Annotated in this window: 48 protein-coding genes and 1 tRNA gene (2 of these 49 only partly in view); 24 read left to right on the top strand and 25 right to left on the bottom strand. The window is 60.7% G+C overall.

Features of this window, described 5'->3' with window-relative positions:
- Together FEU76_RS01855 and FEU76_RS01850 are read right to left on the bottom strand one after the other, a co-directional pair.
- Positions 1 to 1107, bottom strand: the 5' portion of a protein-coding gene (locus tag FEU76_RS01855) for a GMC family oxidoreductase N-terminal domain-containing protein (RefSeq protein ID WP_144980293.1). The gene continues 561 nt to the left of window position 1, outside the view; the window shows 1107 of its 1668 coding nt (coding positions 1-1107); its start codon is at positions 1105 to 1107; its stop codon lies off the left edge, out of view.
- A 51-nt stretch (positions 1108 to 1158) separates the two neighbouring features.
- Positions 1159 to 2670 (bottom strand): CoA-acylating methylmalonate-semialdehyde dehydrogenase, encoded by a 1512-nt coding sequence (locus tag FEU76_RS01850; protein WP_039175712.1) that lies wholly within the window; start codon positions 2668 to 2670, stop codon positions 1159 to 1161.
- A 139-nt stretch (positions 2671 to 2809) separates the two neighbouring features.
- Between FEU76_RS01850 and FEU76_RS01845 the strand changes: the two genes are divergently transcribed.
- The gene (locus FEU76_RS01845; protein WP_144979881.1) at positions 2810 to 3721 is read left to right on the top strand and encodes a LysR family transcriptional regulator; all 912 of its coding nucleotides are present in this window, start codon (positions 2810 to 2812) and stop codon (positions 3719 to 3721) included.
- 167 nt (positions 3722 to 3888) lie between these two features.
- Positions 3889 to 5271 carry an NAD-dependent succinate-semialdehyde dehydrogenase gene (locus FEU76_RS01840; protein ID WP_144979878.1) on the top strand — a complete coding sequence of 461 codons (1383 nt, stop codon included), beginning with the start codon at positions 3889 to 3891 and terminating at the stop codon, positions 5269 to 5271.
- Between the two features lie 105 nt (positions 5272 to 5376).
- On the opposite strand, the gene FEU76_RS01835 is transcribed toward FEU76_RS01840, so the two are convergent.
- The 5 genes from FEU76_RS01835 to FEU76_RS01815 all read right to left on the bottom strand — a co-directional run bounded on the left by FEU76_RS01835 (position 5377) and on the right by FEU76_RS01815 (position 12162).
- The gene (locus FEU76_RS01835; protein ID WP_446497370.1) at positions 5377 to 5856 is read right to left on the bottom strand and encodes a phosphatidylglycerophosphatase A family protein; all 480 of its coding nucleotides are present in this window, start codon (positions 5854 to 5856) and stop codon (positions 5377 to 5379) included.
- 8 nt (positions 5857 to 5864) lie between these two features.
- Positions 5865 to 6590 carry a tellurite resistance TerB family protein gene (locus FEU76_RS01830; RefSeq protein WP_039175704.1) on the bottom strand — a complete coding sequence of 242 codons (726 nt, stop codon included), beginning with the start codon at positions 6588 to 6590 and terminating at the stop codon, positions 5865 to 5867.
- An 89-nt stretch (positions 6591 to 6679) separates the two neighbouring features.
- Positions 6680 to 9280, bottom strand: a complete 2601-nt coding sequence (locus FEU76_RS01825) for an AAA family ATPase (RefSeq protein WP_144979875.1) — start codon at positions 9278 to 9280, stop codon at positions 6680 to 6682.
- Positions 9277 to 10425 carry an exonuclease SbcCD subunit D gene (locus FEU76_RS01820; protein ID WP_144979872.1) on the bottom strand — a complete coding sequence of 383 codons (1149 nt, stop codon included), beginning with the start codon at positions 10423 to 10425 and terminating at the stop codon, positions 9277 to 9279. The genes FEU76_RS01825 and FEU76_RS01820 overlap by 4 nt, the downstream gene beginning before the upstream one ends.
- Before the next feature lie 153 nt (positions 10426 to 10578).
- Positions 10579 to 12162, bottom strand: coding sequence for an SLC13 family permease (locus FEU76_RS01815; RefSeq protein ID WP_227407703.1), 1584 nt, complete (start codon positions 12160 to 12162; stop codon positions 10579 to 10581).
- A 343-nt stretch (positions 12163 to 12505) separates the two neighbouring features.
- On the opposite strand from FEU76_RS01815, the gene FEU76_RS01810 reads away from it, so the two are divergent.
- The 3 genes from FEU76_RS01810 to FEU76_RS01805 all read left to right on the top strand — a co-directional run bounded on the left by FEU76_RS01810 (position 12506) and on the right by FEU76_RS01805 (position 14034).
- Positions 12506 to 13135: a CDP-alcohol phosphatidyltransferase family protein gene (locus FEU76_RS01810; RefSeq protein WP_039175697.1), complete on the top strand. Its 630-nt coding sequence runs from the start codon at positions 12506 to 12508 to the stop codon at positions 13133 to 13135.
- 154 nt (positions 13136 to 13289) lie between these two features.
- Positions 13290 to 13466 (top strand): hypothetical protein, encoded by a 177-nt coding sequence (locus FEU76_RS18530; RefSeq protein ID WP_156808540.1) that lies wholly within the window; start codon positions 13290 to 13292, stop codon positions 13464 to 13466.
- 247 nt (positions 13467 to 13713) lie between these two features.
- Positions 13714 to 14034 (top strand): hypothetical protein, encoded by a 321-nt coding sequence (locus tag FEU76_RS01805; protein WP_144979869.1) that lies wholly within the window; start codon positions 13714 to 13716, stop codon positions 14032 to 14034.
- A 68-nt stretch (positions 14035 to 14102) separates the two neighbouring features.
- Here the strand turns inward: FEU76_RS01805 and FEU76_RS01800 are convergent, their stop codons facing one another.
- Entirely contained in the window at positions 14103 to 14432 is a 330-nt protein-coding gene (locus FEU76_RS01800) for a hypothetical protein (RefSeq protein WP_039175695.1), read from the bottom strand.
- Between the two features lie 284 nt (positions 14433 to 14716).
- Here FEU76_RS01800 and sstT point away from each other — a divergent pair, with 284 nt between their 5' ends.
- Entirely contained in the window at positions 14717 to 15940 is a 1224-nt protein-coding gene (gene sstT / locus FEU76_RS01795) for a serine/threonine transporter SstT (protein WP_144979866.1), read from the top strand.
- Between the two features lie 120 nt (positions 15941 to 16060).
- Here the strand turns inward: sstT and FEU76_RS01790 are convergent, their stop codons facing one another.
- Positions 16061 to 17365: an MFS transporter gene (locus FEU76_RS01790; protein WP_052196324.1), complete on the bottom strand. Its 1305-nt coding sequence runs from the start codon at positions 17363 to 17365 to the stop codon at positions 16061 to 16063.
- A 145-nt stretch (positions 17366 to 17510) separates the two neighbouring features.
- Here FEU76_RS01790 and FEU76_RS01785 point away from each other — a divergent pair, with 145 nt between their 5' ends.
- The 7 genes from FEU76_RS01785 (at position 17511) to FEU76_RS01755 (ending at position 23887) form a co-directional block, all read left to right on the top strand.
- Positions 17511 to 18251: an AzlC family ABC transporter permease gene (locus FEU76_RS01785; RefSeq protein WP_039175691.1), complete on the top strand. Its 741-nt coding sequence runs from the start codon at positions 17511 to 17513 to the stop codon at positions 18249 to 18251.
- On the top strand, positions 18248 to 18583 hold the full coding sequence (locus FEU76_RS01780; RefSeq protein WP_144979863.1) for an AzlD domain-containing protein: 336 nt from the start codon (positions 18248 to 18250) through the stop codon (positions 18581 to 18583). The genes FEU76_RS01785 and FEU76_RS01780 overlap by 4 nt, the downstream gene beginning before the upstream one ends.
- A 118-nt stretch (positions 18584 to 18701) precedes the next feature.
- Positions 18702 to 20177 carry an MDR family MFS transporter gene (locus FEU76_RS01775; protein ID WP_144979860.1) on the top strand — a complete coding sequence of 492 codons (1476 nt, stop codon included), beginning with the start codon at positions 18702 to 18704 and terminating at the stop codon, positions 20175 to 20177.
- The gene (locus FEU76_RS01770) at positions 20174 to 21187 is read left to right on the top strand and encodes an ABC transporter substrate-binding protein (RefSeq protein WP_144979857.1); all 1014 of its coding nucleotides are present in this window, start codon (positions 20174 to 20176) and stop codon (positions 21185 to 21187) included. The genes FEU76_RS01775 and FEU76_RS01770 overlap by 4 nt, the downstream gene beginning before the upstream one ends.
- Positions 21181 to 22185: a FecCD family ABC transporter permease gene (locus tag FEU76_RS01765; RefSeq protein ID WP_039175685.1), complete on the top strand. Its 1005-nt coding sequence runs from the start codon at positions 21181 to 21183 to the stop codon at positions 22183 to 22185. The genes FEU76_RS01770 and FEU76_RS01765 overlap by 7 nt, the downstream gene beginning before the upstream one ends.
- Positions 22182 to 23219 (top strand): FecCD family ABC transporter permease, encoded by a 1038-nt coding sequence (locus FEU76_RS01760; RefSeq protein WP_144979854.1) that lies wholly within the window; start codon positions 22182 to 22184, stop codon positions 23217 to 23219. The genes FEU76_RS01765 and FEU76_RS01760 overlap by 4 nt, the downstream gene beginning before the upstream one ends.
- A gap of 44 nt (positions 23220 to 23263) precedes the next feature.
- Positions 23264 to 23887 carry an S-adenosylmethionine--2-demethylmenaquinone methyltransferase gene (locus FEU76_RS01755; protein ID WP_039176058.1) on the top strand — a complete coding sequence of 208 codons (624 nt, stop codon included), beginning with the start codon at positions 23264 to 23266 and terminating at the stop codon, positions 23885 to 23887.
- A 49-nt stretch (positions 23888 to 23936) separates the two neighbouring features.
- On the opposite strand, the gene FEU76_RS01750 is transcribed toward FEU76_RS01755, so the two are convergent.
- The 6 genes from FEU76_RS01750 to FEU76_RS01725 all read right to left on the bottom strand — a co-directional run bounded on the left by FEU76_RS01750 (position 23937) and on the right by FEU76_RS01725 (position 33998).
- On the bottom strand, positions 23937 to 25853 hold the full coding sequence (locus FEU76_RS01750) for an IucA/IucC family protein (RefSeq protein WP_235263851.1): 1917 nt from the start codon (positions 25851 to 25853) through the stop codon (positions 23937 to 23939).
- 43 nt (positions 25854 to 25896) lie between these two features.
- A complete protein-coding gene (locus FEU76_RS01745; RefSeq protein ID WP_144979851.1) occupies positions 25897 to 26670 on the bottom strand; it encodes an HpcH/HpaI aldolase family protein in 774 nt (257 codons plus the stop codon).
- Positions 26664 to 28544 carry an IucA/IucC family protein gene (locus FEU76_RS01740; RefSeq protein ID WP_144979848.1) on the bottom strand — a complete coding sequence of 627 codons (1881 nt, stop codon included), beginning with the start codon at positions 28542 to 28544 and terminating at the stop codon, positions 26664 to 26666. Before FEU76_RS01740 ends, FEU76_RS01745 begins: the two co-directional genes overlap by 7 nt.
- A gap of 48 nt (positions 28545 to 28592) precedes the next feature.
- On the bottom strand, positions 28593 to 29852 hold the full coding sequence (locus FEU76_RS01735; protein WP_144979845.1) for a type III PLP-dependent enzyme: 1260 nt from the start codon (positions 29850 to 29852) through the stop codon (positions 28593 to 28595).
- The gene (locus tag FEU76_RS01730) at positions 29845 to 31638 is read right to left on the bottom strand and encodes an IucA/IucC family protein (protein WP_144979842.1); all 1794 of its coding nucleotides are present in this window, start codon (positions 31636 to 31638) and stop codon (positions 29845 to 29847) included. Before FEU76_RS01730 ends, FEU76_RS01735 begins: the two co-directional genes overlap by 8 nt.
- A 218-nt stretch (positions 31639 to 31856) precedes the next feature.
- Positions 31857 to 33998 carry a TonB-dependent receptor gene (locus FEU76_RS01725; protein WP_260851324.1) on the bottom strand — a complete coding sequence of 714 codons (2142 nt, stop codon included), beginning with the start codon at positions 33996 to 33998 and terminating at the stop codon, positions 31857 to 31859.
- Between the two features lie 257 nt (positions 33999 to 34255).
- Here FEU76_RS01725 and FEU76_RS01720 point away from each other — a divergent pair, with 257 nt between their 5' ends.
- The 3 genes from FEU76_RS01720 (at position 34256) to FEU76_RS01710 (ending at position 38053) form a co-directional block, all read left to right on the top strand.
- Positions 34256 to 35068, top strand: coding sequence for an ABC transporter ATP-binding protein (locus FEU76_RS01720; RefSeq protein ID WP_144979839.1), 813 nt, complete (start codon positions 34256 to 34258; stop codon positions 35066 to 35068).
- Positions 35065 to 35967 (top strand): sucrase ferredoxin, encoded by a 903-nt coding sequence (locus FEU76_RS01715; RefSeq protein ID WP_144979836.1) that lies wholly within the window; start codon positions 35065 to 35067, stop codon positions 35965 to 35967. Before FEU76_RS01720 ends, FEU76_RS01715 begins: the two co-directional genes overlap by 4 nt.
- Positions 35968 to 36202: 235 nt before the next feature.
- The gene (locus tag FEU76_RS01710; protein ID WP_144979833.1) at positions 36203 to 38053 is read left to right on the top strand and encodes a nuclease-related domain-containing DEAD/DEAH box helicase; all 1851 of its coding nucleotides are present in this window, start codon (positions 36203 to 36205) and stop codon (positions 38051 to 38053) included.
- 125 nt (positions 38054 to 38178) lie between these two features.
- Here the strand turns inward: FEU76_RS01710 and FEU76_RS01705 are convergent.
- Positions 38179 to 38255 (bottom strand) — tRNA-Ile (locus tag FEU76_RS01705).
- A 184-nt stretch (positions 38256 to 38439) separates the two neighbouring features.
- Between FEU76_RS01705 and FEU76_RS01700 the strand changes: the two genes are divergently transcribed.
- Positions 38440 to 39015: a hypothetical protein gene (locus FEU76_RS01700; protein ID WP_081136088.1), complete on the top strand. Its 576-nt coding sequence runs from the start codon at positions 38440 to 38442 to the stop codon at positions 39013 to 39015.
- 51 nt (positions 39016 to 39066) lie between these two features.
- Here the strand turns inward: FEU76_RS01700 and FEU76_RS01695 are convergent, their stop codons facing one another.
- From FEU76_RS01695 to FEU76_RS01675, 5 genes are all read right to left on the bottom strand, one after another.
- Positions 39067 to 40902 (bottom strand): ABC transporter ATP-binding protein, encoded by a 1836-nt coding sequence (locus tag FEU76_RS01695; protein ID WP_081192412.1) that lies wholly within the window; start codon positions 40900 to 40902, stop codon positions 39067 to 39069.
- Between the two features lie 63 nt (positions 40903 to 40965).
- Positions 40966 to 41775, bottom strand: coding sequence for an ABC transporter ATP-binding protein (locus tag FEU76_RS01690; protein WP_144979830.1), 810 nt, complete (start codon positions 41773 to 41775; stop codon positions 40966 to 40968).
- Positions 41772 to 42854, bottom strand: coding sequence for a FecCD family ABC transporter permease (locus tag FEU76_RS01685; protein WP_144980287.1), 1083 nt, complete (start codon positions 42852 to 42854; stop codon positions 41772 to 41774). Before FEU76_RS01685 ends, FEU76_RS01690 begins: the two co-directional genes overlap by 4 nt.
- Positions 42855 to 42942: 88 nt before the next feature.
- Positions 42943 to 43911: a FecCD family ABC transporter permease gene (locus FEU76_RS01680; RefSeq protein ID WP_144979827.1), complete on the bottom strand. Its 969-nt coding sequence runs from the start codon at positions 43909 to 43911 to the stop codon at positions 42943 to 42945.
- Positions 43912 to 43967: 56 nt separating this feature from the next.
- Positions 43968 to 44945: an ABC transporter substrate-binding protein gene (locus tag FEU76_RS01675; RefSeq protein ID WP_144979824.1), complete on the bottom strand. Its 978-nt coding sequence runs from the start codon at positions 44943 to 44945 to the stop codon at positions 43968 to 43970.
- 244 nt (positions 44946 to 45189) lie between these two features.
- Here FEU76_RS01675 and FEU76_RS01670 point away from each other — a divergent pair, with 244 nt between their 5' ends.
- The 6 genes from FEU76_RS01670 to FEU76_RS01645 all read left to right on the top strand — a co-directional run bounded on the left by FEU76_RS01670 (position 45190) and on the right by FEU76_RS01645 (position 53612).
- Positions 45190 to 47376 (top strand): TonB-dependent receptor domain-containing protein, encoded by a 2187-nt coding sequence (locus tag FEU76_RS01670; protein ID WP_144979821.1) that lies wholly within the window; start codon positions 45190 to 45192, stop codon positions 47374 to 47376.
- Positions 47377 to 47566: 190 nt separating this feature from the next.
- Positions 47567 to 48487, top strand: a complete 921-nt coding sequence (locus FEU76_RS01665) for a LysR family transcriptional regulator (RefSeq protein ID WP_039176031.1) — start codon at positions 47567 to 47569, stop codon at positions 48485 to 48487.
- A gap of 76 nt (positions 48488 to 48563) precedes the next feature.
- Positions 48564 to 49439: an AEC family transporter gene (locus FEU76_RS01660; protein ID WP_039175659.1), complete on the top strand. Its 876-nt coding sequence runs from the start codon at positions 48564 to 48566 to the stop codon at positions 49437 to 49439.
- An 80-nt stretch (positions 49440 to 49519) separates the two neighbouring features.
- Positions 49520 to 50722 carry a PQQ-dependent sugar dehydrogenase gene (locus tag FEU76_RS01655; protein WP_084123727.1) on the top strand — a complete coding sequence of 401 codons (1203 nt, stop codon included), beginning with the start codon at positions 49520 to 49522 and terminating at the stop codon, positions 50720 to 50722.
- Between the two features lie 32 nt (positions 50723 to 50754).
- Complete coding sequence (locus tag FEU76_RS01650; protein WP_096921350.1) at positions 50755 to 52200, top strand: sensor histidine kinase; 1446 nt, start codon at positions 50755 to 50757, stop codon at positions 52198 to 52200.
- Positions 52201 to 52211: 11 nt separating this feature from the next.
- On the top strand, positions 52212 to 53612 hold the full coding sequence (locus FEU76_RS01645) for a sigma-54-dependent transcriptional regulator (RefSeq protein WP_100731054.1): 1401 nt from the start codon (positions 52212 to 52214) through the stop codon (positions 53610 to 53612).
- A 49-nt stretch (positions 53613 to 53661) separates the two neighbouring features.
- Here the strand turns inward: FEU76_RS01645 and FEU76_RS01640 are convergent, their stop codons facing one another.
- Both FEU76_RS01640 and FEU76_RS01635 read right to left on the bottom strand, forming a co-directional pair.
- Entirely contained in the window at positions 53662 to 53856 is a 195-nt protein-coding gene (locus FEU76_RS01640; protein WP_144979818.1) for a hypothetical protein, read from the bottom strand.
- A gap of 244 nt (positions 53857 to 54100) precedes the next feature.
- Positions 54101 to 54529: a hypothetical protein gene (locus tag FEU76_RS01635; protein WP_144979815.1), complete on the bottom strand. Its 429-nt coding sequence runs from the start codon at positions 54527 to 54529 to the stop codon at positions 54101 to 54103.
- Positions 54530 to 55003: 474 nt separating this feature from the next.
- Between FEU76_RS01635 and FEU76_RS01630 the strand changes: the two genes are divergently transcribed.
- Complete coding sequence (locus FEU76_RS01630; protein WP_039175652.1) at positions 55004 to 56644, top strand: BCCT family transporter; 1641 nt, start codon at positions 55004 to 55006, stop codon at positions 56642 to 56644.
- A gap of 96 nt (positions 56645 to 56740) precedes the next feature.
- On the opposite strand, the gene FEU76_RS01625 is transcribed toward FEU76_RS01630, so the two are convergent.
- Both FEU76_RS01625 and FEU76_RS01620 read right to left on the bottom strand, forming a co-directional pair.
- Positions 56741 to 57466 (bottom strand): 3'-5' exonuclease, encoded by a 726-nt coding sequence (locus tag FEU76_RS01625; RefSeq protein WP_144979812.1) that lies wholly within the window; start codon positions 57464 to 57466, stop codon positions 56741 to 56743.
- 1 nt (position 57467) lies between these two features.
- Positions 57468 to 57671 carry the 3' end of a DUF294 nucleotidyltransferase-like domain-containing protein gene (locus FEU76_RS01620; RefSeq protein WP_144979809.1) on the bottom strand. 1707 nt of this gene lie beyond the right edge of the window, so only the last 204 of its 1911 coding nucleotides appear in the window; its start codon lies beyond the right edge, outside the window — the gene reads right to left on this strand; its stop codon occupies positions 57468 to 57470.

The raw sequence follows: 57671 nt of genomic DNA, 5'->3' as shown, positions 1-57671 counted from the left end.
GTCGTCGGAACTACGCGTGAACGCGCCCAACTGCGACGGCGCCATGCTCATGGGTCCCGTGCGCCGCGTGAGGTACTCCCATCCGATACCGGCTTTGCCCCATAACGTGCTGGCCATGGCGTTCAACGTTTTGGCATTGCTGACACGATACACCGAACGTATCTGGAGGTGATCTTGCAGGTTCTCGCCCACCCCCGGCAGGTCGTGCACGACCTCGATGTCATGCTCGGCAAGGTGCTCGGCGGGACCGATGCCCGATAACTGCAGCAGGTGGGGCGAGCCAATCGCGCCGGCACACAGCACGACTTCCTTGCTGGCCTGCACACGCAGAGTCTTGCCTGCTCGCACCACTTCGACTCCTTCGCAGCGGGGGACGGCCTGATCACGCTCGAAGCAGAGCCGGTTCACCTGGGTGGAGTGCCACAGCGTCAGGTTGTCCCGCTTCAAGGACGTGCGCAAGAACGCCTTGGCTGTGTTCCAGCGCCAGCCGTCGCGCTGGTTGACTTCGAAATAGGCAACGCCTTCGTTACTACCTCGATTGAAGTCCTCGGTTCGAGGAATACCGGCCTGAACGGCAGCTTCGGCAAAGTCATCCAGCACCTGCCACTTTAGGCGCTGCTTCTCCACCCGCCACTCGCCGCCGTGGCCATGAAACGCGCGGTGAGTGTCATCACCGTCGCTGCCTTTATCCAATCGGTAGTGGTTTTCGTGTTTGATAAAGTCCGGCAGGCAGTTCTCCCAGCGCCAGGCATCGCTGCCGGTCACTTCCGCCCAGTGGTCGTAATCCCGCGCCTGGCCGCGCATGTAGATCATGCCGTTGATACTGGAGCAGCCGCCCAGAGTCTTGCCGCGCGGATAGATCAGCGAGCGACCGTTCAACCCCTGGTCGGGCTCCGTGCGAAACAGCCAGTCGGTGCGCGGGTTATTGATGCAATACAGGTACCCGACGGGTATATGAATCCAGTGGTAGTTGTCTCGGCCACCGGCTTCGATCAGCAGCACCCGATTGTTCGGGTCGGCGCTCAGTCGGTTGGCCATCAGGCACCCTGCGGTGCCTGCGCCTACCACGATATAGTCAAAGCATTGCATGGCGGCACGAGCCGCCATGGGGGTAGTTGTATTGTTGGACATGCAGATGACTCCGGTGAAGAGCGGGCGTTACTTCGCCGTGGGCATCACGAATTCGGCACCGGCGTCGATGGAGTCAGACCAGCGCTGCATGATCGACTTCTGCTTGGTATAGAAGCGCACGCCCTCTTCGCCATAGGCATGGGTATCGCCAAACAGCGAGCGCTTCCAGCCGCCGAAACCGTGCCACGCCATGGGCACGGGAATCGGCACGTTGATGCCGACCATGCCCACCTGGATACGGCGGCCAAACTCACGGGCAACGCTACCGCTTTCGGTGAAGCAGCTCACGCCGTTACCAAACTCATGGTCGTTGATCAGTTGAATGGCAGTGGCCACGTCCGGCACGCGCACGCACACCAGCACCGGGCCGAAGATCTCTTCTTTGTAGATCGTCATGTCGGGGGTCACGTGATCGAACAGCGTGCCGCCCATCCAGAACCCCTCGGCACAGCCCTCTCCCGCGTTGGCGCCGTCGAATTCACGGCCATCGACGATCAGCTGTGCACCCTCGGCCACGCCCTTTTCGATGTAACCGGTAATGCGCTGATGGGCCTGGCGGGTCACGATGGGGCCCATTTCGGCATCCAGCTGCATGCCATCCTTGACCTTCAGCGCCTGGGCTCGCTCGGTGAGCATCGGCACGACTTTATCGGCAACGTCGCCCACCAGCACGGCCACGCTGATGGCCATACAGCGCTCACCGGCGCTGCCGTAGGCGGCACCGATCAGCGCATCGACGGCCTTGTCCAGATGGGCATCGGGCATCACCACCATATGGTTCTTGGCGCCGCCCAGCGCCTGCACGCGCTTGCCGTGCTTCGCGCCGCGCTCGTAAATCAGGTTGGCAATGGGGGTGGAACCGACGAACGACAGCGCCTTCACCTCCGGATGATCGATCAGCGCTTCCACGGAGTCCTTGTCGCCCTGCACCACGTTGAACACGCCATCCGGCAGGCCCGCCTGCTGCAACAGGTCGGCAATCATCAGCGAAGCGCTGGGGTCCAGCGGGCTGGGCTTGAGAATGAACGTATTCCCGGCGGCAATCGCGATGGGGAACATCCACATGGGCACCATGGCCGGGAAGTTGAACGGGGTGATCCCGGCCACCACGCCCAGCGGCTGTCGCACGGTCCAGTTGTCGATGCCGGTACTCACCTGCTCGGTATAGTCACCCTTCAACAGCTGAGGGATGCCACAGGCAAACTCGACGATATCGATGCCACGCGCCACTTCCCCCTGGGCGTCGGTGAACACCTTGCCATGCTCTTTGGTGATCGCCTCGGCCAGCGCATCCTTGTGTGTATTGAGCAGCTCCAGAAACTTGAACATCACCCGAGCGCGGCGAATGGGGGGCGTGTCGGCCCAGGCAGGGAAGGCCGCCTGGGCCGCCTGCACGGCCGTGTCCACATCCGCCGCCGACGCCAGTGCCACGCGGCCGGTGACCTGACCCGTGGCCGGGTTGAAAACGTCCTGGGAAGTACCAGAGGTGCCTTCGCTGCGCTGGCCGTTGATGAAGTGGTGAATGGCGTGAGTTGTCATTGTCGCTACCTTTATAAACATCGTTTAAGTGATGAGGAGAATCTGCCCTAGACTACCCGGCGCCACAGGCCAAGCAATTGAGTAATTTTTAACCCGGATATAAGCTCTGCTAATAACATGACAACGAAGGGCATCGACCATGCAGGAGTACGCCACGCTACGGGCCTTTGTGGCCGTTGCCCATACCGGCAGCGTGTCTCGCGCCGCTGAACAGCTGCACCTCACCCAGCCTGCCGTCAGCCTAAAGTTGAAGCAGCTTCAACAACACCTTGGCCTGACACTGTTCACCCGCCGCCCTCAGGGCTTGCGCCTCACTGCCGATGGCTATGCCCTGCTGCCCGCCGCCGAAAACGCCCTGGCCAGTGCGCTGGCATTCGAACAAAGCGCCAGTGCCCTGCACAGCACCCTGCGCGGCAAGCTGCGCATCGGCACCATCGTGGACCCTGAATTCATCCGCCTGGGCGATTTTTTGAGCCGCCTGATGGCCCGCGCGCCCCAGCTGGAAACGGAGCTGCACCACGGCATGAGCGGCAGCGTGCTGGAAGACGTGGTGCACAGCGAGCTGGATGTGGGCTTCTTTCTGGCACCGCCCGGCGAAGGCCCGGCCCATGACGCCTTGGCCTGGCGTGAGCTGACCCACTTTCATTACCACGTGGTGGCCCCCCCGGGCTGGGAGGCCAAGTTGGCCGACACCCGCTGGGAAGCGCTGGCCAGCCTCCCCTGGATCGTCACCCCCAGCGTGTCGGCCCACTCGCGCCTGCTCCAGCGTGCGCTGGCTGCCAGCGGCGCCACGCCGCACCGAGTGGCACAGGTCGACCAGGAAGCCTGCATGCTGGACCTGGTGCGCGCCGGGGTCGGTCTGAGCCTGGCCCGCGACGCGCTGGCCATGGCCGAGCGCCAGGAGAGCGGGCTGGCAGTGGCCGAGCACGTTCGCCTGCCCTGCGCCTTGAGCCTGATCTGGCGACAGGATCGCGCCATGGAGCCCACCATCAAGGCAGCGCTGGACACCCTGGATACCGTGTGGGCCCACCGCCCTTCCCTGGCGCCATAAAAAGCGCCAAAGGGTGGGCGGGTGAACAGACCGCGAAATTTGGGCAAATGGGGATTTTTCTACTAAAGTGGAAAATCAGCGTGAATAGACCAGTCGGCCTAAAGGAACGACTAGCCGCTGTGTGGTCTACCCCCTCACGTCCCGTTGATCTAAAGATAGGAGATCTTATGAGCAACACGATCAAGACCGTCAATCCCACCACGGGTGATACCCTCGAATCCTACACACTGATGGATGACCAGCAGGCTCAGCAGGTCGTCGAGGCCTGTCATGAGGCCTTTCTCGATTGGCGGCTGACCTCTCTGGGCGAACGCGCCCGTGTGGTCAAGGCCATTGGCCAGGCGCTGAAAGCGCATCGGGAAGACCTGGCCCAGCTCATGGTGAAAGAGATGGGCAAGCTGCCGGAGCAGGCCCGTCAGGAAGTGGATCTGTGCGTGGGCATTTGTGACTACACCGCCGAACACGGCCCCACCAAGCTGGCCGATGAAGAGCGCCAGCCCGGTAATGGCGAGCACGGTTTCGTCACCTACTCGCCCATGGGCGTGATCTACGGCATTCAGCCCTGGAACTTCCCTGCCTACCAGGTCGTGCGCTACTCCATCGCCAACATCATGGCGGGCAATGGCGTGCTGCTGAAACACGCCGAAAACGTCACCGGCAGTGGCCTGCTGCTGGAAAAGATCTATCGTGAGGCGGGCCTGCCGGAAAACGTCTTCCGCACTCTGGTGATTTCCCATGAAGTGTCCGACAACATCATCGCCCACAAGGCCGTGCGGGGCGTGACCCTGACCGGCAGCGACGGCGCTGGTCGCAAAGTGGCCGCCAAGGCCGCCGAGCACCTGAAAAAGACCGTGCTGGAGCTGGGCTCCAACGACGCTTATCTGGTGCTGGACGACGCCGACCTGGACGTGGCCATCGACACCTGCGTGACCGGTCGCGTATTCAACGGCGGTCAGACCTGCGTGGCCGCCAAACGCTTCGTGGTCACCGAGAAGAACTACGAAGCGTTCAAGGAGCGCTACGTGGCGCGCATGAAGGACCTGAAAGCGGGCGACCCTAGCCAGCAAGACAGCGACCTGGGCCCCATGGCCCGCGTGGATCTGCGCGATACCCTTCACGAGCAGGTGGAAGAGAGCGTGCGCAAGGGCGCGAAAATCCTCTGCGGCGGTGAAAAGCCGGAAGGCAAAGGCGCGTTCTACCCGGTCACGGTGCTGGATGACGTCACCCCCGGTCAGCCCGCCTACGACGACGAGCTGTTTGGCCCGGTGGCGGCGCTGATTCGCGCCAAGGATGACGACGACGCCATGCGCATCGCCAACGACAGCCGTTACGGCCTGGGCGGCGGCATCATCTCCAAGGACGTGAAACGTGCCACCGAGCTGGCCAGCAAGTATTTCGATACCGGCATGGTGTTCATCAACGGCTTTGGTGTGGCCACGCCCGAGATGCCGTTTGGCGGCGTGAAGGATTCAGGCTACGGTCGTGAGCACGGCGGCTTTGGCATGCACGAGTTCGTCAACGCTAAATCGGTGATTGTGGTGCAAAGCTAACATCACCAAGCCCATCGGCTCAAGATGGGCTAACCCATAAAAACGCCGCAGTGTCGTTTTCTCGACCTGCGGCGTCTTTATGAGTGGCGCATTTAAAAAGTGGCGTTAGGCGAGTTTTTGCTGCCGACGCTGCCATAGTGTCACCAGCAACGCGACCACCAGCCAACTTACCAGCGCAGCAATCACGTCATCCAGCACGATCCCCACTCCCCCGGTAACATGTTCCGCCAGATGAATAGGCGGTGGTTTCAGGCCATCAAAGAAGCGGTAGACGCCGAACGCCAAGGCCAACACCAGCGGATGGCGGGCAGCTTTTAGCCCCAGCACTGCCAAGGGGAAAGCCACATATTCATCGGCGACGATACTGCCATGATCCTGTCCATCAAAATGCAGGGACGCCATGTGGCACACCGGCACGGCGGCCAACAGCATCAGCGTGATGATGACCACCTGCTGACGGGTCGAGCGACCTGACAGCCACCAGGCCAACGGTAGGCCAAGCAAGGAACCAAACGTGCCTGGGGCCACGGGCATCAGCCCCAGCCCAAAACCGGTGGCTAACCACAAGTTGGCAGTGCCAACGATATCGAGCATCAGCTGGCCTGCTGGGCCTGATGTTCCAGTTCTGCCACCATGTCGGGCGACAGGTTCAGGGCGCTGGCCAACTGGTCCAGCCAGGCGCGTTCCATGGGGTTCTGGTCGTCGGTCACCGCCACGCTGATCAGGTACATTTCACGGGCGGCCTGGGGGGAGTCTGCTTCACGAGCCAGTGCCCTGGCGTCCAGCGGGGCGCGCAGCTGCTGCTCTACCCAGCGGTGCATCTCGTCGTCGGCACCCAGCGCATCGATCTGCTGAGTGATCAGCGCCTGCTCCTGTTCATCGATATGGCCATCGGCGCGGGCTGCCATGATCATGGCTTGCAACAGCTCCAGGCTGCGGCGCTCCTGATACTCACCGCTGAGTACCTCGACACGCTCCCCTTCTGCCGACGCCGCCGTGGCACCGCCGTTGGCCTGGGAGCGTTGCCAGGCTTTCCAGGCCAACACGCCCACCCCGGCAATGGCCCCATACTTCAGCGCTTTGCCCCCCATGCTGCGGCCTCGCTTGGAGCCAATCAGCATGCCCATGGCCCCGCCACCCAGCAGGCTCTTCATGTCGAACCCGCCCGAGCTGCCGCCGGAGCGCGCCGCTTGGCTGCCACTGCCGCCCAACTGCCGCGACAACCCATCCATGATGCCCTGCACGTCCATGCCACCACGGCCGCCTTTGCCACCACTGGCCTGATTCATCAACTGCTGGAGAATCTTGCTCGCATTCATCCTTGCTCCCCCTTCGGGTCATCATCGTGAATTGATCGGTTCTGGTTATAAAGCATCGAACATGAACGCAACGTGAACCGCCGGGCTCGTCACCCTTCACCCTTCACCACGACCGTGCTGCCCTGACGGCTGGGCAGCACGTCGATACGAATCGGCATCTGCTCCTTGAGTTCGCTGACATGCGAAATGATGCCGATCATGCGCCCGCTCATCTGCAGCTCGCTGAGCATGGCGATGGCTTGGTCCAGCGCGTCCTGGTCGAGGCTGCCAAAGCCTTCATCTATGAATAGCGTATCCAGCTGAATACCGCCTGCATAGGCTTGCACCACATCGGAAAGCCCTAGCGCCAGCGCCAGCGCAGCCATGAACGACTCGCCGCCGGAAAGCGTCGCCACCGGGCGATTCTTGCCGGTATAGGTATCGGCCACGTCCAGCTCCAGGCCGGAGGCTTTATTACCTTTGGAAGGGTCTTCTCGTCGCACCAACTGATAGCGCCCGCGGCTCATGCGCACCAGGCGCGCGGAGGCTTGAATCAGCACATCGTCCAGCAGCACACCCAGCACGAAGCGCTGCAAGCTGATGCGATTCCCGGTGCGCCCGTTGGCCACTTCGCTGAGCGTACCCCACAGTTTGTACTGCTCGTCCAGGGCCGCCTCCACATTGCGCGCCTCTGCCAATCGCTGTCGCGTGGCAGTGAGCTGGTCTACCCGTGCGCTCAGCCGCTGGTAATGCTGTCGGCACGCCTCCTCCCGGGCCTTGCTGTTGTCAGCCTGGGCATCGAGGGCAGCAACGTCGGGCGGCGTCTTGCCTTCCAGCAGCGGCGCACTGGCTTCGAGCTGCCCTTCCAGCCTGGCCAGTTCCCGTTGAAAGCGCGCCACGTCGTCACTTAGCCGCTGCTGCTCGGTGGTGTCCAGACGGGCATTAATAAATGCCTGCTCATCCTCAAAGGGGCTACCCTGCAGGGCCGTTTGCCACTCGGCCTGGGCCGCTTCCAGCGTCCGCTGCGCCTCGGCCTGGCGCTGGGTTGTCTGAGTGAGCGTGGTTTGCGCCTGGGTGAACGCCGTGTGGGCGGTCTGGGCCTGGCTCTGGGCGGCTTTCCAGCTCCGCTCGCAGGTGTCCATCTCACGCTTCACGGCCGCTAACGAGGCATTCACGCTCTCCAGCGATGCGCTATCGCCCAGCTGTTCGCGCAGCTTCTGGCACTGCTCACCGACGTGCTCGGCCTGCTGCTCCAGGCGCTGGGCATCTTGTTGGGCGCTCACCCATGCCTGTCGAGCGCGCTCATGGGCGCTGCGCGCCTGCTTCACTTCCTCTTGCGTGACCAGTAGCTGGGCCGTCGAGGCAGGCGCGGGATGCTCACGGCTGCCACACACCGGACAAGGCTGGCCACCCTCCAGCTGCTCAGCGAGCAGAGCCGCCTGGCCCTGGTGCCAGCGCATCTCCTGCTCGATGGCGTGCTGCTCCTGTTGTGTGGCCGCACGCTGCTTCTGCTGTGCATTTTCGCGCGCCCGGGCCACTTGCTGGGCAAGCGCTTGCTGCTGTTTCTCCAGCGTGGCCAATGCCTGACACTGATCGAGAGATTGCTCTAGCGCATAGGCCTGGCGTTGCAGGGCGGGCAGCTGTTCATATTGGGCATTGGCCGCCTCGAGCGTTTCCTGAGCCTGCTGGTGAGCCGCTTGGCGCGGGGCAATGGCCTGTTCGGCGGCGGCCCACTCGCGCTGGGCCGCCGTGGCGTTTTGCTGGGCGCTTTGCCGGGCATAAAACGGTGTTGCCAGGGCCTGGGTCTGCTCATGCTGACGCAGCTGCTGCTGGGCACGCTGCACGGCCGGCTGCTGCACCAGCAGCGCGGCCTTGGCATTGACCAGCGCGGCGTGCTGCGCGAACTGGCGGGCCAGCGCTGCCGCCGACTGGGCGGCCGCCACGGCCTGCTCCCGCTGCTCGGCGGCCAGGGCCAGGTCGTGCCTGGCGGTCTGGTGGTCAGGGGCCAGCGCAGCGAGGGCAGCTTCCAGGGCGGCTTCGCTCTCGACATCGCTGGCCGCCAGCATGCCCTGTACACGCTGGCGGTGGTCGTTCACCTCACGCACGATGTGCTTGGCCTGGTCCGCCAGGCGCTGTTCGATGCGCTGGAAGATCTGGGTCTGAAACAGCTGGGCAAAAATCTCCTCGCGTTCCTTGGAGCCTGCCAGCAACAGCTCGCGGAACTTGCCCTGGGGCAGCACCATCACCTGGCGAAACTGACGAGCATCCAGCCCCAGCAACTGCTGCAGCTGGCCATTGGCATCGGTGACCTTGCGCGCCACCAGGCATTCGTCTTCCTGACCTTCTGGGGTCAGCCGCCACAGCTGGGCTTCGGCAGCCTGGGTGGTGGTACCCTCGCCATTGGCTTTGGGACGCTCCTGCTGGGGCACGCGGCGCACCCGATAGGTGCTTTCCCGCAGGCGAAACGTGAGGGTGACTTCGGTGAGCAGGTCTGGCGCAGCCTGGTCGCAGCGCATCTGGCCAGCGTCCCGTTCATTGCCGGTGGTTTGGCCGTAAAGTGCGAAGCAGATGGCATCGAGTATCGAGCTTTTGCCAGCACCGGTGGGGCCATTGATCAGGAACAGCGGGCTTTTGCCCAGCGCGGTGAAGTCGATGGTGTCACGCCGGGCAAACGGGCCAAAGGCCTGCAGGGTCAGTGTCAAAGGCGTCATGCTGGCCCCTCCTGCTCGCGGTCAAGGGCGGTGATCAGCTCGCCCATGGCGCGGGCCTGCTCGTCATTCATGGGCTCGCCGCTGGTCTGGGCGAAGAAATCGCTGAACATGTCCAGCGCGCTGAAAGCGAGTCGTTCACGACTCAGCGACTGGCGACCTGCCGTTTCCAGCATGCCGGGCTTCTCCAGATGCAGGACGTTGGGATACACCGCCCGCAGCTTGCCCATGGGGTCGAGAATGGCGTGCCGGTCGGTGAGGCGCACCAGCAGGTAGTCATCGGCACCGGGGTCTTCGCCCCCCATGGCCAGCAGCTGCGCCAACTCTCCCTCCAGCACGCGCACGTCGCGCCTGGGCGTCAACGGATGCTGGGTGATGCTCACCAGACCTTCGCTGCCCATCTCCACCAGGGTGACGCCCTTGCGCTGCGTCGCCTCGGAGAAGCTGTATTTCAGCAGCGAGCCGCTATAGCGGATGTGCTCGCTTCCGCGGTACTGGGGGCCATGGAGGTGCCCCAGCGCCACGTAATCGAAACCCTGCATGGGTTCCCAGGCAACGCTTTCGGCACCGCCCAGGGTGAGCGGGCGTTCGGACTCGCTGGCCGTCCCGCCCTCCACGAAGCAATGGCTCATGAGCAGCGCCGGGCGCGCGGGATGGCGCTGGGCGTGAATACGCTCCAGCAGGTGGCGGTGGGCGGCATCGAAATCGCGCACGTCGGCGCCAAACTCGCTGCGCACGTACTCCGGGTCGGCGTAGGGAATACCGAAGACATCCACCGTCGTGCCATCGACGGCAAGCGTCACCGGCTGATCGCAGGTGGCCAAATCGGTGAGGATGTGTAACCCGGCCTGGCGCAGATGACGCGCCCCAAACCCCAGCCGCGCGGCGCCATCGTGGTTGCCAGAGATCATGATGACCGGCAGGCCACGTTTCTCGCACAGCTCGGCCAGTATCTCATCCAGCAGGGTCACCGCCGCTGCCGGGGGCACCGAGCGGTCGTAGATATCACCAGCAATCAGCACCGCATCCACGCGCTCACGGTCGATGATCGTCAGCAGCTGTTGCAGGACATGACGCTGGTCGTCCAGCAGCGAGAGATTGTGAAACAGCCGACCCAAATGCCAGTCGGCGGTATGAAGTAGTCGCATGACAGGCTCGATCCAGAAAGTATGACCGCATCATACCAACCCGATGGCCAACGACGCACAAAAGCCGAGCACAAAAAGCCCCGCACGAGGGCGGGGCCGGAGCCTGGTGGCTTCCCGCTGGCCCACCAGAGGAGCCAGCGGCGACACACCGGGTTAGTTGCGGAACGCGTCCGGGTATGTGGTCAAATCCACGCCCCAGAGTACCGGCAACATGAAGTAGACCGCCGCGGCAATCAGGAACATGGAAATGATGTTCAGCCAGAAGCCGTTGCGCACCATCTCCATGATGGTGATCTTGCCCGTGGCAAAGATGATCGCGTTGGGCGGCGTGCCCACCGGCAGCATGAAGGCACAGTTGGCCGCCATGGCCGCAGGTACCATCAACACGAATGGATGGATGTTCAACGCCAGCGCCAGCGACGCCAGTACCGGCAGAATCATCGTGGCCGTGGCCGTGTTCGAGGTGATTTCCGTGAGGAACAGCACCATGCCCGTGGCCAGCAGAATCACCAGCATGAAATTGACGCCTTCCAGAACGCTCATCTGACCGCCAATCCAGGACGCCAGTCCCGAAGAGCCGAAGCCCGCCGCGATGGCCAAACCGCCCCCGAACAGCAGCAGAATGCCCCAAGGCACGTCTTTGGCCACGCTCCAGTCCAGCAGGCAGCCGCCTTTGGAGGGCGAAGGAATCAGGAACAGCGCAATGGCCGCGGCAATCGCGATCATGGTGTCGTTGATGCCAGGGATGTTGATGATCTGCCCCTGCCACAGGAACGAGCGGGTGATCCAGAAGAATGCCGCGAACAGGAAAACGCCCAGTACGGCTTTCTCTTCGAAAGATATCTTGCCCAGCGCCTCTTTCTCCTTGCGAATCAGCGCACGGCCACCCGGCAGCTTGGCCAGCTTGATGGGATAGATGAAGCGCGTCAGCATGACCCAGCCGATGAACAGCAGGATCACCACCACGGGGAAGGCAAACATCAGCCAGCCCGCAAAGGAAATTTCGACGCCAAACAGCTCGCTGACGATAGCGGCCAGAATGATGTTGGGCGGCGTGCCGATCAAGGTGCCCAGACCGCCGATGGTGCCACCGTAACCCACACCAAAAATCAACGACTTGCTGAACTTGTCGATTTCGGCACTGTGGTCTTCCGAGCTCTTTTTCAGCTCTTCCGTTACCTGGAAGACAATGGCAGTACCAATCGGCAGCATCATCATGACCGCTGCGGTATTGGATACCCACATGGACAAGAAGCCGGTGGCCGCCATGAAGCCAAAGACGATGCTATTGATGCTGGTGCCCAAAATGGAAATGATCGACAGCGCAATGCGCTTGTGCAGATCCCATTTTTCCATGGCCAGAGCGATCATGAAGCCGCCAAGGAACAGGAAGATGATCGGGTTACCGTAGGCCGCCGTCACCGTATTGCCATCCAGGGCGCCGGTAATCGGCAGCAGGATGATGGGCAGTAACGAGGTGACCGGGATCGGAATCGCTTCGGTGATCCACCAGACGGCAACCCACAGCGTGGTAGCCAGCACCATGCGCCCTTCGAAGCTCAGGTCGGCCGGATGGAAAAACAGCAAAACAAAGGCAAAGAGAGCTGGCCCGAGTACCAGGCCAATTTTTTGCGCCGTGTTGAAGGCAGGCGGACGCGGAGGCTGATTGCCTGGCTGTGCGTCAGAGGAACCACCTCGCCCAGCGCTGCCCGTGCCAGAAGTGGGCAGCGCACACATGAGGAGGTTTTTTGCTTGGTCGTGGGAATGCCAAAGGGAGTCCCAGAGCGTCATCGTGGCAGTTCTGCGCATTATGAAGTACCGCTCGCAGTCAGGGTGAACGAATGGGCGCCGTACGGGCCAACCCAAGGACAAATGTGCCAGCGCGTCTGGCTTTTTTGAGGTGCCCTTTATTCACTGCCATAAGCCATTAGTCCAGTAAATTGACGGCAATTACAACCAAAGTCTAAACACTTTGGTCGTAATTATTAGCATTGGCTAAGATGTTGCCCGCAGAGAATCAAGGTATACAAATCTGTTTCACTGCTCCAGGCTGAGCCCCACACCGCTCAGGAGTTCACCCATGCTGGACCGCTTTACCATGCCCCTGACCCACCCTCCGCTACGCTGGGTCGCCCGCGCGCTTCACGCCTGCCGCATCACCCCGGACCAGGTGACCCTGGCGGCCTTTCTAATCGGTATGCTGGCCCTGCCCCTGCTGGCCTTCGAGCATTATGGCTGGGCGCTGCTGGCCATCGTGCTCAATCGTATAGGCGACGGCCTGGATGGCGCGTTGGCAAGGCTTGGCCAGCAACAAAGCGATGCAGGCGGGTTTCTCGACATTGGGCTGGACTTCGTCTTTTACGCCGCCGTGGTACTAGGCTTTGCGCTGGCAGCCCCGGCGCAAAACGCACTGCCCGCGGCCCTGTTACTGTTTGCCTTCATTGGAACAGGCACGTCGTTTCTGGCGTTTGCGATTGCGGCTCGAGCACACCAAGTGGAACGCCCGCATTTTCCGCAAAAAGCTTTCTATTACCTGGAGGGTTTGACGGAAGGCACGGAAACCGTGATAGCGCTGATCGTGTTCTGCCTGTTTCCCGACCATTTCCCCTGGTTGGCGTACCTGTTCGCTGCAGCCTGCCTGATCACCACGGCAACGCGGCTGTGGGGCGGCTACTGGACCCTGCGCCATCACGATGACATGACACGATAGTTAACATTTTGTATAGCTTTTATGAATTATTCCGTGACGCCATGGTCTATGCTTTCAAGACAGAACACAGTGTGACAACAAGCACTGACAAAGCGCTACCGCAGTATTGCTAGAGGGGGTCACACACATTACCCACCCTGAGGGAGGTAAGCTGATGCGACAACATCTTTATAAAGGCACACAGCCAGGAAGCCGTGAGCATTTAGAAAAATACCTTATGGATCAGAAACGTAGCCGCGCAAAAGCCAAAGAGCCCGATACGCTCGCCATTGCCACCAGCGCGTTTTTCCTGGGCTGCGCCATGACACTACTGGCCATGATGACGTTTTAGCCCATCGCCAGCGGCCCACAGCACCACTGAAATCCCCACCTGTCGCGTGGGGATTTTTTTAATTCATGTGATTTTTTCCTTACCTGCCACACGGCGATTGATTCTCGTCTCTCCCTGTATTACTCTCAATTGGTACAAGACGCGTACAAATAGCTACCACAGAGCAATTTGACGCATCAACCTGCTGATACAGCAAGGGAAGATGGCCCTTCAAGGGCGATCACTAGCATTCACAAGGAGACGTGGCATGCCATTTACACAGTTGACCGATATTTCTCAGGAAGGACTGCAACTGGCCATTCGCGAACTCAGGGAAGAAATGTTCGACACTCCCGAGTGCGATTACACTATCGCCAAGCTGCTCTGCCATTGCGGCCAGTTCGAAGCGGCAGAACGTCACATCGATGACATGCTGCTGAAATGGGGCACCTCTCCGGAGGTCGTCACGCTTACCGAAAAGGCCTATGCCGACATGGCAACCTTGAGCGCCGCACAGCACGCTGAATCTTCCAGTGCCGCTAATCAAGCGATGAAAGCGACGTCATTCGTTTCTGTCGCCGTGGCTTGATGCACTGACTACCCAGTTTCCTACAAGGCTTACTTCGGCTTGCGCTCCCTGAGCGCAAGCCGTTTTTTTTAGTCCAGATGCTCCAACGTGACCACGATATCCTGGCGCGATACATCGATGTTCCAGAAGGTATAGCTATCGTCATCCTCATCGACCAGGCGAATATCGAAGTAAGGGCTGCGATAGCCCGTCAACGTCACCCGCTGGGTATCACCATTCATCAACACATCGCTCCCAAGCACGTCCTCTTCCCAGCTGGAAGACGATGCTGGGCTCACGTACATGTAATAAATGGTGTAGCCGGTACGATTGGTGATATCCACATAGTAATCGTCCGCCATCACGAGCGACGAGCTGCACAGCAGCAATAAAGAGAAGAGCCACACTTTGATACGCATGGGTGTATTCCTGATGTTTTTTTAGAGGAAACCACGTTAGCGCGCCAAGCCTGCTGACGCCGAGCCCAGACGCTAATATCAGTATATCTCTGGCCTGCCATTTTCGAGATAGCCTTAGGCGCTTTTTTGCAGCCCCCCACAGCTTCTGCGTAGCTGATAGAATACTTCCCCTTTCAGGCACGGGCTGGCGGCTTGCCAGCTCGCGGCTCCACCGACTACTGCACCTACTATTTGCACCTACTATCTGCACCTACTATCTGCACCCACTACCTGAGAGTTCCGTCATGATAGCTACCGCCACTGCCCTCTTCCGACCACTGTTACAATGGGGGCTCGTACCCCAGATCGTGATGGGGATCATTGCGGGGGTGCTGCTGGCGCTACTCGCCCCTACGGTCGCCAGCGATATTGCCCTGCTGGGCCAACTGTTCATCGCCGCCCTGCAGGCCGTCGCCCCCATTCTGGTATTCGTACTGGTCGCTGCCGCTATCGCGGCACATCGCCAAGGGCAACCTACGCACATTCGTGCGGTGCTGCTTTTATATGTATGTGGAACACTGATCGCCGCGCTGATTGCGGTGGCCGCCAGCTTCTGGATGCCGACCGAACTGACGCTGGATGCCGGCCAGGTAGACGGCAACCCGCCCAGCGACATTTTCAGCGTACTGCGTGACTTGCTGCTGAATGCGGTCACCAACCCGGTCAGCGCGCTGATGGAAGGCAACTTCATCGCTATTCTGGCCTGGGCGATTGCGCTGGGTCTGGCGCTGCGCCAGGCGGCCGATACCACGCGCCAGGCGCTGCAAGACCTTTCTAGTGCCATTACCCGCATCGTGACGCTGGTGATTCGGCTGGCCCCCATTGGCATTTTTGGCCTGGTGGCGGGTACGTTGGCTGAATCCGGTATGCAGGCGCTGCTCAACTATGCCCAATTGCTGGGGGTCATCGTGGGCTGCATGCTGTTCGTCGCCCTGGTGAGCAACCCCTTGCTGGTCTATCTGGTCACTCGCCAGAATCCTTACCCCCTGGTGTTCACCTGCCTGCGCGGCAGTGCCATTACCGCCTTCTTTACGCGCAGCTCGGCGGCCAATATACCGGTGAATCTGGAACTGTGCCGCCGCCTCAAGCTGGATGCCGATACCTACTCCATCTCCATTCCGCTGGGCGCCACCATCAACATGTGCGGCGCCGCCATCACCATTACCGTCATTACCCTGGCCACCACCCATACGCTGGGTATTGCCGTGGACTTCCCCACTGCCCTGCTGCTGTGCGTCGTCTCGGCCCTGGCGGCCTGCGGTGTGTCTGGCGTGGCCGGTGGGTCGTTGATGCTGATTCCCATGGCGGCAAGCCTGTTCGGCATTCCTACCGAAGTCGCCATGCAGGCCGTGGCAATCGGCTTCGTCATCAGCGTGGTGCAGGACTCCACCGAAACGGCGCTCAATTCGTCCACCGACGTGCTGTTTACGGCTGCCGCCTGCCGGGCGCAAGAAGCGAAGCGCGCGTAGGCGTTTGCCTTGGGGAGTGGCGGCTGGCCACCGCCACTCCCCCGCGCGCCCTCCCACGACGGTTACCCACGGTTTTCTCTACGGCTCTTCTCAACTACTTGGCTCTACGACGCTCTCGTACTACCCGCTGGATGTTTTCAGCAGTCTCGCCAAACGCTCACGCTCATCCTCTTCATAGAAACTCGGGTCATCAAAGAGGTCGCGCTGGGTATCATCGAAGATCATTTCCAACACCTCTGCACTACTTTGCACCATCGGCTCGAAGTGCGCCGTATGCGTGCCCCATGCCCTGACACGGCGGCGGCGATAGAGGGCATAGATACCCAACAGGGTAAAGACGCAGGCAATATAGATCGGCAGGCCGTGGCTGCCGACCAGGGTCATCAGAGACCCCGCAGCCACCGGCGCCACGGCACACCCCGCGCCGTGCATGACCAGCATATCCGCCGAGCCCGAGACAACTTCATCCGGATGGAGCTGGTCAATCAACTGCGCTACCGCCAGCGGATAGAGGGAAAACGCCAAACCACCCCAGATAAAATAGAGCCCCAGCAGCACCTCGTGACTGGGGGCAAAGGGCATGGCGGCGGCGGTCAAGGCCGCCAGCAGCACCACCCAGATCATCACCTTGGGGCGGTCATGCTTGTCGGAAAAGCGGCCGATGGGGATCTGTAAAAGCGCGCCACCCATGATCGCCACACTCATGACCCAGCCAACACCGCCAATATCAAACCCCAGTTGCGTGGCGTATATCGGCGTCATCGACCAGAACGCCCCCATGGCCAGCCCGGATAACGCGGCAGAAGCCACCGCCAGCGGCGCAAAGCTCAGCAGTGCACGCAGGCTGCTTTTGGGCCGCTCGGAGATTTTGGGCTGAACGCGACGGGTCAAGGTAATGGGTAACAGCGCCCAGTTGATCAAAATAGCGATCACCACAAAGAGTAGAAAACCTTCCGGCGAAGAGAGGCGCAGCAGCTGTTGGGCGAGTGCCAAGGCACCCAGGTTAACCACCATGTATACCGCAAAAATACGCCCCCGCTCATGGCTGGCGGCTTGGCTATTCAACCAGCTTTCGATCACCGTAATTAAGGTAATGAACGCAAGCCCGTAGATCACCCGCAACGGCAGCCATACCCACGGGTCGATAAACACCAGATGCAGCAGCGCCACCGATGAACAAATGGAAGCGCAGAAGCCAAAGGTACGAATGTGCCCCATACGCCGAATCAAGCGCCCGCTTACCCAGGTGCCGCAGATAAACCCGACAAAATAGCCGGACATGATGATCCCAAGCACCGCGCTGGAGAAACCTTCCGCCGTGCCCCGCAGGGTAAGCAGCGTGTTGAGCAGGCCGTTGCCCAGCAACAGCAGTGCCACACTGCGCAGTATCGACTTAACGGGATTGAGCATGGCTAATGAATACATCGCGCTTCCTCGTAGCAGCCTCGCTACAGACCATGCATGAAAGATGCCACTGGAAATCTTCTCTACGCATGACACGCCCCTGACAGAAGGTCATAATAGTTGCCAGGCTAACGTTTCCTACTGACGGCCAAGGGAGTACGCCATCGTGAACCAGTCGATCGAGCCAGCCGATACGAGCCAGCATTCCGCCCTGCGCGCAGGCTTTCAGGGCGTTCGCGAAGCCATCCCTTTGCTGGGTGGCTATGTGCCCGTTTCGCTGTCGTTTGGCCTGGTCGCAACCCAGGCGGGTTTCACGACCTGGGAAGCCGCGATCATTTCGGCCCTGATCTACGCTGGCGCCTCGCAGTTTCTGTTCGTGGGCATGATCGCGGCTGGCGCGCCGCTGTGGCTGGTGGTGGCGCTGACCCTGCTGATCAACGTGCGCCATGTGGTGTATGGGCCGAACCTCGCGCCATTGCTACCCCGTAGCCGCCACTGGCCCTGGCTGATGCACGGCCTGACCGACCAGGTATTTGCCCTGGCGCTCACCCGCCTGCCGCAGCTCCCCGAGGTCAAGCGTTTTGCCTGGTTCGTGGGCGCGTCGCTGCTGGCCTGGGGGGTGTGGATCATAGGTACCATCGCCGGAGCCAGCGGTGGCGAAGCCGTCACCGCCCGCTGGCCATTGCTGGGAGAAATCATGCCCTTTGCCCTGCCTGCGCTCTTCCTCACCATGGTGGCACCACGCTTTACCAGCAAACGTTGGGCGGCCGCCACCACTTGTACCGTGCTGGCCGCACTGGGCTTGAACCTGGCAGGCTGGAGCAATGTGGCCATTCCGCTGGCGGCGGCCTGCGGCGCCTTGTGTTTCTACACCTTGACCTTTCGCAGCCGGGAGCACACGCCATGAGCGCATCGCTGTGGGTTGCCGTGGTGATATGCGCGCTGGGCACGCTATTGATGCGGGTGGTGCCCTTTCTGTGGATGCAGCGCCGCCTGGGTAGCGACACCGGCCTCAATGCCATGCCGCAGTGGCTGGTGATTCTCGGCCCGCTGATGATTGCAGGCGTGCTCGGGGTTTCCATCGTGCCCGTCAACCCCAGCCCGACCTCGTGGCTCGCCACGGCCATCGGGCTGAGCGTGACGCTGCTGGTATGGCGGCGCCTGCGCTCCCTGGGCTGGCCAGTGGCGGCGGGGGTGGCGGTGTTTGGGATGGTGGAGCTCGCTTTTACCATCCTGTAATGCGCCTACCCAACACAATTGATAACTATTTGCATTAAATAGACTGACGTGACATCATGTCTGCGCTGAATATCCGCCCTGCCGGATAACCATCTCGAGCACAGACAAGTGAACCTATATGCCGATCATGATGAGCAATGGCAGGAGAGTACTAGTCAGTGTATTGCTAGGCACCTTCACCGTCAGCCTCAACAATAGCGCGCTCAATCTTGCCGTCGCCGAGCTGATGACGTCCTTCCAGGCCAGCGCTTCTCATGTCAGCCTCGTGGTGACCATGTTCATGATTGCCATGGGCATGACCATGCCCTTGACGGGTTATCTGGCGGGGAGATTTGGCCGAAAGCCCATCTACCTGCTTGGCTTATGGGGCTTTTTGGCGGGCTCCACGCTTGGCGCCATTGCCCAAAGCCTGGATGGCATCATCGTCGCCCGTGGCCTGCAAGGCATGGCGGCAGGGTTGATGATTCCGCTCTCGCTGTCCTTGATCTTCTCTGCTTACCCTAGCGAACGGCGTGGCCAGGCCAGTGGCATATGGGGCCTTGCCGTGATGTTGGCACCCGCTATCGGCCCAACGGTTGGGGGGCTGCTGCTTGAAGTCAGCCATTGGCGAGCACTGTTCTTGATGAACATGCCTTTTGCCCTACTGGGGCTACTGTGCGGTTATCGCTACTTGCCATCCGAGCCGCATCCGTCCAAACGCCCTTTTGATCTGACGGGCTTTGCCCTGATCACGTTGGGGATGGGCGCTATTCTCTTTGTACTGAGTCGAATAGAGACACTGACGGACCTTTTGCACCTTCAAACCGTGGCGCTGATCATGCTTGGGCTTGCAGCCCTGCTACTGTTTGTAAGGGTCGAACGGCGCCATGACACTCCGCTGCTGGATCTGTCTCTCTTGAGCCATCGGCGCTTTCGTCTAAGCGTCATGCTGGCATGCCTGCAGTCCATCATTCTGTTCGGCTGCATCTTGCTCGTGCCGCTGTGGATGCAGAATACGCTCGGCTTTGGCCCACTGACCACGGGCCTGGTGTTTCTCGCCACGGCGCTGGTAGCGGCAATCTGCTCCCCCATGGCAGGGCGCCTCATCGATCGCTACTCACCCCGGTGGTGTATTGGCGTAGGGCTCATTGCCACCCTCGTTAGCTTGATAGGCTTGGGCACGCTCACGGCGGCGACTCCCGTTTGGATGATTGCCGCGTGGATGGCCCTGCGCGGCGTGGGTATGGGGTGTGCCTATCTGCCCTCTTCCACGGTGGGCATGAAGGATCTTCCTGAACAGAGCGTGACCCAGGCTTCTGCGATGAACAACATGTCTCGGCGACTCGCCTCCTCCTTGGGCATCGTCGCACTATCCATCTATTACGACGTGTCTGTGCACGCCGCCCTGCAACAGGGTGTGCCTTATTCGGACGCTAGCGCCACGGCGCTGCACATGGCATTTCTTGCTCTGGCCGGTATCGCTCTTGTTTGCCTTCCCCTGGCGTGGCAGCTTGGCAGATCCGTAGAGGAATCTGATAACCGCCTGATCGGCGCTTCTCGAGCTGGTACCGCCCACCCCTCGTTGCCAAGCAACTCGGCCAGGAGAGCAGAATGAACCCTCTTCTGCTGCCCATGGCTCGGCGAATGAGCGCCGTGCTGTTACTGCTGGTGGTGAGCATGGGCGTGGCTCATCATGCCAACAGCTGGGCAAGCGCAGAAGCCCCACCCGACGCCAGCAACTCGACCTCACAACGCATCGTGACCCTGTTCCAGGGAGCCACCGACAGTGCCGTAGCGCTGGGGCTGACGCCGGTGGGAGTGGTCGAGTCGTGGCTGGAGAAACCCATGTATCCTTACTTGCGTGATGCGTTGGATGGCGTCGAATACGTGGGGCTGGAAACTCAACCCAACCTGGAGAAGGTTGCCTGGCTAAGCCCCGATCTGGTCGTGGCGACCGATTTCCGGCACGAGCGTATACAGCCCCTGCTGACACGCATTTCCAATACCGTAGCGCTCCCTGACGTATTTGACTTCAAAGACACGCTGGCAGCAGTGGCCGAGCACACGGGCCGTCAGGAAGAAGCCGCTATCTTGTTGCAGGAGTGGGATACACGAGTGAGCGATTTCCGTCGGCAGATAGCCGACTCCCTGGGCTCCGAATGGCCGCAAAGAGTCGCCGTGATACGTTTCAAGAGTGATCATGTGAGGATCTACTCCGGCGGATTTTCTGGCGACATTCTGGATGAGCTAGGTTTTGAAAAGCCCGATACGCTCAGCACACATGGCTGGGGAATGAAGCTTTCCAGTACCGAAAACATCCCGATTCTGGATGCCGACGTGATTTTCGTCCTGCTCGAACCGAACCCGGCCATTGCCGACAATTATCAGCGCTGGGCTTCGCATCCGTTGTGGCAGCAACTCGACGCCGTCAAGAGCCAACGTGTTTTCGAGGTCGATCCTATCAACTGGATGATGGGCGGTGGCATCCTTGCCGCCAATGCCATGCTCGACGATCTTTATCGCCACTATGGCCTGCACCAACAGCCATTGGCTTCCTCGACACAGAATCAGGTGTGCTTGGCTACCTCGTTCGCCGTGACACAAGGAATCACCACCGGATGTTGAATAGCGGCATCGCCAAAAGCATGGGACTCCTGGCGGGAGCCCTCGCCATGCTGGTGGCGTTCATGATGAGCATCATGTCGGGAACTACCGAAATACCCTGGCCAACGCTATGGGCCGCCCTGCTCCATTACGATCCTGGCCAGGTGCCCCACATCATTTTATATACCGAACGCTTACCGCGTGCCGTGATTGCTGCTCTGGTGGGCGCCAGCCTGGCCATCGCCGGGGCATTGATGCAAACCATGACGCGCAACCCGCTGGCGTCACCGGGAATCCTGGGTATCAACGCAGGAGCCATGTTCTTCGTCGTGGTTTCCGTTTCCATCTTGCCACTCCATACACCGGCTCATTACGTGTGGGCTGCCCTGCTGGGGGCGCTTATCGCTGCGCTGCTGGTGATGCTGCTCAGCCGAGGGCAGCACGGCGAGCTATCGCCTTTGCGGGTCGTGCTGGCAGGGGTCGCGGTGACGGCGATGTTCGTGTCCTTCAGCCAAGGGCTGTTGATCGTCGATCAACAAAGTTTCGAAAGCGTTCTCTACTGGCTGGCAGGCTCGGTTTCGGGGCGCGATCTCTCCCTGATCGTGCCGCTGCTGCCTCTGTTCACGGGGGCACTGGTAGTGTCAGGCCTGTTGGCACGCCATGCCAACGCACTGTTGCTGGGTGACGACATGGCTACGGGACTGGGCCTGCCCGCCACCACGATCAAACTGCTGCTGGGGCTCGTGGTCATTGTCCTGGCTGGTAGCTCCGTTGCCCTGGCAGGCATGATCGGTTTTATAGGTCTCATTGTGCCTCATATGGCGCGGGGCCTGTTTGGCATTGACCACCGCTGGTTGCTTCCCGCCTGCGCACTGTTGGGCGCTTGCCTGTTGTTACTGGCAGATGTCACGTCCCGTTTTCTGATGCCGCCCCAGGAAATACCGGTAGGCATCATGACGGCTCTGATTGGCACGCCATTCTTTATTTATCTGGCACGACGCAAGATGGCAGGACAATGAAACCGCACGCGACTTCCTCGTTTTCTTCAACGGTGGCGCCCCATAGTGCCCGGCTGCTGCCCCGAATGCTGGCACTGTGCCTGTTGCTGTTGGCAAGTACGGCCCTGTCGATCAGTCTGGGAAGCTTTCCCACGACGTTCATGCAAGTGATACGTGCGCTGGCCGCCCCCCAAGGTAGCGACATTGCCTTCATCGTCTGGGAGTTGCGTTTGCCACGCACCTTGCTGGCCATACTGGTGGGGGCTGCATTAGCCATGGCTGGCGCCGTTCTACAGGGAATTGTCCGCAACCCGCTGGCCTCCCCGGACGTTATTGGTATCACCAGCGGGGCGGCCTTGGCAGCCGTCATGTTTTTGGCACTCCTCGGCAGCCTGAGCATCGACTGGCTTCCGGTTGCCGCGATGCTCGGTGCAATGGTGTCGGCACTCCTGGTTTTCAGCCTTGCGTGGAAGAACGGCCTGCATCCATCTCGCATGGTGCTGGTAGGCATCGGCATGGCAGCCGCCATGGGGGCCTGCACCACACTGCTTATCGTGACCAGCGACGACTCTGCAGCCATGTCTGCTTATGTGTGGCTAACCGGAAGCCTTTATGCCGCCCAGTGGAGCGATGTAAGAGGAATACTGCCGTGGCTGTTGGTAGCAACCCCCGTTTGCCTCGCCCTGGCACGTCATGCCGACGTCATGATGCTGGGAGATGACGTTGCGGAGGGCTTGGGTGTTGCCATCATACGCAGTCGATTGAGCCTGCTGGCGTGCAGCGTTGCCTTGGCGGGCGCTGCCGTGGCTTATGCAGGTGCTCTCAGCTTTGTGGGCTTGATTGCCCCACATGTGGCGGCAAAGCTGGTAGGCCGCTCCCTGATGAGGCTCATTCCCGCATCGGCGTTGGTAGGTGCGTTGATCGTGCTGTACGCCGACCTGCTGGGGCGGGTGGCCTTTTTACCCAAAGATCTACCCGCCGGTATTTTCGTGGCCGGCATAGGAGCACCCTTTTTTGTTTACTTACTGCACAGGACTCGGTACCAGCGTTCTTGAGTGTCGCTGCCGCCTTTCATGCATCTGATGGTGACGAACTGCCCATGTTTCATATCCAGCCTCGGAAGGACCACCTCTCGCTCCAACAGCGGCAGCGTTTCGCACGCATCGCCACCTCGACGTTGGGGCATTTTACCGATTTCGGCGCCATTTCGACGCTTTCACCTGTCAGGCGTCCGGTGCGGCTCTTGGGCACGGCCCTGACCGTACGCATCCCCCATGTGGATGGCAGCATCATTCGCGAGGCGTTGACAATGGCCTGTCCGGGCGATGTCCTGGTCATCGATGTGGGCAACGACCACCATCGGGCCTGCTGGGGTGAATTCAGAGCTTACGCCGCTCTGCGTAAGCAACTGGCTGGCATCATCACCAATGGCGCCGTCACCGATTGGGAGCACCTGTCCAGACTGTCGCTCCCGACGTTCGCGCGTGGCCACAGCCCACTCACCACAAGGGCATTGACGTTGGAAGGCGAGATCAATACGCCGGTTACCATCGAAGGGTGTGTGGTTACTCCTGGCGATTTGATCATCGGGGATGATGACGGCCTCTTCGTGGTTCCCCCCCACCGTGCCGACGCCTTGGCCGAGGCAGCAGGCAAGAAGCAGGCCCAGGAAGAGGAAAAACGGCAGGCCCTGAAAGCCGAACATCCCGATTGGTTTTACTGACGCTGCACTTTTCTCGATGCCGCCCGCTCCCACGGGCGGCACGTGCACATCACTCCTCCATGGCTACCTCTGCTTTCACATGTAGCGACAACGCGTTTGCCTGCAAAAAAGGATTACAGGTCAAGCTGGTACCAAAGGGCATGCTGCCAGGCCCTCCTGCACGCTCGATGATGGGTGCAATAAGACGCTTGTAGGGCCACTGCTTCTGCTCGAACAGCTGTGTCATCAGCAGGGTTCGATCCTGTTGATCAAACGGCAATGTCGTTATCTGTGCTTTCAACCGTTCGGCCAGCGTCAGCCAGAGGGTATTGGCAGGCAGCGCATAATATTCCGCGAGAGTATCGATGATGGCCCTCAGGTTGACCTGAATAGCGAGCGTTTGCAGCCAGAACAGCAACGCCTCCAGACTGTCGTGGTACAAGGTGTTGGAGTGGCCCTGCTTGATGCGATAACTCGGATCCTGCATTCCTTGCTGCGTTAGTCGTTCGACACAGATACGCAGGGAATCGTGATCTCTCAGTAGCAAACCATCGCAGTGGCCCGCCTTGAAGACCAGCACTGCATTTTGGCCATGCACCTCGGCCAACATGCCCAGGCGGAACATGCGCAGATTGATGTCAAAGAAGCGGTTACAGAGCTCACCGAACAGCGCCTTGACGGATGCCGGGGTAGCGGGCATATCACGCTGCTCTAGCCAGTCATCGAACACATGGTGCTCGCCCTTCGGCAGTGGCGTCCCAAGCGTGGCCATGGGCACCAGGCGGACATCCGCATCTTCCAGCAACATTTTGGGGTAGCTGCGCACCATGGCGGAAAGGTGGCGCGGCGCTTCGTCGAATAGCGTTGCCCCCTCTGGCATGTAGGCCCACCACTTGCTTTCATCGCAAAGGTACAGCCCCTTGGCCAACTGGTCATCCAACGCTTTGGCCTGCTGCAGCAAGTGAGCGCTCAGATCGCCATTGAGCATTTTGACGGCGGGAAGATACCGAGAGGCGCCCAGAGAGTGAATCGCCATCGGCAGCTTCAGGAAATGCGTGCTGTCGGCGGTAGGGGCAAGAGAACGCAGTGAAGAGGTAGCCCACCAGGGTTCGGTCACCGCCTCCAGCGACACACAGTCACCTGTCTCGAAAGCCGTCTTCAACCAGAGCGGCAACGAATGCTCGTGCTGCCAAGGATGAACGGGAAGAGCGACGTGGGTATGCCGCACGCCTCGCACATCCATCTCCTGCGCTACCGCCTGTGCGCCAGCTTCACTGGCGAGCCAGTGCACCGGCGGAAGTGTTTTATCAGTGACACCCGCTCCGCTCATCAAGCAGCGCTTGTCGATGGCCACCCAGCGCAGCGTAATAGGGCCATTGAACTCGGCCATATAGGCTTTGTATTCTGCTTCATTCAGCCCTTGCTTGGCTTTTGCGATCGGATGATAAGGTCGATCGAGAAGTGATGCCCACTGCTCCATTACCTTGAAATGCTCAGCGGTAGAAAGCATCGACAGCGCTTCGGTTCTGACATCATGGTCCACCGAGCTGGCAGCCTGCCAAAGCGTGTCGGACAGCGCGCGAAGAAATACCTGTTGCCCCTCCGTGAACGACGCCTCTTTCCCTGAGGTGCCTGCGGTAAAGAGTCGTCGTGCAAACGCCAGGGCGTCCAGACTATGCCACTGCCTCTCAGGGTGGTCGACCAGCATCACGGGGGTATGAGGCACTTTTTCCCACGCCTGGGTAATCCCAGGCTGCAGCAGCAGCGCAATACTCTGACTCTCCCCTTGGGGCCAATACCAGATACGCTTTGTCTCATCGTGCGAATGATCACCCAAGAGAGGCAGCCAGGTAAGGCGATCATCCACTTGCGTCGTGCTGATCCACTCTGCCTTCAAATGCTCCAGCAAGCCCTCTACCAAGCATCCATCTACCAGATACTGAAGAATCTGACGTTGCGAAGGGCACTGGGCGTTAACGATTTCCATGTTCATAAATCCCCAAAAAACATTAGCAACATTGACTGTGAATTCAGACTGACCCACTTCTGGCCTGATGCAGCGCCCCTTGCAAAGCACGGAACGCGATCCCCCTCTCGTCTCCCAGCATGAAGGTGTTCACTCCCCGCGCTTGCCATCGCGCTTTAGCGTCTGACTGGCGCAGAAAGGCGCAATAAGGGATGTGGTGTTCATGAGCTGTGCGCTGGACATGTTCCAGCGCCCGAATCACATCCGGGTGTCCGGTTTGCCACGTCACACCTAGGGACTGGGAGAGGTCGGCAGCCCCCTCGATCACCATGTCGAGCCCCGGAACGGCACAAATACGCTCTATCTGCTCCACGCCGAGGCGGCTTTCGAGCATGGCAACGACCATCACCTCTCTATTCGCTTGCACCACGTACTCCGCCAGCGACGTTTTTCCAAACCCGCCTGGGCGACCGGCATTGAGACTGCGCTGCCCTTCGGGGGCGTATTTGCAGGCAGCGACAGCACTGAGCAACGTCTCCGCCGACTCTACGTTAGGCAGCACGATGCCTTGGGCCCCACCATCCAGCAAACGCAGCATGGCTTTGGGTTCCGCATCGGCAACCCTGACCAGAGGCGTCATGGCGTAACTCTCGGCCGTACGAATCATGTGCTCGATGGTTTCCGGGTTGATCAGGACATGCTCGGTATCGATGACGACAAAATCAAAGCCTGCCTCTCCAATCAGCTCTATCGATGCGGCCGTGGGCATGGAGGCCATCACACCATGCACTTCTCTACCCTCGAGCAGCGCTTGCTTTAATTGGTTGGCTCTCAACATGAGGTTTCTCCACCAGGTGCGTAGGCAGCCATGGGGTTGGGTACGCTCTTGACCTGTGGGCGGTCATCCCCGAACAGCCGACGCCGGGTCAGAGCCTCCACCTCCCACTCCGGTGCAAAGATATCGAAGCAGCGATAGCGCTCTTCATGTTGTGGATTGTCACGCTGATACTGTTTCACCACCTCGGCGGTGATCGACCAGAAACGAGGCTCTTCGAAGCCAAAGTGGCGATGCAGAAAAATGGCCATTTCGCCCAGTGCGATAAAGAAAAATGCATCGCAGGAGTAGTCACGCACGGCCGTCACATCGTCGGTCACGAGAAAGGAGTTACGATTGAGCGCAGCATGACGCGGGGGGACGGGTTCGAGATCGGGTGCCAATTCAGGGCGCGCAAGATGAGCAGTGCTGAACCGAACTCCATCATGGAAATCCTTTAGCGCCACCCGCGTCGGCCAACCATCTCGGTGAATCACGACGATGTTCTGGCCGTGAGATTCCATGCCCACTCCTTCGGCAAACAACAGGTGGATAATGGGCAGCGTGGAAACGTAGATGAGCTGGCGAACCCAGGTCTCCAATCCATAGCGATCTATCCAGGGAGAGATAAAAGGCGTAGAGGGATCGCCTTCAGCGTTGCGAACGAATTGGCTCAACCCATTGAAGGGCACGGCTCGCTCTCGTTCATCCAGGAAATGGCTGATATTTTGCCGCCAGATGGCACCGACCTTGCCATAGATTTCGTTATAACGCGCCGCGGGAAATGCCCGTTCATCCAGGGCGGCACCTGCCACCTCTCCCAGCAGGACGAAACCAGCGGAGGTTGCCACCTCATCGCTTGCTACCAACTGCTGGAGCCATTGAGTAATGATCGGACCGTTGGTGACCGTGTGGCGTGCCAGGATGCGCGTACTGGATGTATTGGTGATGCTCAGCGCCAGCTTGAGATAGGGCTTGTCACGCTCGAGCGGTGCCAAGGTCCGTATCGATTGTTGAGGGGTATAAACCGAGTTGCCTTCCCCTAAAAACGCAATCTCGCCACTGGCAAGCTCAGGATACAGCACGTGGACCAGTGCATTTTCCCACTGCCATGGATGCACCGGCACCAGAACGACGTCATCGCGCAGGCACTGCCGACGCTCCAGATACTTCTCCAAGCGTGCCAGCACATCTGCCCCAGCCTCGTGCAAGGCCCTTTCAGCCACCTTCTGGCCATCGACGGCGCCAGCCTGTGCCAAGTGAGCTGGCACAGCCAGCCAGAACACGTTGAGAGGATTGGCAAACTCTGGCCCATAACACCAATTATCCCGTAGCGAGAAGCCCAGCCGTGACTTGTAGCAAGGGTGATAGCTGTGGGCGTCGGTAAAATAGTTCTCGAGAGCATCGGCTTCCAACGCATGAGGCTCAGCGCCACTATTACCCGTGCAAGCAGACGACTGCGTATCCTTGATCAACGTCTGGACCAACTCGTTGACAAAGCCCGCTTGAATCGCAGTATCCGTCACGGTCTCTTCCAGGTCGGTCATAAAGCGTTGCAAGCTTATGGATTCAGCGTCGCCCTGCGCCTTGCATACCCGCAGCGTGGCGTGATCTAGGCGAATCAGCTGAAAGCTGTGGCATCGCCAGCCATCGACCTGGTAACGACGGCTTCCCAGGGTTAATGAAAAACGCGTTGCTCCGGCACGTGCGTCGGCGGGGTTCGGAGCGGCGGTATAGCTCAATACATCCTCATAAAGCAGCGTTTGCAGCAACTGACCTATGACTCTCCGTTCGATGCGTGCGTGATGGCGCCATATGTCCGTGGAGGCAAAGGGTGGGTCCACCCGTGTCGTCTCGACAAATGTCGCAGGGGAGTGCACTCGTTCATGTGATGACATGGAATACCTTTTTGACGTAATGAAATGAATCACGGCCTACCGACCCACTCACACCTGCGCGCAAATCGTGTGCGTGTCGGCAGAGGCGGAAGCCGCCGTCGAAGAGTGTTCAATGAAGTGCTGCTCCGGCCGGGGGTGACAAAGAAAATCGGCATGGGAGATGTTGTAGCCATAAGCGCCAGCAAGGGGCAGTACCAACAGATCGCCGACCGCGACACCACGCATCATTTGGCGGCGGCTCAACACATCCTTTGGCGTGCATAGTTGGCCCACGACCGTCCACGAGCGGTTCTCGCCTCTGCTCGCACGACAGGAGTCCTCGGGTAAGTGAATGACCGGATGGTCATGCCCCTGAGCCACGGGTAGACGAAACTGATGCGTTCCCCCTCGACAAACCAGAAACCCTTCACCATGACTGACCTTGGTATCCAGCACCTCGATGGCGTAGTAGCCACAGAACGCCGAGAGGTAACGTCCGATTTCGAAACGCACCAACGGAGGCGCCTGCATGGCACTCAGATGCTCTCCCAAAGCTTGGCACAGCCCATGCCAATCGAACTGTTGCGAAGGCTGGAGATAATTGACGCCAATGCCCCCGCCGACGTTGAGCTGTGTCAGTTGCTCGGGATCACGCGCCAGTGCTCGCCACTGTGGCCAGCGTTCCAGGTAGAATGCCAATAGCTGCTGATGGCGACGCAACTCGATTTGATGTGACATGGCATGACTGTGAAAGCCTCTCAACGAGAGGTTAGGGGCGTCATCGACGGCGCTGACCGCAGCGGATAACTGCGCTTCATCAATGCCAAAGGGCGTTGCCGCCCCCGCCATCTTCAACCGACTGGAGAAGGCGGCGGGCAGAACAGGATTGATACGCAGCAGTACCGGCTGTATGCGATTCAATTCCGCCGCTACCCTCTGCAAACGATCGATTTCGCTCAGGCTTTCAATATGAAACGCCTCTATGCCCTGTTGCATCGCGCATCGCATGTCCGAATCCAGCTTGCCCGGCCCCGACATTACCCATGGCCGAGGCGTGACACTGTTGCAAGCCCGCTCGATTTCCCCGCCGGAGGACAGCTCCAGTCCATCCACGATGGGAGCCAACGTATCGATAATCGCAGCTTCACTATTCGCCTTGATGGCATAAAACAGTTCGACCCCAGGGGGTAATGCCGCCTTCATACTCCGGCCATGGGCAGCCAGGGCTGGCAGGTCGTAAAAAAATGCGGCGATGGGATCACGAGACTGCTTGCGGTGCTGCGCTATCGCCGTGCGAACATGCTCAGGTAGCAGGGTGTACTTATCCATAGGCCACCTCCCGCTTGGCAGTCTGGGTAACCCATGGATTGGGCAATCGTACGTATTGAGCTTGCCTGTCCGCCTGAGCCATCAGGCGCAACTTGAAGTTGGTCTTGCAAGGCAGCGAGCCCCCTTCCAGCAACTCTTCCAGCTCTGGTGCGGGAACGTCCAGTTCACGTTTGACGCGATGCAATTCATCGAACGTATCCTGCCACAAGGCATCTGCCAGACCCGGGCGCTGCCAGCTCAGCGCCAGAATCGCCTCCGCGAGATGGTTCACGAACAGGCAGTAAGCGATACGGTTCCATCCTTGTTGACGGCTATAGGTCATGGAAGCTTTCACTCGCGGGTGTAGAGACTCTCCCGCTAGCCAATCCAGGCCCTTGTCGCTGGTCAGCTTCACACCTTCGAAATCGCGCAGCAGCATCTGGCGAGGAGTGCCGTCAGCATGGATCAGGACGCAGTTTTGCAAATGCGGCTCCATGACGATGCCATGCCGGAAGAAAAGCCCCATGACCGGTGCGAGCAGTGTGCCCACGTACGCTTGAAACCAGGCCCTGATCTTGTCTGGCGTAGGTAACGCCTTCGGCTCCCCCGCGATGAAGTCGAGCACCATAGGCATTAGCTCGGGGTCGCGGGCAAACAAGGTGGCGCTCAACAGGCAGGTTTGAGGAGAAAAGCGCTGGCAGAAGTTCTCGCGCAGAATGACCCCGGTTTGCTCTCGAAACCAGCGCTGTTGCTCATCGTCACTCCCTGCGGGCGCCCAATGAACCGTTGCAGGCTCTTGAGCCACGCATAGGGCATCGAGTGATGGCTCCTGCGCCTGCATCAACTGATGCATGATGCGGTCGATCACCAAGGTGCTCTCAAGTTCGTACCAGGCATTTTTGCGCACACAGTTGGTAATGCGCACGTTCAGCGACCCTTTGAGAAACCACGGATGCCCTTCGATATACCATGTACGCATGGACGCCGTTGGCGTAGCACACCAGCCGCTCTGCCCCAAGTCGCGGATCACCTTGTCTTTTAACAACTCACTGACACGAGCATCCTGTTTGAACAGTTCGGCCTGCACCGGATGCATGCTGAGCACGATACGCTCGACATCTTCCGCTGCTCCCTGGTCTGCCACCTGTGCCAATACCTCCTCATGCTCGAGCCGGTTCGCCCGAACACTCAGCCCATGCCGTGGGAAGGAGAATTGATATAGCGGAGTCGTGGCGCCAAACTCTGGCGCATAAGCGGGCTTGTCCTGTAGCAGATGTGATGGCCACTGCCGAGCCTTGGGGGTGGGATGATTCGGATGGCCGAACCATAGTCCCTGCTCACTACTGGGGTAGTCTGCCAATGGTGTGCATCGCGGCTGCTCTGCGGCATGCGCCACGATAGAAGACATCACCTTCTGGCTCTGCCTTGCCTGAACACTCAACTCTTGATTGAGCGCTCCTTCATGCCATTCACAGTGCTCCAACAAGGCGGTGATCAGTTCAGGCAATTCAAGAACTTGCCAGCGATCATCGCCAGCCACTCGCACATAGGTATCGGAAAGATAATAATGGCTACCCAGCACTGATTGGCGGTCCACCATGACCCATAGTGAGAGTGACGCCGACCATCGAATCAGTAGTGGCGCTCCCTCCGAGTACTCTGGCAAACCTTTGCGACACGCTGGCCAGCGGTACAGCAAAGTCTGTTCAGGAATGGCCACTTCCTTGATAAGGCAGTTCAACAGCGCATGCATAGAAGCATGTCGGCTGATCTCACTTGGTAATCGAGACTCGCGTGCGTAGCTCATATGGCCTCCGCAAAAATGCATCCGTTTAAGTCCAGCACACTCCTGGGTGTGTGGCTCCTTGCCTCCCTGGCTAGTCACTTTGCGAAGTTGTTATTTAAGTGCCGATACAGCGTTGTTATGAAGCGTGGCAAAGCATGGCGTTGCTTGATTGATGAGAGCAGCCGCTGCCAACGGCCTGCTCTCGATGCCACCATGGGCGATGAAGATCATCTCAGCGATCAGAAATCGAGACGGTACCCCAGCGTCAATGTCCGCCCACGGCCAGCAAAATAGCGTTCGTCATTGACCAGCGCGCTTTGCGAGTAGTAGGTGACGTACTGTTCATCCAGCAGGTTGGATATCCCGACATTCACTCGCCCGACCGGCAGCTGGTAGCCCACGGCGGCATCCATCAGCAGGTAGCCATCGAACTCACGTTCGGGCTCGTCGAAGGTCATGTCGAAAGCATAGTTGGCTTGAACATAGGTCGAGAGCTGGTCGGTCCAGTTGGCCGACCAGCTTGCCACCAGGCGGTCCGGGGCCACATCGATGCCGGATAGCGAGGCATCCAGATTGCCGTCGTCGTTGCTGTCGTAGCGGCCACGCATGCGGGAATAGGAGAGCCGACCGGCGTGCTGATCCGTGAACTGGTAACCCACGGCGGCTTCTACCCCCTTGATCTCGGTTTCCTGGCGTGACATGAAGAAGGCACCGTCGCGCTCGTCCAGGCGGCTGCCAAAATCAGACGACGACACATAGTAGTTCAGCTCGGCAGCCAGCCGACCATCGTCGTAGCGAACACCGGTTTCGATATTGTCGGTGACGATAGGGCGCAGGTTCTCGATACTGTCGACCGACTGCCCCGGGGTTTGTATGCTGCGCAGCGCACGCCCCACGTCGGGCACGGTGAAACCTTCGGAGTAGTTGGCAAACAGGCTCCAGTGCTGCACGGGCTTCCACACGGCCCCCAGGTTGTAGAGCGTCTCATTGAAGCTGGGGGAGCCCCCTTCCACATCCACGCCATTGCGGGTGTAAAGCGTCTGGTAGTCGTCGATGTTCAGCTTGGCGTACTCGTAGCGCACCCCCGCCGAGAGCAGCAGCGACTCTGCCGGGCGCAACTCCGCCTGAAGGAATGGCGAGAGGTCGGTGTACTCTACCGGCGGCACATAAGTACGGTCGGTCTGGTAGAGGTACTGCTCGGTGTCATCGAACAGCGTATCGAAGCCCGCCGTGAGCGATAGGCGATCATCCAGCAGGTCTTCGCGGGTCAAGCTTACCTTGGTGCCCCATTTCGAGGTGTCGGCTATGGTCTGGTCGTAAAAAGTGCCGATGGGGGCATAGGCGGGGTCCTGGAACGTCGCCGAATTATCGGCTCCAAACAGCGCCTCATAATCCTGATAGAACACCTGGGCACTCAAGTGCATGCCTGCCAGGTCGTAATGGTCGTAGCTCAAGCCGGTGGTCCAGACCCGGTTATAGGGCGCTTTCCCCTCTGGCGTGCCGCGCTCGGAAGTGGTCACCACGCCATTGGCGCGATCTCCGGTGACACTCAGATAGTTATTATGCCCCTCGATGTTGTAGTGATTGAGAGTGAACTGGAGGCGCTGGTCATCATCGAACCAGTACGCCAACTTGCCAAGAATATCGAACGACCGCGCATCCATGAGATCGCCTTGGGTATTATCCACCCCCACCGCCTGGCCATTGCCATCCAGAAACAGCCCCTGGTCTTCCAGGCTGGCGGAAAACAGATAATCCACGTTTCCGCTGTTGCCACTGACGCCATAAGTGGTGCGATAGCTCAGGGTATCGCTATCCAGCTCCCGCGTGGGCGTCGTGACCTGGGCCTCTATGTGCTGGTTGAACGACCCCGGCTCTGGGCGCTTGGTCACCAGGTTGATGACGCCCCCTTCCGCGCCAATCCCGTTGGTGGCGTTGGCCCCCTGGATCACTTCGATCTGTTCCACCATGGAAAAATCGATGGTGTGGGCCTCGCGCCCAGTGGGGCGCAGCGGATTGGACTGAGGAATACCATCGATCAGGATCAAGGGCCTGCGGCCACGCAGCGTCTCACCACTACCACTCATCTTTTGCCGGCTGGGTGAGTAGGAAGGCAGCAGATTACTGAGAATTTGCGAGGAGTCGCTGGTCAGCTGCAGCTGCTGCTGGATCTCTTGCTCGCTGATGATGCGCACGGTCTGCGGCGAGTCCTCCTTGGTGGTATTGGTTCTCGACGCCGTGACCACCACGGTGGGCTCCGTATTGTTGCGATTGCTTGGCGGCTCTACCTCGATGCTCTCCTGAGCATGGGCCTGACTGGCCGACACCAGACCGGCCAACGTGACGGTCGGCCAAAATACCTGACGCTTCATCGTACGCATGTTCTTTTTATCCCCCTGCGGATCAGTGTGACGTGAACTTCCTTCGCTGCAAACGCAACTCATAACTAAATGATAATGATTGTATTATGCATATAAGATAAGAAAGATCTAGGCTTGGGGAACGAACCGTTCGATATAATGAAATGACTGAGGGGTATGTCGCTTTGCCTTGGGCGCTCGGTGCCGGGCATCACCATTGAAAATGAGAATGTTTTGAATTAGGGTGCTGAGCTTCGTATTTTCTTGTGAGTTCGCCCATGTCCGCCACGAGCCCTCCCCCTCCTCGCTTGAAAGGCGATGCCCTGCAGGCAGGCTATGAATCGCGACGAGTGCTGGATGGGGTCGACATTGCCGTGGCCGAGGGCAAGCTGACGGTACTGCTGGGCCCTAATGGCAGCGGCAAATCCACCTTGCTCAAAACCCTTGCCCGCACGCTGACCCCGCAGGCAGGGCACGTCTATCTGGATGGCAAGGATATACACCGCAGCAGCACCCGAGAGGTGGCTCAGCGGTTGGGCATTCTGCCCCAGGGGCCAGTGGCGCCAGAGGGATTGAGCGTGCGGCAGTTGGTGAGCATGGGGCGGTTCCCCCATCAGCGGTTATGGCACAAGGATGCCGAGCGCGACGCCACCGCCATCCGTGAGGCCATGGCCTATGCCAATGTGACGGAGTTCGCCAACCGCAGCGTGGACGCGCTTTCTGGCGGCCAGCGCCAGCGCTGCTGGATCGCCATGGTGCTGGCGCAGCAGACCGACCTGATTCTCCTGGACGAGCCCACCACCTTTCTCGATTTGAAAGTACAGGTCGATTTGCTGGCGCTGCTTTCTCGCCTGGCTCACGATCATGGCCGTACGCTGCTGCTGGTACTGCATGACCTGAACCTGGCCGCCGCCTACGCCGATCAACTGGTCATGATGCGCGAAGGCGCCATCGTGACGCGCGGTTCGCCCAACGACGTCTTTACCGCCGACAATCTCAAACGGGTCTTTGATCTGGATGCCCATGTGCTGCACGACCCCGCCAGCGGCAGCCCCGTCTGCGTGCCTTTCAAGCGAGCCATGGCCTCATGAAACACACCTTCTGCGCCGACCTGAGCCGCCAGCAGAACGACCCTCTGGCCGGGAGTGCAGCCCACCTGGAACACAACCTGCTGATCAGCTGGCCCCGAGCAAAATGGCTTCGCACCCTGCGACATGCCAGCGACATGAGCGAACCACTGAAACACACGCTGGACCGCATTGCCGCCAGCGGGCGCAGAATCAACCTGATTCATCGGCATCATCAGGATCACCATCAGCATCGGGTATTTCTGATGCCGGAAAGGCGCCACTTCAGCGTGGCCCGCGAGCACCTGGAGACTTTCCTGCACGCCTGGCAGCACGACCTTCCACTGGAACAATGGGAGCAGCCACCCCCTGAGCACGACCTGATTCTCTGCTGCACCCACGGCAAAAAGGATAAATGCTGCGCCAAATACGGCTACCAAACCTACAAGGCACTGGCCAAGACGGTGGCTGATGAGCAGCTTCCCTTCGACGTTTGGGAAAGCAGCCACCTGGGCGGCTGCCGATTGGCGGCCAGCCTCCTGCTACTTTCTCCCGTGCGCAAGTACGGGCGCATCACCCCTGCAGAAGTGGCTGCGTTCCTGCACAGCGAGGCGCGCCAACAGCGCTATTTACCCGGCTATCGTGGCGACTCCCAACTGTCACCCGCTCAGCAGGCCAGCCAACTGGCCGCCCTGCACCATTTGAGTGATGCACAAGAACAACCCCACCTGACCCTGCTGAACGACGAAGGCGACGAGCAGCAGCGCCGGATTCAATGGCAATGGCAGCGCCCTGATGGCCAGGGCCAGCTGACCGTCTATTGCCAAGCCACGACGATCCAGCGTGTGGATAGCTGCGCCGACCTGGATCAGGGGCCAACAGAAAGCGTCGTGTGGCGGGCGTATGCTGTCAACGCCGACTGACCCGCCACCCTGCCGCCGTTACCAGCGGTAGCTTGCACTGCCTCTGCCAGGCACCGGCATAGCCCACCATATCCAGCACTCGATGGCGCCATTTCGATATACGTGACCTCGGGTTGCCCGCCGCATCGTCACTTCCGGGTTTTCTAATTGAAGCCACCCGATACGCCGGATAGAATGAATTACCAAATAAAACTTCATGATTGGGTAGATGGCCCGATACCGGAGCCCTCACACCATGGCCAAATTCATCCCCACGCTCACCACCATTCCCCGCATGACCGCTGGCGAGCGACGTGTCGCGCAACGCCTCGATAGCCTGCTGGAAGACGACTACATCGTCTGGTACGACATACCGCTGGGGCAAAAGCGCCGCTACCCAGATTTCATCGTTCTGCACCCTGCCCGAGGGCTGCTATTTCTCGAAGTAAAAGATTGGAAGATCGAAACGCTCCGCTCGATCACCCCCGACAGCGTCGAGATCGATACGCCTCAAGGGCGCAAGACCGTCAGTAACCCGCTGGCTCAGGCCCGCCAATGCGCCTTTTCCGCCATCAACCAGCTACAGCGAGACCCGCAGCTCACGCAACGCGACGAGCGTTACCGGGGAAAACTCTGCTTTCCTTATGGCTTTGGGGTGGTCTTTCCCAACATCACTCGGCTGCAGTGGAATAACGCGATTGCCGAAGCCGACCAGGAGCTAGTGCTGCCGGGCCACCTGGTCATCTGCAAGGACGAGATGGCCCCCTCCACCGACCCGGAGGCATTTCAGGAACGCCTCTGGAACATGTTCAACTATCGGTTTGGCGAAAAACTGAGCCTTCCTCAGCTCGACAGGATTCGCTGGCAGCTCTTCCCGGAAGTGCGTATCGACGCCCCCACCGGGGACCTGTTCGCTGACGAGGAAGGCAGCGAGACGCCCTCGACCGAGGTCGTGCCCGATATCGTTCGCGTCATGGATTTACACCAGGAACAGTTGGCGCGCAGCATGGGTGACGGCCACCGCGTGATCCACGGCGTGGCAGGCTCCGGCAAGACCCTGATTCTTGGCTACCGCTGCCTGCACCTGGCCCAGGCAACGACCAAGCCGATTCTGGTGCTGTGCTTCAACATCACCCTGGCCGCCAGGCTCCGCTGCTTCATTGCCGAGAAAGGAATTGCCGATAAGGTGCAGGTTCACCACTTCCATGAATGGTGTGGCCTACAGCTCAAGACCTACCACGTGAGCCTGCTGCCAGGTAGCCGCCCTGCTTACGAGCGCCAGGTCGAGAGCGTCATGGACGCCGTGGATCGAGAGCAGATCCCCCGCGCGCAGTACGCCGCCGTGATGATCGACGAAGGCCATGATTTCGAGCGGGAGTGGCTCAAGCTGGTCGTTCAGATGATCGACCCGGACACCAATTCGCTACTGCTGCTCTACGACGATGCGCAGTCCATCTACCGCAAAGGCTCGCTGTCATTCCCGCTGTCGGCGGCTGGCGTTCAGGCGCGCGGTCGCACCACCATTCTCAAACTCAATTACCGCAACACCCGGGAAATTCTCACCTTTGCTTACGACTTCGCGCGGGACTTCCTCGAAGCGCACGACACCGACGAAGACCATGTGCCGCTGATCGCACCGGAAGTAGCCGGGGTCAGCGGCCCACCCCCCGCGTTTCGCGACTTCGACAGCGACCAACAAGAGAGCCGCTATCTCGTGCACTGCATCAAGGCGTGGCAACAGCAAGGCAGCACGTTAAACAGCATGGCCGTGGTGTACACCAACAACGCCCAAGGGCTTCATTTCCACAAAGCCTTTCAAAAAGCGGGCATTCCCAGCCGCTGCTTACAGAACGCTGCCGACAAGCGCGCTTACAACCCTGACGCCAACGAAGTGGTGCTGTTGAGCCGCCAAAGCAGCAAAGGCCTCGAATTCGACACGGTGCTGCTCAGCGGGCTGGGCGCCCTCAGCAACGATGAAACACAACAAGCCCAGGAAGCCCGCCTACTCTATGTCGGCATGACCCGAGCCCGCCGCCGCCTGCTCGTGACCAGCAGCCAAGAGAACTGGTACACCAAGCGGTTGAAGGAACTGGCGACGGCTGGGTGAGGATGATGGGGGTGTGGCGCGTGTTGGGGCTCTTTTAGTCTTGCTCATTGTGGGCATGCTGAAATCGTTCAAGCGCGGTAAATAATGAAGATGAAGAAAAGGCATGAGTGAAGAAGCAAGGAAGGTGGTGGGCCCAGTAGGACTTGAACCTACGACCAAGGGATTATGAGTCCCCTGCTCTAACCAACTGAGCTATAGGCCCGAAAAGCGTGCATATCATAGCGAATGTGTGGGGGCACGGCTACCCCTTGGGGCGCTATCTTGTGGTGGGGCGGCACTTTTTCGGGCAGGCTGCGATACCGGACGTGATGCGGTTGCCTGCGGGCCTTCGGGCACTAATCGGCGCGGCCGGGGTCTGCTGATGACCGCTTCTATGGAGACACGCTGTGAAAGCCTTGATTGCTCTTTTTCCGCTGCTGCTAGCGCTGCCCGTTCAGGCCGACTGGCAGTTGGACCCTGCCCAATCGCAGGTGCGGGCGTCCATTACCCAGTTGGACGGTAGCGCGCCGCAAACTCATCATCATCACGTGAGCAATTTGCAGGGCGATATCTCCCCCGATGGCACGCTGCGCCTGCCGCTCCGGCTGAGCCAGACCGACGTGTTGCAACGTTTGGGTGACCTGCCGCCGTGGGTGGGCCTGCTGACCAATACGCCGCTGGTGACGCTGGTGGCGCAGATGCCACCCGAGCGCCTGGACCGCCTGGACATGGGCGAGGAGCTGGTGGAAACCCTGACTTTTCGAGTCCAAACCGACCGGCTGACCCAGGAGGAAGCGGTGCCGCTGCGCTTTACCCGCGTCGGGCTGAACGAAGTGCGTGTCACCCATGCCGAACCGATGGCGCTGGATGGCAATGCCCTGATGGCCAACAGCACGCTGCGCACGGTGCTTTCCCTGCTGGGCTATCAGCAGATCGATGAGCATGTGCCGGTGACCCTGAACGCGCTGTTGGTGAACCGCTAAACGCCAAGCGCCGCCCATGGGGCGGCGCTTGAGTACGTGGCACGTGAAGGCCTAACGGCCCAGCACTTCCACATCGCCCGCCTGGGCGGCTCCGGTTTGTACCCGCCACTGGGCGGCGTAGTGGCCATCGGCCTGTAGCAGGCTGGCATGGCTGCCGCGCTCCGCTACCTGGCCTTTCTCGATCACGACGATTTCATCGGCATGCACGATGGTCGACAGCCGGTGGGCAATCATGATCACCGTACGCCCGTGGGCAATGCGCTTCAGCGAGCGCTGGATCGCCGCTTCGGTTTCGTTGTCCACGGCGCTGGTGGCTTCGTCCAGCACCAGAATGGGCGGGTTCTTGAGCAGCGCCCGGGCCAGGGAAAGGCGCTGGCGTTGGCCGCCGGAAAGGCGCACGCCCCGCTCCCCCACCGGGGTGTCCAGCCCCTGGGGCAGCGTCTCGATAAAGCTCCAGGCTTCTGCGGTTTTGGCAGCTTCGATGATGGCGGCTTCGTCGGCATCGGGCATGCCGTAGGCGATGTTGTCGCGAATACTGCCCTCGAACAGGTACACGTCCTGGCTGACCAGGCCGATAGCCTGCCGCAGCGAATGCATGCTGACCTCGGTAATGGGCTGGCCATCGACCAGCACGCGGCCACTGGCTGGGTCGTAGAAGCGCAGCAGCAGCTTGATCAACGTCGACTTACCCGACCCCGTGGCCCCCACCAGGGCCAGCGTGGTGCCCGCCGGAACGTGCAGGTCTACCCCGTTCACGCCTACCTGGCTGGCTTCGTACTGGAAGCTCACCGCTTCGAAACGTACCTCGCCTTTCACCGGTGCGGCCAATGCCTGGGGGCTGTCGTCTTTCACCGTAATGGGGACTTCCAGCAAGTCCAGGATACGCTTGGTGCTGGCCATGGCGCGCTCGAACAGGTCGATGACCTGGGCCAGCCCGGTCAGTGGCCAGAGCAGGCGCTGGGTCAGGAACACCAGCACGCCGTAGGCGCCTACGTTGAGGCTGCCGTTGAGCGCCATCATGCCGCCCACGGTGAAGGTGGCCAAAAAGCCCGCCAGAATGGCCATGCGGATGACCGGAATAAACGCCGAACTGACCCTGATCGCCTGACGGTTGGCATCTACATAGGCTTCACTGGCGCTGCGCAGGCGTTCGGCCTCACGGGCTTCACTGGTGAAGCTCTTGATGGTGGCAATGCCGCTCAGGTTGTTGGAGAGCCGGCTGGAAAGGTCGCCCACTTTCTCACGCACCTCGCTGTAGAGCGGCCCCGCCTTGCGCTGGAAGAAGAACGCTCCCCAGATGATCAGCGGGATGGGCGTGAAGGCCAGCAGCGCAATCAGCGGGGAAAGCACGAAGAACACGGCCCCCACCGCCACCACGGTCACTCCTACCTGAATCAGCGCGTTGGCGCCGCCGTCCAGGAAGCGCTCCAGCTGGTTGACGTCATCGTTCATGGTGGCCACCAGTTGGCCTGAACTCTTCGATTCGAAAAACGCCATGTCGAGTCGCTGGGCGTGCTCATAGGCATCCTGGCGCAGGTCGGCCTGGAGCCGCTGGGCCAGGTTGCGCCACAGCACCTGGTACAGGTACTCGAATAGCGACTCCCCCGCCCAGATAAAGAAGGTCAGCACCGCGAGGATGGCGATCTGCTCGTGCGGGGTTTCGAACCCCAGGCGGGCCACGAAGCTGTTCTCCTGGTTGACCACCACATCGATGGCGACACCGATGAGAATTTCCGGGGCAATATCGAACAGCTTGTTGATGATGGAGCAGATCGTGGCAGCGGTAATCCGCCGACGATACCCCTTGGCGTAGCGCAGCAGCCTGACCAACGCCTGAAAACTTTGGTTGGCAGAACTGGCGGAAGAACTGGGCGTTGAAGCGGCCACGAGGGTTCCTTTTAGCGTGTTGTCATGTATTTTTTGGCCTGGAACCCCTGCACGGGGCTCCGCTCATTCAGAACGTTCGGCGCGGCGCACGTTGGCGAGCAGCGGGCTGCCGGTATCCGGGTCCAGCAACAGCGTGCATTCTACCTGATAGAGCGCCCGCACCAAGGCTGGCGTCACCACATCGGCTGGCGCCCCCTGGTCGACGATCTGGCCATCGCGCATGGCAATCAGGTGGTCGGCGTAGCGGCAGGCGCTGGCAAGGTCGTGCAGCACCATCACCACGGTGCGGCCATGGCAGGCCAGCGTGCGCACCAGCTCGAAGACTTCGATCTGGTGGCCCAGGTCTAACGCTGAGGTGGGCTCATCCAGCAGCAGCAGCGGCGTTTGCTGGGCAATGGTCATGGCGATCCAGGCACGCTGGCGCTGCCCGCCCGAGAGAGCTTCCAGCGGGCGGTCGGCCAGCGCTTCCAGGCCTGCGGCGGTCAGCGCGTGCTGCACGACCTGCTGGTCTTCCGCCGACCATTGGCGTAGCCACCCCTGGTGGGGCTGGCGGCCAAAGCGAATCAGCTCGGTGACGGTGAGCCCTTCGGGGGCCAAGGCCTCCTGGGGCAGCAGCGCCAGTTGGGTGGCGAGCTGGCGCGTGGGCAGGCGCTGAATGTCATGGCCATCGAGCAGTACGGCGCCGCCGTCGGGCTTATGCAGCCGGGCAAGCCCCGAGAGCAGCGTGGATTTACCACAGCCGTTGGGGCCAACGATGGCCGTTACCTTGCCGCTGGGCAGCTCGACGCCCAGCTCCTTGATCACTTGGCGTTGGCCATAACTCATGCTGAGCGCGTCGGTGGCCAGGGTGGGTAAACCGGGGGCAGTGCTCATGGGCGACTCCGTTGCGGGCGCATTAAAATCCATAATAACCAGGGGCCACCTACCACGGCCGTGACGATGCCCACCGGAATCTCGATGGGCGCAAACAGGGTTCGCCCGGCCAGGTCGGCCAGCACCATCACCAGCGCCCCGGCCAGGGTGGCGGCCATAATCGGCACGTGGCGAGCGCTGGAGAGTGAGCGAGCGATTTCAGGCCCAATCAGCGCCACCATGCCCACCGGCCCCGCCACGGCAACAGCGAAGGCGGTCAACACCACCGAGAGCATCAGCACCTGAAAGCGGCGGGCGGTGACGCTGACCCCCAGGCCGCTGGCCGTGGCGTCCTTGAAGCGCAGCACGGTCAGGGAGCGGGCCAGCGCCATGGCCGCCACTAGGCCCAGCAGCAGCCCCACGCCCAACAGTTGAACGCTGCCGCTGGGCCGTGCATTGAGCGAGCCGACCGTCCACGGGTAAGCGGCGTTGGCGGTGTCGATGGCCACCCGCGCCAGCAGCAGTTGAGTAATGGCGCCAAACACGGCCCCTACCCCAATTCCGGCCACGATGAACCGATAGCCTTGGGTACCGCTACCCGCCGCCAGGCCGAACGTCAGCACGGCCGCCGTGGTGGCCCCGGCCAGCGCCATGGCAGGCGGGGCAATGCCCACCCCCAACCCCACCACCGAGGCCACGGCAAAGGCAGTGGCGCCGTTGTCGATCCCGATGATGCCCGGCGTGGCCAGGCGGTTGCGGGCCAGGGTCTGCATCAGCACCCCGGCCAGGGCGAAGGCGGCCCCGGTATAGCACGCTGCCAGCAGGCGCGGCAGGCGCAGCTCGCGGACCATGAAGGTGGCCATCATATCCCCCTGCCCGGCCAACGCCGCCAGCACCGCACGAGGGGCCAGCGCCACGTTGCCCAGGCTCAGATAGAGCAGGCTGGCGGCCATCAGCGCCAGCAGCAACCCCGCATTCACCGCCACGGCACGCTTCTCCAGCAACACATGGTAGCGTCCTGTTGTGCTCTGCAAACGCCAATAGCCCGCCGGGGTAGCAGCGGGCGTGGCCAAGGGGGCGGGGGTCGTCATCGGCCACATCGGCCTTGCACCCAACGTCGATTTTGCCGTCATTTTCATAGCGTCAGCGTCCAGGCAAGCAGCGGGCTTGCACAGCATGAATAGAGGGTCACAGCATGGGTAAACGGCGAGCGCGCACCACGGCAATCAGCACCGGTGCGCCACACAGCGCCGTGAGCACGCCCAGCGGCAGTTCGGAAGGCGCCACGATGACCCGGGAGATGATATCGGCGGTGAGTACGATCAACGGGCCTATCGGCAGGCAGAACCAGAGCGTGCGGCGAATGTCCGGCCCGGCAATGGCGCGGGCCACGAACGGCACCACCAGCCCGACGAAGGCAATCGGCCCGGCAATGGCCGTGGCCGCCCCCACCAGCAGCGCCACACAGCCAATCGCCAGCCAGCGAATCAGCCCGGGGCGATGCCCCAGGCCGCTGGCTGCCCGCTCGCCCAGCGCCAGCGCCGCCAGGGGGCGGGCGATGAGCGCGACCGTGGCCGCCGCCACTGCCAGGCTGGGGAGTACCGCCCACCAGTCCTCCAAACGGCGGCCCGCCAGGCTGCCCACGACCCAGAAGCGGATTTCATCGGCAGCGCGCTGATCGTAGAGCAGTAGCAGGGAACTGAGCGAGCCCAACAGCCCGGAAAATGCCGCCCCGGCCAGCACCAGCCGAACCGGGTCGTTGCCGACACCGCGAAAGCGCGCCACGCTGAGCACGCACAGGCAGCCGATCAGTGCGCCCAACTGGGCCACGGAGATACGCAGGGTGGCGGCGCTGGCCCCCAGCACTAGCGCCAGCGCCACGGCGAACGCCGCCCCGGCGCTGACCCCCAGCAGGCCTGGTTCAGCCAGCGGGTTGCGCGAGACGGCCTGCAGCAGTGCGCCCGCGACCCCCAGGGCAACCCCTACGGTCAGGCCAATCAGGGTGCGGGGGGCGCGCAGCTCCTGCACCACGAACAGCGCTTCGCTGTCGTCCACGCCTTGCAGCAGCCCCAATACGCGCGCAGGGCCCACCTGGCCCGCGCCAATCACAAGGCTAACGACACACACCGCCAGCAAGGCGGTGAGCAGTATCAGCATCCAGGTCGTTGCGGAGCAGCGCCGGGCGGCGCTGCTCCCTATAAAAGCAGCAAACATCACGGCAACAACGCGTTCTCGATGTCATCCAGGATGGCCTGGGCCGCCAGCGGGCCGTTGGCGCTGCTCCAGAGCTGGCCGTTGACCGGCACGACCCGGTCGTTTTCGACGACGTTCAAGCGTGTAAATGCCGGGCTCTGGCGGGCGGCATCCAGCGCGGCCTGGCCATCGGCGTTGAGGGTCGCCAGAAACAGCCAGTCACCGTCTACCTGAGACAGGTTTTCCAGGCTGAGCACGTCGCTGTGGGCGCTGTCTGGCTTGATCAGCCCGGCGTCCTGCAACTCCAGGCCCACGCTATCCAGCAGGCCCGTGGCAATCAGGTCCTTCGACATCACCATGGGGCCGCTGGGCATCCAACGGGCCAGCACGACCGTGCCGCCTACTCCAGCTTCAGCAATGGCACTGCTCAGCTCTGCGGCGCGCTGCTCCACGGCGGCAATGGCCTCGTCGATCTGCGCTTCGCGGTTGAGCGCCTGGCCATACAGGCGGGCTTCGGCTTCCCAGTTATCGGCCGCCAGCGGCTGGGTGTGAGGCACGATGGTAGGCGCAATACGCGACAGCAGCTGGTACTGGGCCTCGGGAAGCTGCGGTGCCGCCAGAATCAGATCAGGCTGCTGCGCCAGCACGGCTTCGATGTTGATCTCGCGCACGACGCCGACGATGGCCGGGCGCTCTTCGCCCAGGTAGGCTTCCACATACTCTGCCACATTGTCACCGCCCCGGGTGGTCACGGCGCCTACCGGCAGAATGCCTGCGGCCAGCGAGGCATCCAGCGCCCCCTCGTAAAGGGTGACCACACGCTCGGGGTGATCGTTGACCTCGACTTCGCCATAAGCGGTCTCCAGGGTGCGCGCCTGAGCAGCACCGGCGATCAGGCTACCGACCACCAACGCCACGACTGTTCTACCCGCTAAACCGATCACACCACGCCCGATCCCACTAGGCCCGATCCCTCTGCGCTGCAACGTACGGCCCATGAAAGCCTCTCCCGATTGAGTGTCGAAAAGATAGTAACGATTCTCAACAGCACTTGCACCCTTATTTACGCGAATGCGCCGTTGCATAACTTGCAACGCTTGAAGGCGACTCGGGGCCGTTTCGGTTCATGCAACGCACCGTTCGATGAAACAGCCTCGCGCATGGGAACTTTTCTTCTTAGAATCCCAACCTCTTTTGATAATCAGTTTCATTAGCAAATAAGTTTCATCTCAGGGGATCGCCATGCCACGCTTTACACGCTCTGCACTGGCCAGCGCCATTGCTGTCAGCATGACCGCCACAGCCGTCAACGCTCAGGAGACTGCCCAGCTCAACAACATGGTCGTGACAGCGGCCGGTTACGAGCAAACGCTCAACAACGCGCCCGCGAGCATTTCCGTGGTCACCCGTGAAGAGCTGGAGCAGAAGCAGTTTTCCAATATTGCCGAAGCCATTGCTGACGTACCGGGAGTGGATGTCCGCGCTGGCACGGGCAAGACCGGCGGGCTGAACGTTTCCATTCGTGGCATGCCCAGCAACTACACCCTGATCCTCATTGACGGCCGCCGCCAAAACGCCTCTGGCGATGTGACCCCGAACGGTTTTGGTGAGACCTCCACCAGCTTCATGCCCCCGCTTTCTGCCATCGAGCGTATCGAGGTGATTCGTGGGCCGATGTCCACGCTTTACGGCTCCGATGCCATGGGTGGCGTGATCAACATCATCACGCGCCGCGTTGGCCAGGATTGGGCAGGCTCGGTGTCGGTGGAAAACTCCTTCCAGCAGAATCGCGACGAAGGCAACAGCTCTGCCATCAACCTCTATGCCTCTGGCCCCTTGGTGGAAGACACCGTGGGCCTGCAGCTGCGCGGCCGCCTGTTTGACCGCGACAGCTCCGAGCGCATGATCGAGAACAGCTCAGGTCGCGACCCGCGCCCCTCGGAAGCGCGCATTTACTCCATTGGCGGGCGCATCAACGTCACGCCGGATGAAACGAACGAATTCTGGCTGGATGCCGAGCGCTCCCGCCAGACCTACGACAACAGCGACAGCCGCCTGGGCAACCTGGACACCCCCGCGCGGGTGTTTGGTTATGAAGACGAAATGCGCTTCAACCGCGATCAGGTCGCCATTGGCCATACCGGACGTTTCGAAGCGGGCACCTGGGAAAGCAGCATCAGCCATAGCGAAACCGAAACCCTGGGCCGCACCCTGCCAGCGGGCAATGCCCCCGACTACGGCTACGTGGCACAAGGCGGCGAACCCCGCCTGCTGGAAAACCGCGATATCGTGGTCGACAGCAAGTTCGTGGCCCCGGTGGGTGACCACATGGTGACCGTCGGCGGCCAGTACATCGACGCCCGCCTGGAAGACGGTACGGCAGGCAACGAGCGTTTCGAGCAGAACAGCTGGGCCGCGTTCGTGGAAGACGAGTGGCTGCTGCGCGATGATCTGGCGCTGACCCTGGGTGGCCGCTACGAAAACCACGACGCCTTTGGCGGGCACTTCAGCCCACGCGGCTACCTGATATGGAACACTACTCCCCACTGGACGCTGAAAGGTGGTATCAGCCAAGGCTACAAGACGCCCACGCTGAACCAGCTGCATGATGGCGTCAACGGATTCGGCGGCCAGGGGGCAACGGTCAATATCGGCACCCCGGACCTGGAGCCGGAAAAAAGCACCAACTATGAAATTGGCGCCATCTACGACGATCAGGAGCGTTTCTCTGCCGGGGCAACGCTGTTCTTCACCCAGTTCCGCGATCGTATCGCCGACGCAGACGATATTCCCAACTGCCAGTTCATCGACAGCAATGGCAATACGCCCTATGCAGGGCTGGCCAACTGCTTGAGCGTGGGCAACTTTACCCAGCAGGAGAGCTTCGGGCAGTTGACCAATATCGACCGTGCCGAGACCCGCGGCGTAGAGCTGAGCGCCAACTATCAGATTGCTCCGGACTGGCGTGTCAGCGGCGGCTATACCTTCACCGATTCCGAGATCACCTCCGGCGACAACGAAGGGATGATTCTGACCAACACGCCGAAGCACAAGCTGACTGCCGACCTCACCTGGCAGATCAACGACCGCTGGAGCACCACGCTGGAAGGCGAGTACTACTCTTCTCGCGAGCGCTTCTCGGCAGGCCTGCCCACGTCGGGTGAAACGCTCTCACTGTATCAGCAGCTGGGCAACAAGCTGGACGGGTATGAGCTGTTCAACCTGCGCAGCACCTACCGCTTCTCCGACAGCGTGCGGCTGACCGGCGCGGTCCAGAACCTGCTGGACAAGGACTTCACGGGCTACGACACCTTCGAGCACAACGGCGACACCTACGCGGCCTACCGCTACACCCAAACCGGCCGCTCCACTGACGGTGTTGCGCTGAACGGTCGCAGCTTCTGGTTGTCTGCTACTTACGAGTTCTGATCGTAGGTCGCCTACGACCCTTACTGTTTCAATGCTGAATTGATGCCCTGGCCTGGTGCCAGGGCTTTTTTTATCCGCAGCTGAGAAGACCTTCTCCATACTCCAAATACAAACACAAATATAAATTATTTTCATTCATCAAAATAAATGGCACACTATTCGCTCCATGACTCAGCTCGGTGGCCGTGCCATGTACGATTTCGATGAACTTGCCGCATTTGCCGATGTGATGTCGACGGGTAGCCTGACCCGCAGCGCCCAGAAGCTGGGGCTGGCCAAGTCCACCCTGAGCCGTCGCATCAGCCAACTGGAAGCCCGCCTGAATCAGCCGCTGCTGCGGCGCCAAGCCAATCGCTTGATCCCAACCGAAGCGGGGCTGCTGTTCCAGAGCTACTGTAACGAGCTGCTGGCCATGGCGGCCCATAGCCAGGAGGCGCTGGCCGAGCTGCGTGAGGAGATCAGCGGCAAGGTCACCCTGGAAGTGCATGGCGCCCTGGCCCGGGGCTGGATGGCGGGGGTCGTGGATGCCTTCCTGACGCGTTACCCCAAAGTGGAGCTGACCCTGCGCACACGCGAAACGCCGCCCAGCAAGATGCATAGCAACAGCGTGCATATCTGGTTGGGGGCCAATCATGAGTGCGGGCTCAATCAGGAGCGGCTGGGGTATCTTTCGCGGGGGCTGTATGCCAACCCAAGCTATCTGAAACAGGCAGGCCGCCCACAGCACCCCAGCGAACTTGGCGAGCACGCCTGGATCGACCTGCTGGATACGGCTTCCAACGGGCTGCTGCTGCACCATTCAGAGCATCCCGACTACCTGTTCGATGCGCCCCGTTCGCGGCTACGCGTCGACCTCACGGTACTGCACATCGATGCCATTGCTTATGGCCAGGGCATTGGCCTGCTGCCCCACTGGGTGGTGGCAAGGCGCGAAAAGCATCACCCGGGGGATCTGGTGCGCTGCCTGCCGGGCTGGGAGCCTGCGGCGCTGCCTGTCACCATGCTGTATGCCTACGGGCAACACTCCCGGCGGGTCAACGCCCTGCTGGAGTTTCTGCGCGAACAGGTTCCTGCCGAGTGGCAGACCACTCGCTCACGGGTCAATGCCTGACACCCACGTCACGTTGCTTGCCTGTACAGTGCGTTATTGCCGACAATAGAGCGCTGAACCCCGTCAAGGAACGTTGATGCTCGCCGAACTGTTCGCCGTCATGGCCCCTGTACTGGCAGGCGCCGGGCTTGGCTATGCCTGGGTACGCCTTGGCCACCCCTACCCCGTCGATTTCATTACGCGTCTGGTCTTCAACATCGGCACCCCGGCGCTGGTACTGGCATCGCTGTCGGGCGCCAATATCGATGCGGGCACCTTTGGCCATGTCATGCTGGCCACCGCGCTGGTCATCCTGACCATGGGGGCTGCCAGCTTTCTGGTGGCCAAGCTGCTGGGCCGCCACTGGCGCGTGGTCATCGCCCCCATGATGTATCCCAACACGGGCAACATGGGCCTGCCGGTGGTGCTGTATGCCTTTGGAAGCGCCGGGTTTGCCTACGGCATCACGGTGATGGTGACCGTCTCGCTGTTTCAGTTCACCCTGGGGGCAGCGTTGGATGCCAAGGGCAACCCGCTCAAGACGCTGGTCAAGACACCAACCGTGTATGCCATCGTCATCGCCATGGCGCTGCTGCTCACCGATACCCCTCTGCCTCCTTGGCTGGCCAATACCGTCGACCTGATGTCGGGCTTCACGGTACCGCTGATGCTGATTACTCTGGGGGTTTCGCTGGCCAGCATCCAGGTCAAGAGCCTGCGCTCCGGCGTGGGTTTCAGCCTCATCCGTATCCCGCTGGCCGCCGTGACGGCCTGGTTCATCGCCGCCTGGCTGGGGTTGCCGCCCTTGGCACAAAGCATCCTCGTGGTACAGATGTGCATGCCGGTGGCCGTGTTCAATTATCTGTTTGCCCAACGCGCCCAGCGCGAGCCCGCTTATGTGGCCAGCCTGGTCTTCTGCTCTACGCTGCTGGCACTGATTTACCTGCCACTGCTGCTGGCACTACTGATGTAGGGTGGGGAACCCCACCCCCATGTCGCAGTCACTGCTAGACTGAACCGACCCATCTAGCCAACGTCACCGGAGAACCGATCATGTCCGAACGTCAGCCCGCTGTGTTGAACGTCTTCCCCCTTACTGCCTCCACGCCGGCTCAGGTGCGCCCTGCTGGCTGGCTCGCCATCGCCGCGAGTGGGCTGCTGTTGACTAGCGTTGCACAGGCCGAGACCGTGCACCAAGGGCTCGAAACCGAACACTTCCCGGTGTCCATCGAACGCGTGGCCAGCGGTTTCGAGCACCCCTGGGCAGTGGCATTTCTGCCCGATGGGCGCTACCTGGTCAGCGAGCGTAACGGCCAGCTCAACCTGGTCGACCCGGATAGCGGTGAGACACGCGTGCTGGAGGGCATGCCCGAGGTGAACCACCATGGGCAAGGCGGCCTGCTGGATGTGGTGCTGCATCCAGCGTTTGGCGACGGCGAACATGACTGGGTCTATTTCACCTGGAGCAAGCCGGAGGGCAGCCAGAGCCGTGCCGCGCTTTCGCGGGTCAAGTGGGAGGAGGACGCACTGGGCGAGGTGGAGCATCTGTTCGAGCAGGACCGCGCCTCTGCACCCGGCAGGCACTACGGTTCACGGATCGCCTGGCTGCCGGATGGCACGCTGCTGATGAGCATTGGCGACCGTGGCAATGAGCCGCCACGCGCCCAGGCCAGCGACGACCACGCAGGCACCACCCTGCGCCTGACCGCCACCGGTTCGGCCCCCGAGGACAACCCGTTCGTCGATGACGACACGACGCTGGACGAAATCTATACCCAGGGCAACCGCAACATCCAGGGAATGACCGTGCTCAGCAACGGTGAAGCCTGGGCCACTGAACACGGGCCGCGGACCGGTGACGAGCTGAACCTGCTTCAGCCGGGCAACAACTATGGCTGGCCCGAAGTGAGCCTGGGCAATGACTACGCCACCAATGAACCGATCGGCGTGGAGTCGAAGCCAGGCATGGAGGACCCCGTGTATCGGTTCGATGGACGGTTTGCCCCCTCGGGCCTGGCGGAAGTCACCAGCGAGGCCTTTGGCCCTTGGCAGGGCAGCCTGCTGGCGGGCGGGCTGGCCAGCGAGCAGCTGTTGCTGCTGACCCTCGAAGAGGGCCAGGTCGGCCAGCAAGAGCAGATACTGGATGGCGAAGTGGGCCGCATTCGCGATGTACGCCAGGGGCCCGACGATGCGATCTACCTGCTCTCCGACGGTGCCCAGGGCAGCCTCTATCGGCTGACCCCCAGCCCGCGTTGATACTTCTACTCACTGACCACCACGGATAGACGATGCGCCTACGTAACTTGATCATTCTCACGGTGATTGTGCCGCTTTTCATTGTGCTGGTGGTATTCAGCCTGGTGGCCATCAAGTCGCTGGAGGATAACGTACGCTCCAAGCTGCAAACCGAGGTGGAGATCATCACCCGGGCGCTGAGCACGTCGCTGAGTTACGCGGTGGCCCGCGACAGCGCCACCCCCCTGGAGGAGGCCCTGCAGTCGGCCTTCTCGTTTCACCGTATCTACGGTGCCTATGTGTTCGACACCCATGGGCGCGAGGTATACGGCCTGGGGCTGGGCAAGGACCTGTTCACCCCTGAAGAGATCCGGAAAGTCATCGAACGCGACGACCTCTACAGCAACTATCGCCAGCAGGAGGGCTGGACCTACTACTCGGCACTGATCCCGCTGCGTACCCAGGATGGCAGCGTACAGGGCGTGCTGCAGGTCAACCGCCTGAATACCGGCATCGAAAACTATACCGGGTTCATCAGCATCGTGGCCGTGCTGGTCTTCGTGATCGGTGCGGCGGGCATCGTGTTCAGTATCTGGTGGGGCTTCCGTCGCTACATCGAGCGCCCCCTGAACCGGCTGCTGCACGTCATGCTGCTGGTAGAAGATGGCGACCGCAGCCAACGGGCCACGGCTGATGGCCCTACCGAATACCGTCGGCTGGCCTCAGGCCTGAACGGAATGCTGGACGCCATGGCCGAGAAGGACCGCGATATCGAGGATCGTCAGCGCCGCGAGATCGAGCTGGAAAAACGCCTGCGCAAATCCAAGAAGCTGGCCGAGCTGGGCGTACTGGCAGCGGGTGTCGCCCATGAAATCGGTGCCCCGCTCACCGTCATCAACGGCCAGGCCCAGCGCCTGGCACGCCGGGACACCATCGGCGACGATGAGCGCGCCCGGCTGGGCAGAATACGCGGCGAAGTGGAGCGTATCGTCGAAATCGTGCGCCAATTGATGGAATTGGGCCGACAACATAACGTAGAGAAAGGAAATCAGGCGCTCGACCAGCTTATCCTGAGTGCCAGCGAGCTGGTCGAGGAAGAGCTGGAGCCAAGAAATATTCGCCTGGATATTGATCTTCCTGCACCGACCCCCCATTTACTGGTCAATGGCCAGCAGATCATCCAGGTGCTGACCAACCTGTTTCGCAATGCAGCGCAAGCGCCCGACGTGAACCATATTCGTGTCCGCGCGAAGGCCCATGAGGAAGAGCTGACGCTATGGGTAGAGGATAACGGGCCAGGCATACCGCCCTCCCATCACCATCAGGTATTCGACCCCTTTTTCACCACCAAGCCGGTGGGGCAAGGCAGTGGCCTGGGGCTGTCCATGGTACACCGCATTATCAACGACCACGGCGGGACGATTGGCGTTTTTGACAGCACCCTGGGCGGTGCTGGCTTCGAGATCACGCTGCCCCTTTGTGACACCGCATCCGCTTGAGGACAACGTTTGTGACCCATCAGGAACACCTGTTACCGCTTTTGGTGGTGGAAGATGACGCCGCTATACGTGAGTTATTGGAAGAGGAGCTTCACGATGCGGGCTATGAAACCGTAGGCGTCGCCAGCGCCGAAGAAGCCATTGCGCTACTTAGCCATACCCCGGTGGCGATGATGATCACCGATGTACGGCTGCCGGGCATGACCGGCATTCAGCTCTTGCAGCAGCTTCGCCAAAGCGGCAGCGAGCTGGGTATCATCGTGATTACCGCGTTTGGCACCATCGACCAGGCCGTGGAAGCCCTGAAGCTGGGGGCCGACGATTTTCTGACCAAGCCGCTGGATCTGGATGCGATTCGCGAAGCGGTGTTTCGTGTGCTGGAGCGCCAGCGCCTCTCGCTATCGCACGATACCGAGCTGAGCCACTTCCATGGCATCGTGGGCAAAAGTCCGGCGATGCAGTCGCTGTTCCACGATGCCTCGCGGCTGGCCAAAAGCGACGCTCCCATTCTCATTCTTGGTGAAAGCGGTACCGGCAAGGAGCTGCTGGCGCGGGCCATTCATCAGGAGAGCAGCCGCCACGACGCGCCTTTTGTGCCCGTCAACTGCGCCAGCATTCCCGCCGACCTGATGGAAAGCGAGTTTTTCGGCCATGTCAAAGGCGCCTTCACCGGCGCCAACGAAGCCCGCAAGGGCCTGTTCCAGAGCGCCCAGGGGGGCAGCCTGTTCCTGGATGAAATTGGTGAAATGCCGATCAACCTGCAGGCCAAACTGCTGCGTGCCCTGCAGGAGAAGACCGTTCGCCCGGTGGGCGGGGAACGCGAGGAACCGGTGGACGTGCGCATCATTGCGGCCACTCACCGTAACCTGGAAAAGGAGATCGAGCAGGAGAACTTCCGTAGCGACCTGTTTTATCGTCTGGAAACGTTCTCGCTGCGTATTCCTCCCCTGCGCGAGCGCGGCACCGATGTGGAACACCTGATCTTTGCGCTGATCGACAAACACGCCGAGTCTCAGCACAAGCAGGTGGAGCATATCGAGCCCGAAGCACTCAACAGCCTGCTCAACTACACTTACCCCGGCAACGTGCGCGAGCTGGAAAACGCCATCATGCGGGCCGTGACCTTGAGCGAGGAGGGCCTGTTGAAGCATCAGGACCTGCCCGAGCGTCTACGCGACCAGGCTCATCAGCAAAACAGTGCCGACCCCACGCCGACCTTGAGTGGCGAAGTATTGCCCGGCACCTCGGCACCGGCCCCTGCTCCCGCCCGCTGGCCCAGTCTGGAAGAGGTGGAGAAACGCTACATCCGCAAAGTGCTGGAAGCCACTGGCGGCAACAAGCGCCGTACGGCGGAAGTTCTGGGCATCGCGCGGCGAACGCTCTACCGTCGCCTGGAAGACAGCGACGAATGACCCATAACGAAACCGCCCCCATGTCAGGGGGCGGTCTCGTTGAAGCCTCTTAATTATCCACGCCTTCCCCCGGAGTCTCTTCAGGGGTGGTGCCATCATTGGCCATGGGACCACTGCCCATGGGCTCTTCCGGTTCGGGCTCTCCGTTAGGCGGCGAGCTGTCGCCACACCCCGCCAATACCCCGCTCATCAAGAGCGCACTGAACAACATTGCATATACACGCTGGTGCTTTGGTGACTTCATGTCGTGCTCCTTCCCTTTTGAAAATCTCTTGTGAAAACGCCCTCCATGGAAAGCGAGATCGTCGAATGCGTTTGGCAGGCCAAACACCTGCTTGTTCGCCTCCTGCCTGTTTAACTTTAGCGGCTACTGACCAGGATGCAAAAAAAACCCCCGCGGGCGCGGGGGTGAAAGGATGACAGGCCGTGTGGAGCAGCCGCAGGGAACAGACAGCTGGGCGACCTGGCATCGTAGGGAGCGGTAAACGTTACTGGGTCGTGGTCATCTCGTCTTCGTCGTCCGCAGGTACTTCGTCATTGGCGCCGGGCATCGGGTCGGTGCCTTCACCAAAACCAGGCTCTTCCTGCGGGTCGGTCATATCCGTGGTCTCGCCGGGCATGGGCTCCTGCGTGGATGCCGCATCACCATCGAGGCCTGGGTCAGCCGCCATGGGATCGTCTGCCATGGTATCTGCTGGAGCAGCGGGCTCTTCGCCCATCATGCTATCGCCTTCGGTAGTGCTGGGCACTTGGCCGGAGGTGGCATCCTGTTCCATGGTCTCAGGCTGCTGAGCCGGGGGCATCTCGTCTTCACCATTTCCACAACCTGCCAGTGCCAGCGTGCTGACCGTGGCGGCGAGCATGCATAGTGTCAGTACGCGTGGACGCTTGGTTGTCTGGGGAGTCTGCTTATCCATAAGAGTTGCCTCCATTACTGATTACATGTTGCTCGTCCTGCATCTGCAAAGACCTTTTCACATGCAAAAACCTCTTCACACAACGTGCCAATCTTTCCAAAATAAAAAATAATCCATTAAAAACAAAATCTTGAAAAAACAACAATGGGCGCATCAAACACCGCAACATGATGGCCTGGCAGGTTAAAAATGGCACATGTGGCATTTTTCAGCTCAGATGCTGGCGGCGTTGTGACACACCGACCAAGACCATGTATAATAAAAATTAATCAAGAAAATAAAAAAACAGGTCATTCCGTTATGAATGGTGGTGAGATCGCCACGACCACCTGCGATACCCACCCATTGACTGTATATCTTGGTTGCGTTGATAAACATTAATCAACATTTGCTACCCTAGTAGTTGCATCATTCGCTTGCCAGGCACTTGTCCCGTGGCCTTAGGCAGTTTTTGTTCGACATGGAGAGGCTTTTGTGGAAAACCCAGACGCTAAACGTCCCCCTGAAGAGCCGGTCTCGGAGGGCATTCCTGCCCCGGATGGCCCGGCCAACCTGATAGATACCGACTACGTGATCGGTCAGGACAACATTACCACCAGCACCATGGGGTTCAGCCTTGACCTGCACGGCAAGGTATTTACCATCTCGGCGCTGGTGGTACTGCTGTTCGTGATCCTCACGCTGGCGCTACAGGACACCATCGCACCGCTTTACGACTCGATTTTCGGCTTTCTGACCGGCAACCTGTCGTGGTTCTTCATTCTGTCCGCCAATATCTTCGTCCTGCTTTGTCTGGGCCTGATCGTATCGCCGTTGGGCAAGATTCGCATCGGCGGAGCGGACGCCAAGCCTGATTTCACTTATACCGGCTGGTTTTCCATGCTGTTTGCGGCGGGTATGGGCATCGGGCTGATGTTCTTCGGCGTCAACGAACCGCTGACCCATTTTGGCACCTCGCTGGACGGCGGAGACTGGGCACCGTTGGCGGGAGCCGAAGGTGACACGGCTGCCGCCGCTGCGCTGGGCATGGCCGCGACCATTTTCCACTGGGGCCTGCACCCGTGGGCCATTTACGCCGTGGTCGCGCTGTCGCTGGCACTATTCTCCTTCAACAAGGGTCTGCCGCTGTCGATGCGCTCCGTGTTCTACCCGCTGCTGGGTGAGCGCGTATGGGGCTGGCCAGGGCACCTGATCGATATTCTGGCGGTGTTTGCCACGCTGTTCGGACTGGCGACCTCGCTGGGGCTGGGTGCTACCCAGGCCGCTGCGGGCTTGAGCTACCTGTTCGGCGCACCGGAAAGCGATGTCACCATGATCCTGTTGATCATCGGCATCACCATCATTGCCATCGGCTCCATCATTGCCGGGGTCGACAAAGGCGTACAGCTGCTGTCGAAAATCAACATCGCCATGGCGGCGGCACTGCTGTTCTTCGTCATCGCGGTAGGCCCCACCCTGCTGATTGCCACGGGCTTTTTCGAAAACCTGATCAACTACGTGGTGCATCTACCGGCCCTCTCCAACCCCTTTGGCCGTGAAGATGCCAACTTCAGCCAAGGCTGGACTGCCTTCTACTGGGCGTGGTGGATCTCCTGGTCACCCTACGTCGGCATGTTCATCGCGCGGGTTTCCCGTGGCCGTACCGTTCGTGAATTCCTGATCTCGGTGCTGCTGGTGCCTTCGATCGTCTCGGTGCTGTGGATGACCACGTTCGGTGGCACTGCCATCGACCAGTACGTGAGCCAGGGTATCGAAGCCGTGCGTGACGCCGGTGTGGACCTGCAGCTGTTCGTGATGCTGGAACAGTTGCCGCTGTCGCAGATCACCTCGTTCATTGCGATTCTGCTGGTCATCATCTTCTTCGTGACCTCGTCTGACTCGGGCTCGCTGGTCATCGACTCCATCACGGCCGGTGGCAAGGTGGATGCTCCCAAGCCGCAGCGCGTGTTCTGGGCGATCATCGAAGGTGCCATTGCCATCGCCCTGCTGTTGGGTGGCGGCCTGACGGCCCTGCAAACCATGGCCGTATCGACGGGCTTCCCGTTCACCATCATCCTGCTGGTGGCCTGCTACGCCATCATCAAAGGGCTGATGAGCGAACCCAAAGCCGTTTGATCCCTCCTTGGCCAGCGTTTCTTGCTGGCCTTACGCAAAACGGGCAGCCCATGGGCTGCCCGTTTTGTGTTTGCACGCTACCCCCACGCTAATCCGTCAGCACCACAGCGCCTTGAGCGGCGTATCCGGTGAGTAGCGGTTGGCGATTTGCGCCTGCAGCAACTCGGCGGTGGCCAGCGCATCCACCAGGGCGTGGTGCCCCTGGTAGGGCGGCAAGCCATAGCGTTCACGGCTGGCATTGAGCCGAATCGAGACCGGCGGCCTGCCCAGCCAGCGGCGAAAGCGCGCCCACAGGGTCTGCCGATGCAGTCTGGCTTCCAGCGACATCGTGTCGATCATGGGAAACAGCACGCCCTCGCCGCGCCGCTCCTTCACGGCGGCATCCAGAAAAGGGCGCTCGATGTTGCGAAAATGGACCACCACCACTCGGCCCGCCAGCACCTCCAGTAGCTCATCCAGCACCTCGTCCAGATCAGGGGCGTCAGCCACCTCCGAGTGGGTGATATGGTGGTAGGCGATGGAGGCTTCGTCCAGCGGCCGCGCAGGCTTCACCACCCAGTAACGTCGCTGGGCAAGCGATATCCGCCCCAGCGTAAAGGGCACGGCCCCCACGCTGACGATACCGTGGCGACGCTCGTCCAGCCCAGTGGTTTCCAGGTCCAGCGCCACCATGGGCACCTCGCCCAGAGGGGTGTCGGGGTCTGGCAAGGGCGTGCTGAAGAAACGCTGCAACGCCTCATTATCAGCGCGCTGGGCGCGAGCAGCCATGTAGCCAGCCCAGTCGGCCTGGGTCACTTTCTGACGTGGGCGAATACCGTGCATATCAACGCCCCTGCCGTTGCGTGGGAATCGGGTAGCGGAATTTCAGGAATTTCTGCGCATGGCTCAACACCTGAAACGCATCCTTGAGCGTGTGCCGCTCGCTGTCTTCGACGTTTTCGGGTTCGATGTTGTTATCCGGCTCGCGCTCTTCCTGCAGGTCGATGACCTGATGGCGAATACGCGACATGCACAGGAACTCTAGGGC

Source organism: Halomonas sp. C22, from assembly GCF_007655045.1.
Classification (GTDB): Bacteria; Pseudomonadota; Gammaproteobacteria; order Pseudomonadales; family Halomonadaceae; genus Vreelandella; species Vreelandella hamiltonii.
Note: the sequence above shows the minus strand (reverse complement) of the source record. Positions and strands in the feature narration are given on the sequence as shown.

What these genes read in the sequence shown, in the direction of transcription:
- FEU76_RS01625 (WP_144979812.1), bottom strand. Translation starts at nt 57,466, where the DNA reads ATGCACGGTATTCGCCCACGTCAGAAAGTGACCCAGGCCGACTGGGCT.
- FEU76_RS01710 (WP_144979833.1), top strand. Translation starts at nt 36,203, where the DNA reads ATGGCCAAATTCATCCCCACGCTCACCACCATTCCCCGCATGACCGCT.
- FEU76_RS01765 (WP_039175685.1), top strand. Translation starts at nt 21,181, where the DNA reads ATGTTGAATAGCGGCATCGCCAAAAGCATGGGACTCCTGGCGGGAGCC.
- FEU76_RS01675 (WP_144979824.1), bottom strand. Translation starts at nt 44,945, where the DNA reads ATGGGCCGTACGTTGCAGCGCAGAGGGATCGGGCCTAGTGGGATCGGG.
- FEU76_RS01830 (WP_039175704.1), bottom strand. Translation starts at nt 6,590, where the DNA reads ATGAATGCGAGCAAGATTCTCCAGCAGTTGATGAATCAGGCCAGTGGT.
- FEU76_RS01670 (WP_144979821.1), top strand. Translation starts at nt 45,190, where the DNA reads ATGCCACGCTTTACACGCTCTGCACTGGCCAGCGCCATTGCTGTCAGC.
- FEU76_RS01650 (WP_096921350.1), top strand. Translation starts at nt 50,755, where the DNA reads ATGCGCCTACGTAACTTGATCATTCTCACGGTGATTGTGCCGCTTTTC.
- FEU76_RS01745 (WP_144979851.1), bottom strand. Translation starts at nt 26,670, where the DNA reads ATGTTGAGAGCCAACCAATTAAAGCAAGCGCTGCTCGAGGGTAGAGAA.
- FEU76_RS01730 (WP_144979842.1), bottom strand. Translation starts at nt 31,638, where the DNA reads ATGAGCTACGCACGCGAGTCTCGATTACCAAGTGAGATCAGCCGACAT.
- FEU76_RS01780 (WP_144979863.1), top strand. Translation starts at nt 18,248, where the DNA reads ATGAGCGCATCGCTGTGGGTTGCCGTGGTGATATGCGCGCTGGGCACG.
- FEU76_RS01845 (WP_144979881.1), top strand. Translation starts at nt 2,810, where the DNA reads ATGCAGGAGTACGCCACGCTACGGGCCTTTGTGGCCGTTGCCCATACC.
- FEU76_RS01850 (WP_039175712.1), bottom strand. Translation starts at nt 2,670, where the DNA reads ATGACAACTCACGCCATTCACCACTTCATCAACGGCCAGCGCAGCGAA.
- FEU76_RS01755 (WP_039176058.1), top strand. Translation starts at nt 23,264, where the DNA reads ATGTTTCATATCCAGCCTCGGAAGGACCACCTCTCGCTCCAACAGCGG.
- FEU76_RS01690 (WP_144979830.1), bottom strand. Translation starts at nt 41,775, where the DNA reads ATGAGCACTGCCCCCGGTTTACCCACCCTGGCCACCGACGCGCTCAGC.
- FEU76_RS01750 (WP_235263851.1), bottom strand. Translation starts at nt 25,853, where the DNA reads ATGGAAATCGTTAACGCCCAGTGCCCTTCGCAACGTCAGATTCTTCAG.
- FEU76_RS01735 (WP_144979845.1), bottom strand. Translation starts at nt 29,852, where the DNA reads ATGGATAAGTACACCCTGCTACCTGAGCATGTTCGCACGGCGATAGCG.
- FEU76_RS01825 (WP_144979875.1), bottom strand. Translation starts at nt 9,280, where the DNA reads ATGACGCCTTTGACACTGACCCTGCAGGCCTTTGGCCCGTTTGCCCGG.
- FEU76_RS01725 (WP_260851324.1), bottom strand. Translation starts at nt 33,998, where the DNA reads ATGCGTACGATGAAGCGTCAGGTATTTTGGCCGACCGTCACGTTGGCC.
- FEU76_RS01790 (WP_052196324.1), bottom strand. Translation starts at nt 17,365, where the DNA reads ATGTATTCATTAGCCATGCTCAATCCCGTTAAGTCGATACTGCGCAGT.
- FEU76_RS01800 (WP_039175695.1), bottom strand. Translation starts at nt 14,432, where the DNA reads ATGCGTATCAAAGTGTGGCTCTTCTCTTTATTGCTGCTGTGCAGCTCG.
- FEU76_RS01720 (WP_144979839.1), top strand. Translation starts at nt 34,256, where the DNA reads ATGTCCGCCACGAGCCCTCCCCCTCCTCGCTTGAAAGGCGATGCCCTG.
- FEU76_RS01740 (WP_144979848.1), bottom strand. Translation starts at nt 28,544, where the DNA reads ATGTCATCACATGAACGAGTGCACTCCCCTGCGACATTTGTCGAGACG.
- FEU76_RS01685 (WP_144980287.1), bottom strand. Translation starts at nt 42,854, where the DNA reads ATGTGGCCGATGACGACCCCCGCCCCCTTGGCCACGCCCGCTGCTACC.
- FEU76_RS01655 (WP_084123727.1), top strand. Translation starts at nt 49,520, where the DNA reads ATGTCCGAACGTCAGCCCGCTGTGTTGAACGTCTTCCCCCTTACTGCC.
- FEU76_RS18530 (WP_156808540.1), top strand. Translation starts at nt 13,290, where the DNA reads ATGCGACAACATCTTTATAAAGGCACACAGCCAGGAAGCCGTGAGCAT.
- FEU76_RS01660 (WP_039175659.1), top strand. Translation starts at nt 48,564, where the DNA reads ATGCTCGCCGAACTGTTCGCCGTCATGGCCCCTGTACTGGCAGGCGCC.
- FEU76_RS01665 (WP_039176031.1), top strand. Translation starts at nt 47,567, where the DNA reads ATGTACGATTTCGATGAACTTGCCGCATTTGCCGATGTGATGTCGACG.
- FEU76_RS01770 (WP_144979857.1), top strand. Translation starts at nt 20,174, where the DNA reads ATGAACCCTCTTCTGCTGCCCATGGCTCGGCGAATGAGCGCCGTGCTG.
- FEU76_RS01810 (WP_039175697.1), top strand. Translation starts at nt 12,506, where the DNA reads ATGCTGGACCGCTTTACCATGCCCCTGACCCACCCTCCGCTACGCTGG.
- sstT (WP_144979866.1), top strand. Translation starts at nt 14,717, where the DNA reads ATGATAGCTACCGCCACTGCCCTCTTCCGACCACTGTTACAATGGGGG.
- FEU76_RS01760 (WP_144979854.1), top strand. Translation starts at nt 22,182, where the DNA reads ATGAAACCGCACGCGACTTCCTCGTTTTCTTCAACGGTGGCGCCCCAT.
- FEU76_RS01715 (WP_144979836.1), top strand. Translation starts at nt 35,065, where the DNA reads ATGAAACACACCTTCTGCGCCGACCTGAGCCGCCAGCAGAACGACCCT.
- FEU76_RS01815 (WP_227407703.1), bottom strand. Translation starts at nt 12,162, where the DNA reads ATGTGTGCGCTGCCCACTTCTGGCACGGGCAGCGCTGGGCGAGGTGGT.
- FEU76_RS01820 (WP_144979872.1), bottom strand. Translation starts at nt 10,425, where the DNA reads ATGCGACTACTTCATACCGCCGACTGGCATTTGGGTCGGCTGTTTCAC.
- FEU76_RS01840 (WP_144979878.1), top strand. Translation starts at nt 3,889, where the DNA reads ATGAGCAACACGATCAAGACCGTCAATCCCACCACGGGTGATACCCTC.
- FEU76_RS01775 (WP_144979860.1), top strand. Translation starts at nt 18,702, where the DNA reads ATGCCGATCATGATGAGCAATGGCAGGAGAGTACTAGTCAGTGTATTG.
- FEU76_RS01635 (WP_144979815.1), bottom strand. Translation starts at nt 54,529, where the DNA reads ATGGATAAGCAGACTCCCCAGACAACCAAGCGTCCACGCGTACTGACA.
- FEU76_RS01805 (WP_144979869.1), top strand. Translation starts at nt 13,714, where the DNA reads ATGCCATTTACACAGTTGACCGATATTTCTCAGGAAGGACTGCAACTG.
- FEU76_RS01680 (WP_144979827.1), bottom strand. Translation starts at nt 43,911, where the DNA reads ATGCTGATACTGCTCACCGCCTTGCTGGCGGTGTGTGTCGTTAGCCTT.
- FEU76_RS01640 (WP_144979818.1), bottom strand. Translation starts at nt 53,856, where the DNA reads ATGAAGTCACCAAAGCACCAGCGTGTATATGCAATGTTGTTCAGTGCG.